This window comes from Pseudomonas sp. RIT-PI-q (assembly GCF_001297125.1).
In the GTDB taxonomy this organism is placed as follows: Bacteria; Pseudomonadota; Gammaproteobacteria; order Pseudomonadales; family Pseudomonadaceae; genus Aquipseudomonas.
Genome location: NZ_LHPC01000009.1, coordinates 1 through 48561 on the forward strand (window position 1 = coordinate 1; position 48561 = coordinate 48561).

General features: G+C 60.4%; 46 protein-coding genes. 23 read left to right on the top strand and 23 right to left on the bottom strand.

The window, feature by feature from the left end; translation table 11 throughout:
• Positions 1–311 precede the first annotated feature (311 nt).
• Positions 312–503, bottom strand: coding sequence for a hypothetical protein (locus AEQ67_RS02055; RefSeq protein ID WP_059402224.1), 192 nt, complete (start codon positions 501–503; stop codon positions 312–314).
• A gap of 86 nt (positions 504–589) precedes the next feature.
• Positions 590–1438, bottom strand: a complete 849-nt coding sequence (gene purU, locus AEQ67_RS02060) for a formyltetrahydrofolate deformylase (protein ID WP_059402225.1) — start codon at positions 1436–1438, stop codon at positions 590–592.
• 340 nt (positions 1439–1778) lie between these two features.
• Between purU and mvaT the strand changes: the two genes are divergently transcribed.
• Entirely contained in the window at positions 1779–2156 is a 378-nt protein-coding gene (mvaT, locus tag AEQ67_RS02065) for a histone-like nucleoid-structuring protein MvaT (RefSeq protein ID WP_007945872.1), read from the top strand.
• A gap of 99 nt (positions 2157–2255) precedes the next feature.
• Here mvaT and sbcB read toward each other — a convergent pair whose 3' ends face one another.
• Positions 2256–3686 (bottom strand): exodeoxyribonuclease I, encoded by a 1431-nt coding sequence (gene sbcB / locus AEQ67_RS02070; protein WP_059402226.1) that lies wholly within the window; start codon positions 3684–3686, stop codon positions 2256–2258.
• Between the two features lie 185 nt (positions 3687–3871).
• On the opposite strand from sbcB, the gene AEQ67_RS02075 reads away from it, so the two are divergent.
• From AEQ67_RS02075 to AEQ67_RS02100, 6 genes are read left to right on the top strand one after another with little or no spacing between them, the layout of a single operon-like run.
• On the top strand, positions 3872–4597 hold the full coding sequence (locus AEQ67_RS02075) for an RDD family protein (RefSeq protein ID WP_059402227.1): 726 nt from the start codon (positions 3872–3874) through the stop codon (positions 4595–4597).
• Positions 4594–5571 carry a stage II sporulation protein M gene (locus tag AEQ67_RS02080; protein WP_059402268.1) on the top strand — a complete coding sequence of 326 codons (978 nt, stop codon included), beginning with the start codon at positions 4594–4596 and terminating at the stop codon, positions 5569–5571. The genes AEQ67_RS02075 and AEQ67_RS02080 overlap by 4 nt, the downstream gene beginning before the upstream one ends.
• The gene (locus tag AEQ67_RS02085) at positions 5558–7102 is read left to right on the top strand and encodes a DUF4129 domain-containing protein (RefSeq protein WP_059402228.1); all 1545 of its coding nucleotides are present in this window, start codon (positions 5558–5560) and stop codon (positions 7100–7102) included. Before AEQ67_RS02080 ends, AEQ67_RS02085 begins: the two co-directional genes overlap by 14 nt.
• On the top strand, positions 7099–8262 hold the full coding sequence (locus tag AEQ67_RS02090; protein ID WP_059402229.1) for a DUF4350 domain-containing protein: 1164 nt from the start codon (positions 7099–7101) through the stop codon (positions 8260–8262). Before AEQ67_RS02085 ends, AEQ67_RS02090 begins: the two co-directional genes overlap by 4 nt.
• The gene (locus AEQ67_RS02095; RefSeq protein WP_059402230.1) at positions 8259–9257 is read left to right on the top strand and encodes an AAA family ATPase; all 999 of its coding nucleotides are present in this window, start codon (positions 8259–8261) and stop codon (positions 9255–9257) included. The genes AEQ67_RS02090 and AEQ67_RS02095 overlap by 4 nt, the downstream gene beginning before the upstream one ends.
• Positions 9254–10585, top strand: coding sequence for a DUF58 domain-containing protein (locus AEQ67_RS02100; RefSeq protein WP_059402231.1), 1332 nt, complete (start codon positions 9254–9256; stop codon positions 10583–10585). Before AEQ67_RS02095 ends, AEQ67_RS02100 begins: the two co-directional genes overlap by 4 nt.
• 93 nt (positions 10586–10678) lie before the next feature.
• Here the strand turns inward: AEQ67_RS02100 and AEQ67_RS02105 are convergent, their stop codons facing one another.
• Together AEQ67_RS02105 and AEQ67_RS02110 are read right to left on the bottom strand one after the other, a co-directional pair.
• Positions 10679–11038, bottom strand: coding sequence for a PilZ domain-containing protein (locus AEQ67_RS02105; RefSeq protein WP_059402232.1), 360 nt, complete (start codon positions 11036–11038; stop codon positions 10679–10681).
• Between the two features lie 235 nt (positions 11039–11273).
• Entirely contained in the window at positions 11274–11648 is a 375-nt protein-coding gene (locus AEQ67_RS02110) for a tetratricopeptide repeat protein (protein WP_059402233.1), read from the bottom strand.
• Between the two features lie 157 nt (positions 11649–11805).
• Here AEQ67_RS02110 and pyk point away from each other — a divergent pair, with 157 nt between their 5' ends.
• Positions 11806–13257, top strand: a complete 1452-nt coding sequence (pyk, locus tag AEQ67_RS02115; protein ID WP_059402234.1) for a pyruvate kinase — start codon at positions 11806–11808, stop codon at positions 13255–13257.
• A gap of 180 nt (positions 13258–13437) precedes the next feature.
• Here pyk and AEQ67_RS02120 read toward each other — a convergent pair whose 3' ends face one another.
• The 3 genes from AEQ67_RS02120 to AEQ67_RS02130 are packed head-to-tail and all read right to left on the bottom strand — an operon-like array spanning position 13438 to position 16251.
• The gene (locus AEQ67_RS02120; RefSeq protein WP_059402235.1) at positions 13438–14187 is read right to left on the bottom strand and encodes an enoyl-CoA hydratase-related protein; all 750 of its coding nucleotides are present in this window, start codon (positions 14185–14187) and stop codon (positions 13438–13440) included.
• Positions 14188–14216: 29 nt separating this feature from the next.
• Complete coding sequence (locus AEQ67_RS02125) at positions 14217–15152, bottom strand: iron-sulfur-binding ferredoxin reductase (RefSeq protein ID WP_059402236.1); 936 nt, start codon at positions 15150–15152, stop codon at positions 14217–14219.
• On the bottom strand, positions 15145–16251 hold the full coding sequence (locus AEQ67_RS02130; RefSeq protein ID WP_059402237.1) for a GGDEF domain-containing protein: 1107 nt from the start codon (positions 16249–16251) through the stop codon (positions 15145–15147). Before AEQ67_RS02130 ends, AEQ67_RS02125 begins: the two co-directional genes overlap by 8 nt.
• Positions 16252–16676: 425 nt before the next feature.
• Between AEQ67_RS02130 and AEQ67_RS02135 the strand changes: the two genes are divergently transcribed.
• The 6 genes from AEQ67_RS02135 to AEQ67_RS02160 all read left to right on the top strand — a co-directional run bounded on the left by AEQ67_RS02135 (position 16677) and on the right by AEQ67_RS02160 (position 24412).
• Positions 16677–18200, top strand: coding sequence for a fumarate hydratase (locus AEQ67_RS02135; protein WP_059402238.1), 1524 nt, complete (start codon positions 16677–16679; stop codon positions 18198–18200).
• Between the two features lie 204 nt (positions 18201–18404).
• The gene (locus AEQ67_RS02140; protein ID WP_059402239.1) at positions 18405–20171 is read left to right on the top strand and encodes a sensor histidine kinase; all 1767 of its coding nucleotides are present in this window, start codon (positions 18405–18407) and stop codon (positions 20169–20171) included.
• Positions 20165–21490 carry a sigma-54-dependent transcriptional regulator gene (locus AEQ67_RS02145; protein WP_059402240.1) on the top strand — a complete coding sequence of 442 codons (1326 nt, stop codon included), beginning with the start codon at positions 20165–20167 and terminating at the stop codon, positions 21488–21490. The genes AEQ67_RS02140 and AEQ67_RS02145 overlap by 7 nt, the downstream gene beginning before the upstream one ends.
• A 297-nt stretch (positions 21491–21787) precedes the next feature.
• Positions 21788–23107: an MFS transporter gene (locus tag AEQ67_RS02150; RefSeq protein ID WP_059402241.1), complete on the top strand. Its 1320-nt coding sequence runs from the start codon at positions 21788–21790 to the stop codon at positions 23105–23107.
• 279 nt (positions 23108–23386) lie between these two features.
• A complete protein-coding gene (locus tag AEQ67_RS02155; protein ID WP_059402242.1) occupies positions 23387–23578 on the top strand; it encodes a hypothetical protein in 192 nt (63 codons plus the stop codon).
• A 204-nt stretch (positions 23579–23782) separates the two neighbouring features.
• Positions 23783–24412 carry a flavin reductase family protein gene (locus AEQ67_RS02160; RefSeq protein WP_059402243.1) on the top strand — a complete coding sequence of 210 codons (630 nt, stop codon included), beginning with the start codon at positions 23783–23785 and terminating at the stop codon, positions 24410–24412.
• Between the two features lies 1 nt (position 24413).
• Here the strand turns inward: AEQ67_RS02160 and AEQ67_RS02165 are convergent, their stop codons facing one another.
• Both AEQ67_RS02165 and AEQ67_RS02170 read right to left on the bottom strand, forming a co-directional pair.
• Positions 24414–24644 (bottom strand): hypothetical protein, encoded by a 231-nt coding sequence (locus AEQ67_RS02165; protein WP_059402244.1) that lies wholly within the window; start codon positions 24642–24644, stop codon positions 24414–24416.
• A 41-nt stretch (positions 24645–24685) separates the two neighbouring features.
• Positions 24686–25039, bottom strand: a complete 354-nt coding sequence (locus AEQ67_RS02170) for an antibiotic biosynthesis monooxygenase family protein (RefSeq protein ID WP_059402245.1) — start codon at positions 25037–25039, stop codon at positions 24686–24688.
• Positions 25040–25373: 334 nt separating this feature from the next.
• On the opposite strand from AEQ67_RS02170, the gene AEQ67_RS02175 reads away from it, so the two are divergent.
• Entirely contained in the window at positions 25374–26303 is a 930-nt protein-coding gene (locus tag AEQ67_RS02175) for an AraC family transcriptional regulator (protein WP_059402246.1), read from the top strand.
• 109 nt (positions 26304–26412) lie between these two features.
• On the opposite strand, the gene AEQ67_RS02180 is transcribed toward AEQ67_RS02175, so the two are convergent.
• The 6 genes from AEQ67_RS02180 to AEQ67_RS02205 form a co-directional block, all read right to left on the bottom strand.
• Positions 26413–27468 (bottom strand): ABC transporter ATP-binding protein, encoded by a 1056-nt coding sequence (locus AEQ67_RS02180; protein WP_059402247.1) that lies wholly within the window; start codon positions 27466–27468, stop codon positions 26413–26415.
• A gap of 15 nt (positions 27469–27483) precedes the next feature.
• Complete coding sequence (locus tag AEQ67_RS02185; protein WP_059402248.1) at positions 27484–28332, bottom strand: ABC transporter permease; 849 nt, start codon at positions 28330–28332, stop codon at positions 27484–27486.
• The gene (locus AEQ67_RS02190) at positions 28329–29237 is read right to left on the bottom strand and encodes an ABC transporter permease (protein ID WP_059402249.1); all 909 of its coding nucleotides are present in this window, start codon (positions 29235–29237) and stop codon (positions 28329–28331) included. The genes AEQ67_RS02185 and AEQ67_RS02190 overlap by 4 nt, the downstream gene beginning before the upstream one ends.
• Before the next feature lie 164 nt (positions 29238–29401).
• On the bottom strand, positions 29402–30505 hold the full coding sequence (locus AEQ67_RS02195) for an ABC transporter substrate-binding protein (protein WP_059402250.1): 1104 nt from the start codon (positions 30503–30505) through the stop codon (positions 29402–29404).
• A 294-nt stretch (positions 30506–30799) separates the two neighbouring features.
• A complete protein-coding gene (locus AEQ67_RS02200) occupies positions 30800–32248 on the bottom strand; it encodes an aldehyde dehydrogenase family protein (RefSeq protein ID WP_059402251.1) in 1449 nt (482 codons plus the stop codon).
• Entirely contained in the window at positions 32245–33882 is a 1638-nt protein-coding gene (locus tag AEQ67_RS02205) for a 5-guanidino-2-oxopentanoate decarboxylase (RefSeq protein WP_059402252.1), read from the bottom strand. The genes AEQ67_RS02200 and AEQ67_RS02205 overlap by 4 nt, the downstream gene beginning before the upstream one ends.
• A gap of 159 nt (positions 33883–34041) precedes the next feature.
• Here AEQ67_RS02205 and AEQ67_RS02210 point away from each other — a divergent pair, with 159 nt between their 5' ends.
• Complete coding sequence (locus AEQ67_RS02210) at positions 34042–34923, top strand: LysR substrate-binding domain-containing protein (protein ID WP_059402253.1); 882 nt, start codon at positions 34042–34044, stop codon at positions 34921–34923.
• Between the two features lie 93 nt (positions 34924–35016).
• On the opposite strand, the gene AEQ67_RS02215 is transcribed toward AEQ67_RS02210, so the two are convergent.
• Together AEQ67_RS02215 and AEQ67_RS02220 are read right to left on the bottom strand one after the other, a co-directional pair.
• On the bottom strand, positions 35017–35631 hold the full coding sequence (locus AEQ67_RS02215) for an NAD(P)-dependent oxidoreductase (RefSeq protein ID WP_059402254.1): 615 nt from the start codon (positions 35629–35631) through the stop codon (positions 35017–35019).
• A gap of 177 nt (positions 35632–35808) precedes the next feature.
• Positions 35809–36687, bottom strand: a complete 879-nt coding sequence (locus tag AEQ67_RS02220) for an MBL fold metallo-hydrolase (protein ID WP_059402255.1) — start codon at positions 36685–36687, stop codon at positions 35809–35811.
• A gap of 211 nt (positions 36688–36898) precedes the next feature.
• On the opposite strand from AEQ67_RS02220, the gene AEQ67_RS02225 reads away from it, so the two are divergent.
• Both AEQ67_RS02225 and AEQ67_RS35925 read left to right on the top strand, forming a co-directional pair.
• Positions 36899–37804: a LysR family transcriptional regulator gene (locus AEQ67_RS02225; RefSeq protein WP_201782073.1), complete on the top strand. Its 906-nt coding sequence runs from the start codon at positions 36899–36901 to the stop codon at positions 37802–37804.
• 194 nt (positions 37805–37998) lie between these two features.
• The gene (locus tag AEQ67_RS35925; protein WP_007953274.1) at positions 37999–38175 is read left to right on the top strand and encodes a hypothetical protein; all 177 of its coding nucleotides are present in this window, start codon (positions 37999–38001) and stop codon (positions 38173–38175) included.
• Between the two features lie 9 nt (positions 38176–38184).
• On the opposite strand, the gene AEQ67_RS02235 is transcribed toward AEQ67_RS35925, so the two are convergent.
• Positions 38185–39081: a helix-turn-helix domain-containing protein gene (locus AEQ67_RS02235; protein WP_059402258.1), complete on the bottom strand. Its 897-nt coding sequence runs from the start codon at positions 39079–39081 to the stop codon at positions 38185–38187.
• A 188-nt stretch (positions 39082–39269) separates the two neighbouring features.
• Here AEQ67_RS02235 and pobA point away from each other — a divergent pair, with 188 nt between their 5' ends.
• Both pobA and AEQ67_RS02245 read left to right on the top strand, forming a co-directional pair.
• Positions 39270–40454, top strand: coding sequence for a 4-hydroxybenzoate 3-monooxygenase (pobA, locus tag AEQ67_RS02240; protein ID WP_177333626.1), 1185 nt, complete (start codon positions 39270–39272; stop codon positions 40452–40454).
• Between the two features lie 76 nt (positions 40455–40530).
• Positions 40531–42048 (top strand): MDR family MFS transporter, encoded by a 1518-nt coding sequence (locus tag AEQ67_RS02245; RefSeq protein WP_059402260.1) that lies wholly within the window; start codon positions 40531–40533, stop codon positions 42046–42048.
• A gap of 102 nt (positions 42049–42150) precedes the next feature.
• Here AEQ67_RS02245 and AEQ67_RS02250 read toward each other — a convergent pair whose 3' ends face one another.
• From AEQ67_RS02250 to AEQ67_RS02265, 4 genes are all read right to left on the bottom strand, one after another.
• Positions 42151–42999 (bottom strand): cache domain-containing protein, encoded by an 849-nt coding sequence (locus AEQ67_RS02250; RefSeq protein WP_059402261.1) that lies wholly within the window; start codon positions 42997–42999, stop codon positions 42151–42153.
• Positions 43000–43134: 135 nt separating this feature from the next.
• Entirely contained in the window at positions 43135–44010 is an 876-nt protein-coding gene (locus AEQ67_RS02255; protein ID WP_059402262.1) for an ATPase, read from the bottom strand.
• 107 nt (positions 44011–44117) lie between these two features.
• Entirely contained in the window at positions 44118–45110 is a 993-nt protein-coding gene (locus AEQ67_RS02260) for an NAD-dependent epimerase/dehydratase family protein (protein WP_059402263.1), read from the bottom strand.
• Between the two features lie 54 nt (positions 45111–45164).
• Positions 45165–46058, bottom strand: a complete 894-nt coding sequence (locus AEQ67_RS02265; RefSeq protein WP_059402264.1) for a LysR family transcriptional regulator ArgP — start codon at positions 46056–46058, stop codon at positions 45165–45167.
• Between the two features lie 96 nt (positions 46059–46154).
• On the opposite strand from AEQ67_RS02265, the gene AEQ67_RS02270 reads away from it, so the two are divergent.
• From AEQ67_RS02270 to AEQ67_RS02280, 3 genes are all read left to right on the top strand, one after another.
• Positions 46155–46556: an ACT domain-containing protein gene (locus AEQ67_RS02270; protein WP_059402265.1), complete on the top strand. Its 402-nt coding sequence runs from the start codon at positions 46155–46157 to the stop codon at positions 46554–46556.
• Positions 46557–46563: 7 nt separating this feature from the next.
• Positions 46564–47166, top strand: coding sequence for a LysE/ArgO family amino acid transporter (locus AEQ67_RS02275; protein WP_059402266.1), 603 nt, complete (start codon positions 46564–46566; stop codon positions 47164–47166).
• 177 nt (positions 47167–47343) lie between these two features.
• On the top strand, positions 47344–47940 hold the full coding sequence (locus AEQ67_RS02280) for a superoxide dismutase (protein WP_059402267.1): 597 nt from the start codon (positions 47344–47346) through the stop codon (positions 47938–47940).
• Positions 47941–48561: the final 621 nt, after the last annotated feature.

Genomic DNA, 48561 nt, shown 5'->3' on the forward strand with positions numbered 1-48561 from the left:
AGGTGCATGTTCCTTCCTTAGATCAACACTGACTTCCAGACACCGAAGTATGGAAGAGGAAGGAACGGACAACCTATATCGTAAGGCCGAGTGGAGGTTCTGCGCAGTGGGCAACCCGGCATGGATGGCCGATGGCGGCGGGCCCACGGAGCAGGACCGGAGCGAGGGCATGCCGAGCCTAGGCGAGGCACCGAACGAAAGGGGCAAGAGCCCTTGGTTACTTGGGGCTTTTCCAAGTGACCCGCCGTAAGGGCGGAACCAATAGCAGTCATCACCGAAGTAACGGATGTGTGCACCATCAAAGAGCCCACTCAACCAGACTTCACGACTTCTTCCTCAGGTAAACGCTCAGGCTCAGGATTCAACTCATCCCACAACTCCGCCGCCCCCGGAAACTCAGTGCCATCCTCAGCGCCCAACTCATCCGGGTCATAACGACTCAAACACCCCTCCCCCAAAGTAGCGGGTGCCCTGGAAGTCGCTTTATCGAGTGGATCAGCCATGAACATATCCTCAAGTCAGAAACAACAAAGGGCCTGAAGCGATTGAACGCCCAGGCCCTTCGAATTTCAACCGTGCCGTATGACTATCAGAACACCACGGTTTTATTGCCATGCACCAACACCCGGTCTTCCAGGTGATAACGCAGACCACGGGCCAATACCATCTTCTCGACATCGCGCCCGAAACGCACCATGTCTTCGATACTGTCGCTGTGGCTAACCCGCACCACGTCCTGCTCGATGATCGGACCGGCGTCCAGCTCTTCGGTCACATAGTGGCAAGTAGCGCCAATCAACTTCACACCCCGCAACGATGCCTGATGATACGGCTTGGCCCCCACGAACGATGGCAGGAAGCTGTGGTGAATGTTGATCACCTTGTGGGCATATTCGCTGCACAACTCCGGCGGCAGGATTTGCATGTAGCGGGCAAGTACCACCACCTCGGCATCGTGCTGTTTGACCAGGCGCGAGACTTCGGCGAAGGCCGGCTCTTTGTCCTGCGGATTGACCGGGACGTGGTAGTAAGGAATACCGTGCCACTCGACCATGCTGCGCAAATCGTCATGGTTGGAAATCACGCAGGAAATTTCGCAATCCAGTTCATCGCTGTGCCAGCGATGCAGCAAGTCGGCCAGGCAGTGCGACTCACGACTGGCCATCAATACCACGCGTTTCTTCTGCTCGGTATCGGTGATGCGCCAGTTCATCGAGAACTCTTCGGCAATCGGTGCAAACGCTTCGCGAAACGCCTCGATACCGAAAGGCAGCGAATCGGCACGAATTTCGTGACGCATGAAGAACCAGCCACTGAGATTATCCGAGTGATGGCTCGCTTCAGTGATCCAGCCGTTATGTGACGCCAGAAAGTTACTGACTTTAGCAACGATGCCGACGCGGTCCGGGCAAGCAATCACCAGCCGAAAAGTGCGCATGAGGGGGAAACTCCAGAACTTCGCAAAGGCCGCCATTCTAGCGATTGCGCAGCAAAACTGCAGTATTGATGACGTCTCGCGTTGCACGAAGGTCGGCGACGCCGGTTTCTGGCGGTACGCGCTGCCCGCGCGTTGGTGCTCTTAAGCCAATCTTCAAGAGCGTAATTGTGAATATTCGTGATGACTGCATGACACTTTATTTAACTGCACATCCAATTTATGCCCGACCCATCGCAACTAAATTAAATAAACTCCGGTTTAATGTTTACTTGATGAAACACCCTGACTATTATTGCCGCACTGTCACCTGCCATCCAGCGCCCAACATAAGGTAGTCCTCATGTCCTTGATCAACGAATACCGCGCCACCGAAGAAGCTATCAAAGAGCTGCAAGCCCGTTTGAAGAACCTGTCCCAAGACGACAAACTGCAAACCGAGCTGGAATTCGAAGGCAAACTGCGCACCCTGATGGGCGAATACTCCAAGTCCCTGCGTGACATCATCGCGCTGCTGGATCCAGAGTCTAAATCCAAAGCTCCACGCGGCGGCGCAGTAAAAACTACTGGCACCAAGCGTGCTCGTAAAGTTAAACAATACAAAAACCCGCACAACGGCGAAGTCATCGAAACCAAAGGTGGCAACCACAAGACTCTGAAAGAGTGGAAAGCCAAGTGGGGCGGTGACGTGGTTGAAGGTTGGGCTACTCTGCTGGGCTAAGCCGCAGAGCTTGTCAAAGACTTGTCCGCGACAAAAAATAACGCCAGCAGCTGCTGGCGTTTTTTTATGCCCGACATTCAGGCAACGGTATTTTCGTTTTCAAAGATTTAAACGTTTGCGTAATCCCTGGACATAATCCTGCCATTGATCAAGCACCTCTCGCTGAAACGATGTAGCAGCAACCGTCAATTGGGCTGCAGCCTCTACAAAAGTTTCAAGGGTATTGGGTGCCCCACACTCGGGATCTGTCAAACGTTGCTGACAGAATATTCGCCAGCGTTCTTGCTCTTCGAAACTCAACGTATCGGGGAAGTTACGTGCGCGATATCGAAACAATAATTCAGGCAAACGCTCATCATCGAACGGCCATTGCTCTTGTGCTAATTGCGCAGGGTCGGCCGCTCTGACTTGCTCGCAAAGACGCCGATCCCGATCACCGATAAAACCTGCGTATAACTGTTGCTCGGGGTCTTGGCTTGAGGAAAAGTCCTCGCTCGCATAAATGGCCTGAACTTTATCTCGCCAAACTTTTTGTGCGTCACTTAGCCGCAGCGCGCGTTCCTGATAAAGCGCCATATCGAGCCCCAGGCGTTGCTGATCTTCAGGACGAAGTACCGACAACGGTGCCACCACCGGGCATTTGTTGATATGGATGAGCTTCAGTGGCACCGGCAACTCGCCATCGGCCAGGTCATCGCGACGGGTATACAGCCGTTGGCGCAAGGTTTCGGCATCCAGATCGAGCAAACCCTGAGGGTCCAGGTGCAGGTCACAGACAATCAACGCATTCTTGTTGCGCGGGTGCCAGGCCAGTGGCAGCACCACACCGACATAATGGCGCGCCGCCGAAAAGCGCCCGGAAATATGCACCATCGGCTGCAACAGTCGAATCTGATCCATCACCTTTTGTTTACCGCGCAATTGAAACAGCCAGTCATACAGTTTCGGCTGCTTTTGCCGAATCAGGCGCGCCAGGGCGATGGTCGCGCGAACGTCCGACAGCGCTTCGTGGGCATTGCCGTGATCAATGCCATTGGCGGCGGTCAGGCGTTCAAGTTTGAGCGTCCCCCGCCCCTCTTCATCCGTCGGCCAAACGATGCCATCGGGGCGCAACGCATAGGCCGCGCGCACCACATCGATCAGGTCCCAACGGCTGTTGCCGCCCTGCCACTCGCGCGCATAAGGGTCGAAAAAGTTGCGGTACAGGCTGTAGCGGGTCATCTCGTCGTCGAAACGCAACGTGTTGTACCCCGCGCCACAGGTGCCGGGCGCCGCGAGTTGGGCATGCACGCGAGTCATGAAATCGGCCTCACCCAGGCCTTGGTCGGCCAGAACGCCGGGCGTAATACCGGTGATTGCGCAGGCCGCCGGATGAGGCAGGATATCCTCACTGGGCTGGCAGTAGAGATTGACCGGCTGGTCTATTTCATTGAGATCGAAGTCGGTGCGCAGTCCCGCCATTTGTAGCGGGCGGTCGCAACGGGGGTTGATGCCAGTGGTTTCATAGTCGTACCAGAAGATGGAGGTCACAGGCTATTCCTGAACTGAAGATCGGCGAAGTCTAGGCGTTCACATCCCGCCCCGGCCAGTAGTCTTGTCATTCAAACACCTCTGGCTACTCACCGTGCAATACATAGTTATGTCGTTTTTCCCCGAGAGGCTGCTAGCATCGAACGGACAGAGTATCCCGATCAGGCCACATCATCAGGTAGCCCATGCTCGCGACCACAGCACTGCCAAGGAAAGCAACGCTGTCCCCGCCACTGGATACGCGGTATCAGGTCGAAACGCCGGAAGGCATCGACTTGCCACTGCGCCCTGCCGGGTTGATGGTTCGTGCGCTGGCGTTCTCCATCGACCTGGGGTTGCGCGGGCTGATTCTCGGCCTGCTGTTTATTGCCCTGGCCTTCCTCGGGAAGCTCGGGGCCGGGCTGGGTTCGATCCTGCTGTTCGCGGTGAGCTGGTGGTACATGGTGCTGTTCGAAGTGCTCAATCAGGGGCGCTCGCCCGGCAAACAATGGATGGGTTTACGGGTGGTGCAGGACGATGGCACGCCGATCGGCTGGTCCGCTTCGCTGCTGCGCAACCTGCTGCGATTTGTCGACATGCTGCCGTTCGGCTATTTCCTCGGGGCCATCAGTTGCCTGCAACATCCCAGTTTCAAGCGCCTCGGTGACCTGGCCGCCGGTACGCTGGTGATCTACCGCGAACAACCGCTCACGCGTCCGCAACTGCCCGACGCTCAACCTCTGCGTCCGGCTTTTACCCTGACACTCACCGAACAGCGGGCCATCCTCGGGTTTGCCGAACGCCAGGGCGAGCTCTCCGAGGCACGGGTCAGAGAGCTCGCATCCATCCTCGCTGAACCGCTGCAGGTTCCCCCTCCACTGGCAGTCGCCGAACTCAATGGCATCGCCCGCGGCTTGTTGGGCCCCGCATGAAGCAAAGTCTTTTCGAGAATCGCCACAAGGCCGAATGGGAGCAATTTGCCCTCCTGCTTGAACGGCTGGAACAGGGCAAGGACGCCTCGCAAGCCGGCCATTTTCCAAGTGACTATCGTCGTCTGTGCCAACACCTGGCGCTCGCCCGGGAGCGCGGTTACAGCAGCTTTCTGATCGACTCGCTACAACAACAGGTTCTGCGCGGGCACCAACAGCTTTATCGGCATCGCAGCCGATTGGGTGCCAACGTGCTGGGCTTCATCCTTGCCGACTTCCCGCGACTGGTGCGCGAGCAGTGGCGTTTCGTGCTTGCCGCCAGCCTGATGTTTTTTGGCAGCCTGATCGGCTTCGCGCTGCTGGTCTACCTGTTCCCGGACCTGGTCTACAACGTGATCCCGGTCGAGCAGGTCAGCGAAATGCAGGGCATGTACGACCCTGAAGCCGGGCACCTCGGGCGTTCGGTAGAACGGGCAGCCAGTGAAGACTGGGTAATGTTCGGTTACTACATCATGCACAACATCGGCATTGCCTTTCAGACCTTCGCCAGCGGCTTGCTGTTTGGCCTGGGCAGCGCGTTTTTCCTGCTCTTCAACGGCTTGATGATCGGCGCGGTCGCCGGGCACCTAACGCACATCGGCTTCGGGCAGACCTTCTGGTCATTCGTGATCGGCCACGGCGCCTTCGAACTGAGCGCCATCGCCCTCGCGGGGGCCGCCGGCCTGCAACTGGGATGGGCATTGATCGCACCGGGACGCCTGCGCCGCGCCGAAGCCTTGCGATTGGCGGCGCGCAAGAGCGTGCTGCTGATTTGCGGAGTCATGCTGTTTCTGCTGATTGCGGCGTTTATCGAAGCCTACTGGTCGTCCATGACCGGACCTGCGCCCATGACCAAATTCCTGGTCGGCGCGATGCTTTGGTTGTTGGTGATTGCCTATTTGCTGTTTGCCGGACGAACCCGCCATGCGCCTGAGTGACGCCAGTGTCGTCATCCGTCCGCGCCCGACCTGGGAAGCCATGGACCTGGGCGTGCTGCTGAGTCAGCGGCACCGACGCTTGCTGATGACCAGTTGGGCCATCGTGACCTTGCCGGTTTTCGCCCTGCTCAGCGTGATGCTGTGGGATTCACCGTCCCTCGCCGTGTTCATCTTCTGGTGGCTGAAACCGGCGTTCGACCGCCTGCCGCTGTACATCCTGTCCAAAGTCATGTTCGGTGAAACACCCACGTTGAAGCAGGCGTTGCTTGAATGGCTGCGCCTGCTCAGGCCGCAACTGCTGGCCAGCCTGACCTGGCGACGATTGAGCCCGAGCCGCAGTTTTCTGATGCCGGTGGTGCAGCTCGAAGGCCTGAGTGGCGAGGCGCGACAACAGCGTTTGCAGGTGTTGTTGCAGCGTGACGCCGGTGCCTCGCGATGGCTGACGATCATCGGCGTGCACCTGGAAAGCGCGTTGTGGATTGGCTTGATGGTGCTGTTCTATTTGCTCTTGCCGCAACAGGTCGAACTCGACTGGAGCTGGCAGACCCTGATCACCGCCGCCACACAAGACTGGCGCTGGCTGGAACACCTGACCAACGCCTTCTACGCACTGGTGCTGGTGGTATGGGAACCGATTTACGTGGCCTGCGGCTTCAGCCTTTATCTGAACCGCCGCACGGTGCTGGAAGCCTGGGATATCGAACTGGTGTTCCGCCGCCTGCGCCAACGCTTGAGCGGTGCCGCCATCGCCCTGCTGCTGGCGACGTTCCTGCTGACGCCCCCGGTGCAAACCGCCTGGGCCGTCGAGCCGGTCATTTCACCCGATAGCCCGCGTCTGCTGGACCAGCCACTGACCAGCCAGGCGTCCCGGGACAGCATCAAGGCAATCCTCGAGCAGCCACCATTCAAGAACAAGGAGACAGTCACGCGCTATCGTTTTGGCGACGAACAACCGACTGGCGAAACGGCGGACGACAGCCAGACTCCCGAATGGCTGAAGGCGCTGTCAAAGCTCTTGGACAGCCAACGTTTCGACGTATTGGCCACGCTGATCGAGGTGCTGCTGTGGAGCACGGTGATGGGTGGCCTAGGGTTATTGATCTGGTATTACCGAGACGGGTTGCACGCCCTCGTCAGCCGTCGACCGGCCCTGCACCGAAAAATCGCGCGACCGTTACCGCAGCAGGCGTTCGGCCTGGACCTCAACCGCGAACCCCTGCCGGCCGACATCGCCGCCAGCGCCGAAAGCCTCTGGCAGTCCAACCCTCGCGAGGCGCTCGGATTGCTCTATCGCGCCCTGCTCAGCCACTTGCTGCATGACTTCAATATTGCGCTGAAAGCCGCCGACACCGAAGGCCAGGTGCTGGCGCGCGTCGAGCAACTGCAGCAACCGGCCTTGCTGGCCTTCAGCAAAAACCTGACCGGGCACTGGCAGAACATGGCCTATGGGCATCGCCTGCCACCCGCGCATCTGCAACAGGAACTCTGCGACGCCTGGCGTGCCTTGTTCGGCCCGGGAGCTGCCCGATGAACCGGCAGAGGTGGCTGGCGGCCGGCGTGTTGACTGCCGTGCTGTTGGGCGCGCTGAGTGTTTATCTGTACCTCAAGGCCACGCCCTATCAGGCAGAGATCGATCACGGCCCCTCTCCCGAAGCCCTGGCCAATCCCTACCTGGCCGCCGAGCACTTTCTGCGCAAACAGGGGCTGAACGTCAGCCATGCCAACAGCCTGGATATCCTGCCCACCCTGGAGCCGCATCAACACAGTCTGTTGTTGCTTGGGGACCGCTACAACATGACACCACGACAGATTGATCAAGTGATGAACTGGACCCGCGCCGGCGGGCGTGTATTGTTTGTTGCCCAATCGCTGTGGGATGAAAAGACCGGCCAGAGTAATGACCTGCTGCTCGACCGGGTGCAGCTGCACCAGTCGCTGAGTAAAGACCTGAGGGACCCGCCACCCGACATCCTCGATGATCCCTACCCCAAACTGACCAAGCTGTACCTTGAAGATGAAAACGCGCCGGCCTACGCCAGCTTCGATACCGCGTTCCATCTCGAAGACCCGAAAAACCTCGCCCAATCCTGGGCCAACAGCGGCAAGGCCACGCACATGATGCAGCTGAACCACGGGCTCGGTTCAATCATCGTGGTCACCGACGCCGACCTGTGGAAAAACCCGGCCATCACTCTATACGACAACGCCTGGCTGCTTTGGTACTTGACCGCCGACACAAAGGTCACGCTGCTGTTCAACATCCATTACGACAGCCTGTTGTCTTTGCTGCTGCGCTATTTTCCGCAGGCGTTGGTCGCGCTACTCGCCCTGATCGGCCTTGGATTTTGGCGTGTCGGCGTGCGCCATGGCCCTGTGCTGGAGCCGGCCCCAAGGGCCCGTCGGCAACTTCAGGAACACCTGCGCGCCAGTGCCGATTTCATGTTGCGCCGCAAGGGCCAGGGCAACCTGCTGCACGCCTTGCAACAAGACATCCTGCGTCGCGTGCGGCGGCGTCATCCAGGCTTTGAACAACTCGGCGTTGCCGAACAATGGCTGGTGCTCGCACGCCTGACCGGCCAACCCACACGCGCAATCAGCCAGGCCATGAGCCCGCGACCGAAGCAGCGGCTTTCCAGCGTTGAATTCAGCCGGCTGGTCGCCCACCTGCAAACCTTGAGGAACGCCTTATGAGTGAGATCGAGCCCGGCGCACCGAGCCATGCCGCGCAGCAACGTCAGCGCGCCAGTCAACTGGCCCAGGCCGTTCGCCTTGAATTGCAAAAAGCACTGATCGGCCAGGACACGGTCATCGACGACGTTCTCACGGCATTGATCGCCGGTGGCCACGTGCTGCTCGAAGGCGTGCCGGGGCTGGGCAAGACGTTGCTGGTGCGAGCCTTGGCGCGCTGCTTCGGCGGCGAATTCGCACGCATCCAGTTCACCCCCGACCTGATGCCCAGCGATGTCACGGGGCACGCGGTGTACGACTTGCAGACCGAGCAATTCAAACTGCGTAAAGGACCGTTGTTCACCAATCTGTTGCTGGCCGACGAAATCAACCGCGCACCGGCAAAGACCCAGGCGGCTCTGCTCGAAGCCATGCAGGAACGCCAGGTCACCCTCGAAGGCCGCGCCCTGCCGATCGTGCAACCGTTCATGGTGCTCGCCACGCAAAACCCTATCGAACAGGAAGGCACCTATCCCCTGCCGGAAGCCGAACTTGACCGCTTCATGCTCAAGGTCCGCATGGACTACCCCGACGCCGAGCAGGAGGTGAACATGGTTCGTCAGGTCAGCCGCTCGACCCGGGCCGACATGCTCGACGTGCAACCGCTGCGCACCGTGTTGCAGGCCAAGGATGTACTGGCCCTGCAACGCATCGCCAGTGATTTGCCGCTGGACGATCAAGTCCTCGACTACGCCGTGCGCCTGGCCCGCACCACCCGCAGCTGGCCAGGCCTGACCCTTGGCGCCGGGCCTCGGGCGTCCATCGCCCTGGTGCGCTGTGCCCGCGCGCGAGCCTTGTTGCGCGGTGGTGAATTCGTGATTCCCGATGACATCAAAGGCTGCGCGCTGGCGGTGTTGCGCCATCGTGTGCGCATTGCGCCAGAGCTGGATATCGAAGGGCTGGAAGTCGATCAGGTACTGCGCCAGCTGCTCGATCAAGTGCCGGCGCCGCGCCTGTGAAACCGTCGCGCCTGCTGTTGATCTGGCTCGCTTCGCTGCTGGCCATCGGCATCGCGCTGGGCACATTAAGGGCACTCGACATCCCGCTTCCATCGAACCTTGTGTCGATCAATTGGGGGCTGCTCCTGGCGCTACTTGCGTTGGCGATACTCGACGCCATTCGCCTCAAACGCCTGCCTTCTCCCCGCGTCCAACGACAGATGCCGGGCAGCCTGGCGCTCGGTCGCTGGGGCGAAGTGCGGCTGCAGGTCGAACATGATTTCCAGCAGCCACTGAACATAGAGATCTTTGACCATGTACCGGAGGGCCTGAGCTTCGAAAACCTGCCACTGTCGGTCGAGCTTCAGCCCGGTCAACACAGCCAGATCAACTATCGCCTGCGTCCGCTCAAGCGTGGCCACTTCAGCTTCGAGTGCTGCGAAATCAACCTGCCGAGCCCACTGGGCCTGTGGTCCGACAAACGCCTGTCAGATGTGACCGGCAATACCCGCGTCTACCCCGACTTCGCCCGCCGCTACGGCGGGCAGCTGCTGGCGGTGGACAACTGGCTCAGCCAACTCGGCGTGCGCCAACAGCAGCGACGCGGCCTGGGCCTGGAGTTTCATCAGCTACGGGAGTTTCGTGAAGGCGACAGCCTGCGCCAGATCGACTGGAAAGCCACCGCCCGCCAGCGCACGCCGATTGCCCGGGAGTATCAGGACGAGCGTGATCAGCAGATTATTTTCATGCTCGATTGCGGCCGGCACATGCGCAGCCAGGATGGTGAACTGGCGCACTTCGATCACGCGCTCAATGCCTGTCTGCTGCTCAGTTACGTCGCGCTACGCCAGGGCGATGCCGTGGGCTTGAGCACCTTTGCGGTCGAACAACCGCGCTACCTCGCCCCGGTAAAAGGCGCCGGGCAACTCAACGTATTGCTCAACACCGTCTACGACCTGAAAAGCACTCAACGCAGCGCCGACTATCAGGCCGCAGCCACTCAACTGCTGGCGCGACAGAAACGCCGGGCTCTGGTGGTGCTGGTGACCAACCTGCGGGACGAAGACGACGATGAACTGCTCACCGCCGTTAAACGCCTGGGCAAACAGCATCGGGTGCTGGTGGCCAGTCTGCGCGAAGACGTGCTCGACAAGCTGCGTCAGACAGCGGTGCAAACGTTGCCTGAGGCACTGACCTATTGCGGGACGGTGGATTATTTGAATGCACGGGCCGCAGTCCATGAACGATTGAATGCTCATGGCGTAGCCGTGCTGGATGCAACCACCCATGAGCTGGGCGCTACGCTGGTGACGCGCTATCTGGAATGGAAAAAGGCCGGGGTGTTTTAAATCAGGATCAAAAGATCGCAGCCTGCGGCAGCTCCTACAGTGACCGCGTTTTGATCCTGTAGGAGCTGCCGCAGGCTGCGATCTTTTGCTGTATCAGGCAGAAGCAGGCAATGGCTGAAAACTGAAATACTGCTTCAGCGCCTCCACCAATTGCCCATATTCCGGGGGTGCCTGTTGCAGGCTGAACCCGGCGTCATAGTGGTGGGGAGTTGCGTCTTCATGGCACCACAGGCAACACGCCCGCAGATCGATGACCTGCAGGATGCCGTCGCTGGCCGGGATTTTCAGGCGCAAATCGAAATCGGCGCCGATCATCATCGGCAATTGGCTGATCAGCATCAATCCGTCTTCAGAAACGTTGCCCAGAAAGCCGATGGGTTTGTCGGTGACGCTGTTGAACACTCTCAGAAAATACGGCAGTTGATGCCGCTCGATCCGGCGGTCGGTAAACATGCTGAATTCGCTATGCAAGGCCCTTAAGCAGGGCCGCACTAATGCTTTCGGAACGAGCCTGCATCAACGATGCGGGCCGCTCTCCCCGATCCCGGTGCGACAGTCCAACAAACCGCCGCCGCTTACTTCTGCCGATATCAGGTGTTACCTCGGTTTAGAAAAAACACTCTAAAAACGATTTATTCGACTATAGCTCACCACCGCCGGTCGGCCAGCTTATGAATGGCAAGGGCAATCAGAACCGGGTCGGGCGCACGACCGCCGCGCTGCGCAACGGGTAGTGGCCCAATGACTGCAAGGTTTCCAGGCGCGCACGGGCGCGGTAGGCGTATTCGCTTTGCGGGTACGAGGCGATGATGAATTGGTAGGTTTGCGCCGCATCGACAAACAGTTTCTGCCGCTCCAGGCACAAACCGCGCAGCATCGACACTTCCGGCCATACATAAGGCCGCGCACGGCTGGCGCGTTCGACTTTGGACAGTTCGAGCGTCACCTGCTCGCAATTGCCACGATCGTATGCGCTGTAGGCATTGTTCAAATGATGGTTCATCGAGAAACGGGTGCAGCCCGTGACACTGAGGGCCAGGGCGGCAATGAGCACAAATCGCATGAGGGTTCTCCTGTCTTGAGCTCTGTATCGACCCGTTGGCGGAAATCTTCAGGAATGTTCATTTCAAAGAAACAACGAATAAGTAGTGCACACGAACAATGACTACAACTTCGGACCATAGTAGCCTCACTCAGCGCTTGAACTCAGGAGTCTATGCATGTCCGTCCGTCGCACCAAAATCGTCGCTACCCTTGGCCCGGCCAGTAACTCGCCGGAAGTTCTCGAACAGCTGATTCTGGCTGGCCTGGACGTCGCCCGCCTGAACTTCTCCCACGGCACCCCCGACGAGCACAAGGCTCGCGCGAAGCTGGTGCGTGACCTCGCTGCCAAGCACGGCCGTTTCGTCGCCCTGCTGGGTGACCTGCAAGGCCCGAAAATCCGTATCGCCAAATTCGCCAACAAGAAGATCGAGCTGAAGATCGGTGATCAATTCACCTTCTCCACCAGCCATCCTCTGACCGAAGGCAACCAGCAAGTGGTCGGCATCGACTACCCGGACCTGGTCAAAGACTGCGGCGTGGGCGACGAGCTGCTGCTCGACGACGGTCGCGTAGTGATGCGCGTTGATACCGCCACGGCTACCGAACTGAATTGCACCGTACTGATCGGCGGCCCACTGTCGGACCACAAAGGCATCAACCGTCGCGGTGGCGGCCTGACTGCTCCGGCCCTGACCGAGAAAGACAAGGCCGACATCAAGCTCGCTGCTGAAATGGAAGTCGACTACCTCGCCGTGTCCTTCCCGCGCGACGCCGCCGACATGGAATACGCCCGTCAACTGCGCGACGAGGCCGGCGGTACTGCCTGGCTGGTGGCGAAGATCGAACGCGCCGAAGCCGTGGCTGACGATGACACCCTCGATGCGCTGATCAATGCCTCCGACGCGGTGATGGTTGCCCGTGGTGACCTCGGTGTGGAAATCGGCGACGCCGAGCTGGTGGGCATTCAGAAGAAAATCATTCTGCACGCACGCCGCCATAACAAGGCCGTGATCGTCGCGACCCAGATGATGGAGTCGATGATCCAGAACCCGATGCCGACCCGCGCCGAAGTGTCCGACGTAGCCAACGCCGTGCTCGACTACACCGACGCCGTGATGCTCTCGGCTGAAAGTGCTGCCGGCCTGTACCCGCTGGAAGCCGTGCAAGCCATGGCGCGCATCTGCATCGGCGCTGAAAAGCACCCGACCAGCAAGACCTCCAGCCACCGCATCGGCAAGGTCTTCGAAAGCTGCGACCAGTCCATCGCCCTGGCGGCCATGTACACCGCCAACCACTTCCCGGGCGTGAAGGCGATCATCGCGTTGACCGAAAGTGGCTACACGCCACTGATCATGTCGCGCATCCGCTCCTCGGTGCCGATCTACGCGTTCTCCCCGCACCGCGAAACCCAGGCGCGCGCCGCCATGTTCCGTGGTGTCTACACCGTACCGTTCGACCCGGCATCGTTGCCGCCTGAGCAAGTCAGCCAGGCCGCAATCGACGAGTTGCTCAAGCGCGGCGTTGTAGAAAAAGGCGACTGGGTCATCCTGACCAAGGGCGACAGCTACCACACCATCGGTGGCACCAACGGGATGAAAATCCTGCACGTTGGCGACCCGATGGTCTGAGTGACCGGCCGCTGAAAAACAAAAGCCCCGCCATGTGAATGGCGGGGCTTTTGTTTTTCTGGTCCAGACAATGTGTTGTTTGGGCGGGCCTCTTCGCTGGCAAGCCAGCTCCTACAAGGACCGCGTTGTATCTGTAGGAGCTGGCTTGCCAGCGAAAAGGCCCGCCCAGCCAGCGAAAATTCAATGCTTGCCGATAAACCCCGACAACGCCGCAATCGCTTCCGGCGAGCGCAGCCGCTGGGTGAACAACGCAGCCTCTGCTTCGATGGCCTTGCGCAGCGGCTCGCGGTCCGGGGCCTTCATCAACTGCTTGCTGATGCGCACCGCCTCCGCTGGCAGTGTCTCGAAACGCAACGCCATCTCCCGCGCCTTGGCCAACGCCGCTTCGCCACTGCCCAACGCTTCGGTGGCGATGCCCCACGCGGCCGCCTGTTCACCACTGAAACCTTCGCCGAGCAGCAACAATTCCGCCGCTTTGGCGTGCCCGAGCAGGCGCGGCAAGATCAAGCTGGAACCGAACTCCGGGCAAAGCCCAAGATTGACGAACGGCATGCGCAACCGCGCATCGCGACTGACATACACCAGATCACAATGCAGCAGCAGCGTCGTGCCAATGCCCACCGCGGCGCCGGCCACGGCAGCGATCACCGGTTTGCGGCATTCAAGCAGCGTGAGCATGAACTGAAACACCGGGCTATCGAGGTCGCTCGGTGGTTGTTGAAGGAAATCGGCGATGTCGTTGCCCGCGGTGAAGCACTCGCTTGAACCGGTGATCAGCACTGCGTTGATTTCGGGGTCGGTGTCCGCCTGCTTCAACGCTTCGGCCAGATGGCTGTACATGGCGCGGGTCAGGGCGTTTTTCTTGTCGGGGCGGTTCAGGCGCAGGGTCAGCAGGCCCCGTTCGCGCTCAACAGTGATGGCATCGGTCATGGCAGGTCTCGCGTCTGAAAAGTCAGCGCTCAACCGCGAGGCAGGAAGACATCGGCCAGCAGTTGATTGCGCGGCAGCCCCGCCAGGTACAGGCGCCGGGCAAAGGCGTCGACGCTGTCGGGGGCCCCGCAGAGTAAGGCTTGGGTTTGTCGGGAAACAAGCCGCAGTTGTGCCAAAACATCTGGTAGCTCGGCCGGGGTCCACAGCTCAATGCTCAGGTTGGGGCGGCTCGCGGCCATGGCTTGCAGCGGTTTGGCCAGATAATGCTCATCGGCATCGTGGGCCAGGTGAATGACCCGGATGGCACCCTGGTGATCCTGGCGCAGCGCTTCGCGCAAGACGCCAAACAAGGGGCCCAACCCGGTGCCCGCCGCCATCAGCCAGAGCGGTCGGGTGTGCCAGTCCGCGTCGTAATGCAAGGCACCGCCGCGCAACTCGCCGAGGCGGATCGAATCGCCGATCTTGAATTGCCGGGCCGCATCGCTGAACGCCCCCGATTGGCGGCAATCGAGATGGAATTCCAGAAATCGGTCGTCGCCCGGCAGGCTGGCCAGGGAATACGGCCGGGCAACGAGGTCCGCCCACAACACCAGATGTTGCCCGGCGCTGTAGCGCAACGGACGCTGCGGGGTCAGGCGCAAACGCAACACATTGGCGCTCAGCCAATCGACGGCAGCCACTTCGGCCGGGCGACCATCCTGTTGCGGGTCGAAAGTATGTACCTGCAAATCCTCGACCACCTGACACTGGCATGCCAGGCGCCAGCCTTGCTGACGCTGTTCGGCGCTCAAGGCATCGGGGCGGTTGTCGCTTGGCAGCCCTGGCACACACTGCACCAGGCACGCATGGCAACTGCCGGCGCGACAACTGTAGGGCACCGATACGCCGTTCTGATTCAGTGCATCGAGCAGGTTGCTGCCCGCCGCCACCGACCATTGGCGCTCGCCGACGCGCAACTCAGGCATCGACGTTCTCCCACGCCGCCGCGCAACGATTGCGGCCGTCACGCTTGGCCCGATAGAGCGCCTGATCGGCCCGCTGCAAGGCTTCGTCGAGGTCGTCGCCCAATTCCAGCAACGTCATGCCCGCCGACAAACTGAGGTGACTGACATTCAGGCCGATCAGCTCGACATCGGTGAAGGCAATCCGCAGCCGCTCGCAGCACGAGGTCAGGCGTTCGGGGTTGCAGTCGGGCAACAGCACCACGAATTCTTCACCGCCGTAGCGGGCCAGAACATCACCCTCACGCAAGCAAGCGGTGGCCACGGCGGCAAAGGCTTGCAGCACCTGATCGCCGGCGGCATGGCCGTGCACATCGTTGATGCGTTTGAAATGGTCGAGGTCAATCAGCGCCAGGCCATGCACGACACCGGCGTCCATGGCGTTGAGTTCGCGCGAGGCCAGGCGCAGGAAATGCCGGCGGTTGAACAGCCCGGTCAGCTCGTCGGTGGCGACCAGGTCTTCGAGCTGGCGCATCATCCCGCGCAGCGTGTCCTGATGCGCCTGTAAAGCAAACCGCCGCTGACGCATGCGTTGTCGCGAAGCCTGAACGTAACGGGCATACAGTTCCAGCCAGACCAGCACGATAAACAGCACGCACACCTGCAACGCCGCCAGCGCCGGGTCGAGCAACTGGAAGTGGTAGCCCTCCCACAGCGTGATCGCGCTGAAACTGAAGAACACCATCAATGCACAACGCAGGAAGGCCCGGCGCGACAGGTGGAACAGGCCGAACAATAGAATCAGCACGTAGAACACCAGAAACGCGCCGCGGGCTTCGTCGAGGTTGGCGATCAGCCAGGTTTGCCAACCCAGGCCCATCAACACCTGGATTTCGGTCAGGCTGGGGTCGGAAAAGCGTAAATTGCAGCCGCTGTAAAACACGGCAAACAAGGCGCCCTGGCTGATGACTACCAGCGCACTGCCGACGGCCACGCTGGCCAGCGGTTGATCGTAATGCCCGGTAAAAAACGCCAGCCACAGTAGCAGCAAGGCCAGGGCGTAGGTGCCGGCGGCGAGGGCAAAGCGTTTGAGCAAAAGGCGCTGGATAGCGTTATGGGTCAATCGTTGACTCACCGTGCGAAAGGAGACCGTCAGAGTGTCCTACTCTACAGGTCGGATGCCACTTTAGTGGCGCGACCGATAAATGACCATTCAATTTTCGGGACGAAGATCTGGCGGCAAGCCGTGATCTGTCACCCTTGTAGGAGCTGGCTTGCCAGCGAAGGCGTCTTCACAGGCGAAACAGTTGTTGCCTGACCCACCGCCTTCGCTGGCAAGCCAGCTCCTACAGGGGTTTATGTGCAGCTATGCGACCAACGATTGATTGCCGGCGGGTGTGTACGGCACCGAGGCGCGTTATACTGCCGCGCCTTTTTAGCGTCGCGCCAGCATGCCCGGCGTGCCTTGAAAGGTGCTTGCAACCGACCGATGCACCCAAGCTGCAAGCACCTTATTGAATGTTCCCGTCTTTTAGAGGAGCGCGACTCATGACCGTGATCAAGCAAGACGACCTGATTCAGAGCGTTGCCGACGCCCTGCAATTCATTTCCTATTACCACCCCGTTGACTTCATCCAGGCGATGCACGAGGCCTACCTGCGTGAAGAATCGCCGGCAGCCCGCGATTCGATGGCGCAAATCCTGATCAACTCGCGCATGTGCGCCACCGGCCACCGCCCGATCTGCCAGGACACCGGCATCGTGACAGTGTTCGTTCGCGTGGGCATGGACGTGCGTTGGGATGGCGCCACCATGGGCCTGGACGACATGATCAACGAAGGCGTGCGCCGGGCTTACAACCTGCCGGAAAACGTCCTGCGTGCCTCGATCCTCGCCGACCCGGCGGGCGCTCGCAAGAACACCAAGGACAACACCCCGGCCGTTATCCACTACTCCATCGTTCCGGGTAATACCGTGGAAGGGGACGTGGCAGCCAAGGGCGGCGGTTCCGAGAACAAGTCGAAAATGGCCATGCTCAACCCGTCCGACTCGATCGTCGACTGGGTTTTGAAAACCGTTCCGACCATGGGCGCCGGCTGGTGCCCACCAGGCATGCTCGGCATCGGCATCGGCGGCACCGCCGAGAAAGCGGCGGTCATGGCCAAGGAAGTGTTGATGGAATCCATCGACATTCACGAGCTGAAAAAGCGCGGCCCGTCCAACCGTATCGAAGAGATGCGCCTGGAGCTGTTCGAGAAGGTCAACCAACTGGGCATCGGCGCCCAGGGCCTGGGTGGCCTGACCACCGTGCTCGACGTGAAGATCATGGATTACCCGACCCACGCCGCTTCGTTGCCGGTGTGCATGATCCCGAACTGCGCCGCCACCCGTCACGCGCATTTCGTGCTCGACGGTTCCGGCCCGGCGTCGCTGGAAGCGCCACCGCTGGCCGCCTACCCGGAAATCGTCTGGGAAGCCGGTCCATCGGCACGCCGTGTCAACCTCGACACCCTGACCCCGGAAGACGTGCAGAGCTGGAAGCCGGGCGAAACCGTCCTGCTCAACGGCAAGATGCTCACCGGTCGCGACGCCGCGCACAAGCGCATGGTCGAGATGCTGAACAAGGGTGAAACCCTGCCGGTGGACCTCAAGGGTCGTTTCATCTACTACGTCGGCCCGGTTGATCCGGTGCGCGAAGAAGTGGTGGGCCCTGCCGGCCCGACCACCGCGACGCGGATGGACAAGTTCACCCGTCAGATCCTCGAGCAAACCGGCCTGTTGGGCATGATCGGCAAATCCGAGCGCGGCCCGACCGCGATCGAAGCGATCAAGGACCACAAAGCCGTTTACCTGATGGCTGTCGGCGGCGCGGCTTACCTGGTGGCGCAAGCCATCAAGAAATCCCGCGTGGTGGCTTTCGCCGAACTGGGCATGGAAGCGATCTACGAGTTCGACGTCAAAGACATGCCCGTCACTGTTGCAGTCGACAGTAAAGGCGAGTCGGTCCACATCACCGGTCCTGCCATCTGGCAGAAAAAGATCAGTGATAGCCTGGCGGTGGAAGTGCAGTAAGCGCTTCGACTGATTCAGCAAAGGCGACAGGGGAATTCTCCTGTCGCCTTTTTTATTGCACCCTATTCCCCTGTAGGAGCGAGCTTGCTCGCGATGGAGTGTCAGTCGACACCTGTTTAGCTGACACACCTTCGCGAGCAAGCTCGCTCCTACAGAGGGACATGTTATCGTGCGGCCCCCTGTAATCATTGTGTTATGCCCCGCATGTTCGAGTCTTCCCGCCCTCTGCGCCTGACGCTGTACACCTTGCTCATCCTGGCCGGCACCGCCATCGCAGCCACCCTGGCCATGCGTCACGCCGAGCGCCAGGCCCTGGTGGAAGACGCCGCCCGCGCCAATCAGCAATTGGCGCTGTACGCCACATCGCTGCACACCTTGATCGAACGCTACCGCGCCCTGCCCGCCGTGCTGGCACTGGACCCGCAATTGCGCTCGGCGCTCAACGGCCCGGTGACGCCCGAACAACAGGATGCACTGAACCGCAAACTGGAAAAGATCAACGGCGTCGCCGAGTCCTCGACCCTCGAACTGCTCGATCACACCGGCCTCGCCGTGGCCGCGAGCAACTGGCGTTTGCCCAGCAGTTACGTCGGCCACAACTATGGTTTTCGCCCCTATTTCAGCCAGACCCGCACCCAAGGCACCGGGCGTTTTTACGCTGTGGGGGTGACCAGCGGGATCCCGGGTTACTTCCTCTCCAGCGCCGTCACCAACGACGATGGCCAGTTTCTCGGCGCGATGGTGGTGAAGCTGGAATTCCCTGAACTCGAACGCGAATGGCGCCAGGGCAGCGACACGCTGCTGGTCAGCGATGCCCGCGGGATCATCTTCATCGCCAACCAGCCGGGCTGGCGCTATCGCCTGTTGAAACCGCTGAACGACAGCGATCACGCCGAACTCAAGGTCACCCGCCAATACGACAAGCAGCCGCTGACGCTGCTGGACTATCAGTCGCTGCGACGTTTCGACGACAACAGTGACCTGGCGCGAGTCGATGGCCCTGATGGCAAGGCCGATTACCTGTGGGAATCCCTGCCACTGGCCGCCGAAGGCTGGACGCTGCACCTGTTGCGCCGCCCGCAAGTGGCGTTTGAAGACAGCCGCAATGCCGCGCTCGCCGCTGCCGGTGTGTGGTTGACGCTGGTGTTCCTGCTGCTGTTTCTCAACCAGCGCTGGCGTCTGGCGAAAATGCGCCAGCGCAGCCGCGAAGAACTCGAACAACTGGTGGAAGAACGCACCCGCGACTTGCGCACGGCCCAGGACGGCCTGGTGCAATCGGCCAAACTCGCCGCGCTGGGCCAGATGTCTGCCGCACTGGCCCATGAAATCAACCAGCCGCTGACCGCCCAGCGCATGCAGCTGGCGACCTTGCGCTTGTTGCTCGACCACGGTCGGATCGATGACGCCTACAAGGCGCTCAAACCGGTGGATGACATGCTGACGCGCATGGCCGCCCTCACCGGTCACCTGAAAACCTTCGCCCGCAAAAGCCCCAGCGGTTTGCGTGAACGCCTGGACCTGGCGGCCGTGGTCGACCAATCATTGCAACTGCTCGACACCCGGCTGCGCGACGAACAGGTCAGCACGGTGCTGCATCTGACGCGCCCGGCCTGGGTGCGTGGCGATGCGATTCGTCTGGAACAGGTACTGATCAATTTGCTGCGCAATGCCCTCGATGCAATGCACGACAAACCCTGCAAACGCCTGGAGATTCGTCTCGAAGCCGACGAGCAACTGTGGCGCCTGACCGTTGCCGATAACGGCGGCGGCATTGCCGAAGAAAATCTGTCGAAGGTCTTCGATCCGTTTTTCACCACCAAACCGGTGGGTGATGGCCTGGGCATCGGGCTGGCGGTATCGTTCGCCATTGTTCACGAATCGGGCGGTCGCCTGAGTGTGGAAAATCAGGGCAACGGCGCGGCATTCACCCTCACCCTGCCGATCGATCTGGAGGCTCATGGCTCATGCTGAATTCAGTGATGGTGGTCGACGACGAAAGCAGCATCCGCAGCGCCGTTGAACAATGGCTGAGCCTGTCGGGTTTCGAGGTGCAGCTGTTCAGCCGCGCCGATGAGTGCCTGGCGCAGTTGCCTGGGCACTTCCCCGGGGTAATTCTCAGCGACGTACGCATGCCCGGCATGACGGGTCTGCAATTGCTCGCCGAAGTTCAGCGTCGCGATCCCGACTTGCCGGTGATCCTGCTGACTGGCCACGGTGATGTGCCGATGGCCGTCGACGCCATGCGCGATGGCGCCTACGACTTCCTCGAAAAGCCTTTCAGCCCTGAAACGCTGTTGGGCAGCCTGCGTCGAGCGCTGGAAAAACGCCAGCTGGTGTTGGAAAACCGCGCACTGCACGAACAGGCGGATAACCGCAGCAAACTGGATGCGACGCTGCTGGGCGTGTCCCGTGGCATGCAGACGCTGCGCCGGCAGGTGCTGGATTTGGCAGCGCTACCGGTCAACGTGCTGATCCGCGGGGAAACCGGCAGCGGTAAGGAACTGGTTGCCCGTTGCCTGCATGACTTCGGGCCCCGCGCCGACAAGCCCTTTGTGGCATTGAACTGCGCGGCGATCCCCGAGCAGTTGTTCGAAGCCGAGTTGTTCGGCCATGAGAGCGGTGCGTTCACCGGCGCTTCCGGCAAACGCATCGGCAAGCTCGAATACGCCGATGGCGGCACACTGTTTCTCGATGAAATCGAAAGCATGCCCCTGGCCCAGCAGGTGAAATTGCTGCGGGTGTTGCAGGAGCAGAAGCTGGAGCGGTTGGGTTCCAATCAGAGCATCCGTGTGGACTTGCGGATCATTGCCGCGACCAAACCGGATTTGCTGGATGAAGCACGGGCCGGACGTTTTCGTGAGGATCTGGCTTATCGGTTGAACGTGGCTGAGTTGCGCCTGCCACCGTTGCGCGAGCGTCGCGAAGACATTCCGTTGTTGTTCGAGACATTCGCGCAGAATGCCGCCGAGCGTTTGGGACGGACGTTTCCGCCGCTGAGCGGCGCGCAGTTGAGCCATCTGCTGAGCCACGACTGGCCGGGCAATGTGCGCGAACTGGCGAACGTTGCCGAGCGTCAGGTGTTGGGGCTGGGCGAACCTGTACCGGCGGGCATCGATCCTGGGCAGTCGCTGGCGGCCCAGCAGGAAGCGTTTGAAGCACACTGCTTGCGCGCGGCGTTGACCCGGCATAAAGGCGATGTGAAAGCGGTGCTTGAAGAGCTGCAACTGCCGCGCCGGACCTTCAATGAAAAGCTGCAGCGGCATGGCCTGACACGCGAGATGTTCCTCTAACGGCCTACGCAAAACCTGTAGGAGCTGGCTTGCCTGCGATGGTCGTCAACGATGACGCGTCTCGGCGGGTAAAACGCGGTGATGCGGGATCCTTCGCTGGCAAGCCAGCTCCTACAGGATTGTGGGTGTGCGCGGAAATCCGCTTGCCACCCGGCCAGCAATAAGCGGATTTCCGCTCAATAAACCGCCCTCCCCCCTCTAAACCGGCCCTCCTTCGATTGGCACAGCTCCTGCTATAGCCCAGGCAGGCTGCGTTTGAACGCGCTCCACAAAAACAATTAAACGAAGGATCCTTCAATGGATAACTCCAATACCCTGCCGCTTGGGTCGGCTGCCGTGCCGGCCAAAGCAAGAACCACGTCCAGCCGCATCAAATCGATCTTCAGTGGCTCGGTCGGCAACATGGTCGAGTGGTATGACTGGTACGTCTATGCCGCCTTCTCCCTGTACTTCGCCAAGGCCTTTTTCCCTAAAGGCGACACCACCGCACAACTGCTGAACACCGCCGCGATCTTCGCCGTGGGCTTCCTGATGCGTCCGATCGGCGGCTGGCTGATGGGCCTGTATGCCGACAAAGTCGGGCGCAAAAAGGCGTTGATGGCGTCGGTGTACCTGATGTGCTTCGGCTCCCTGCTGATCGCCCTTAGCCCCGGTTACGAAACCATCGGTATCGGCGCGCCGATCCTGCTGGTGTTCGCACGGTTGCTGCAGGGTCTGTCGGTCGGTGGCGAATACGGCACCTCGGCAACTTACCTCAGCGAGATGGCGACCAAGGAACGTCGTGGCTTCTTCTCCAGTTTCCAGTACGTGACCCTGATCTCCGGCCAGCTCATCGCGCTGGGTGTGCTGATCGTGCTGCAAAACGTGCTGACCACCGAAGAGCTGTATGCCTGGGGCTGGCGTATCCCGTTCGCCATCGGCGCCCTGTGTGCCGTCGTCGCGCTCTACCTGCGTCGTGGCATGGAAGAAACCGAGTCGTTCACCAAGAAAGCCAAGGCCAAGGAAAGCGCCATGCGCACCTTGATGCGCCATCCGAAGGAACTGATGACCGTGGTCGGCCTGACCATGGGCGGCACCCTGGCGTTCTACACCTACACCACGTACATGCAGAAATACCTGGTGAACACCGTCGGCATGAGCATCTCCGATTCCACCACCATTTCCGCCGCCACGCTGTTCCTGTTCATGTGCCTGCAACCGCTGGTGGGCGGGCTGTCGGACAAGATCGGTCGTCGGCCAATCCTGATTGCCTTCGGTATTCTGGGGACGCTGTTCACCGTGCCGATCCTCACCACCCTCCACACCATCACCACCTGGTGGGGCGCGTTCTTCCTGATCATGGCGGCGCTGATCATCGTCAGCGGCTACACCTCGATCAACGCGGTGGTGAAAGCCGAACTGTTCCCGACCGAAATCCGCGCACTGGGCGTTGGTTTGCCGTACGCGCTGACGGTATCGATCTTCGGCGGCACCGCTGAATACATCGCGCTGTGGTTCAAGAGCATCGGCATGGAAACCGGTTACTACTGGTATGTCACTGCCTGTATTGCCGTGTCGTTGCTGGTCTATGTGACCATGAAAGACACCCGCAAGCATTCGCGGATCGAGACCGACTGACAGCAAGATTGATGGTGGCTGTAATGGCCCCATCGCGGGCAAGCCCGCTCCCACACTGGATCGGTATACACCAGACCTGTGGGAGTGGGCTTGCCCGCGATGGGGACGCCTCGGTATCAAGACACCTCGCAACCCCCTCCAGCAGATAACGATCGGTTAATGCTCCAGCGGCATTCTGCAACTGACCGCATCCATATCAACGCGGCGCACGTATATCCGTTACAGGCCCTGAATCAGTGCCTGAATGCATTCACTGCGAACGAATCTGGAGTACACATCATGAAAATCCAACTGATCCTCGCCCTGGCCCTTTCCGTCCTGGCCGCCAATACCTTCGCTGCCGACGGTTACGACAAAACCGGCTCGGCCTCCTTCGGCTCCGAAGCCAGCGCCGCCATCGAACGCACCCACTCGGACACCTATGCCGCCGACGGTTTCGATAAAACCGGCACCGCAGAGGCTATCGGCTGAACGCTGGACATAAATCCCGAAATTGACACAACCCCTGTAGGAGCGAGGCTTGCCCGCGAAGGCGATTTCACATTCAACAAATCATTTGCCTGAAACACCGCCTTCGCGGGCAAGCCTCGCTCCTACAGGGATCCAGGTGACTGGACATTAGCCGTTCGTCCTTGCACTATGGCGCGATCGCGAATAAGCCCAGGAACCCCTTCCATGCCCGACGACATCCACTACTACGAACCCGCCAACGGCCACGGCCTGCCCCACGATCCGTTCAACGCCATCGTCGGCCCGCGCCCCATCGGCTGGATTTCTTCGCAGGATGCCGAGGGTCGCCTGAACCTGGCGCCCTACAGCTTCTTCAACGCCTTCAACTACATTCCGCCGATCGTCGGTTTTTCCAGCGTCGGGCGCAAAGACAGCCTGAACAACATCGAACAGACCGGCGAATTCGCCTGGAACCTGGCGACCCGGCCATTGGCCGAGCGGATGAACCAGAGCAGTGCCATGGTGCCGCCCGACACCAACGAATTTGAATTGGCCGGGCTGACGCCTGTCGCCTCGACAATCATTCAGGTGCCACGGGTTGCCGAAAGTCCGGTGTCTTTCGAGTGCAAGGTCACGCAAATCATTCAGTTGCAGCGGGCGGACGGAAACGTGGTGCCAAGCTGGCTGATTCTCGGCGAAGTGGTCGCCGTGCATATCGCCAAATGGTTGTTGAAAGATGGCGTGTACGACACCGCCGCGGCAGAACCGATTCTGCGCGGCGGCGGGCCAGCGGATTATTTCCAGCTGGGGCCTGAGGCATTGTTCAAAATGTATCGCCCAGGGGCGAAAAAATAACTTACCAGAGCAGGTCAGCGTCTTCTTTGACGTCTTTGAGGCGGGTCAGCTCTTTGGCGGCGGCCAGATCGGCCTCGTTTGCAGTCTTGAAGATTTGCTCCTCAAGCACTTTATGAAAACGTGGCGCACCGGTGCCACCGATGGCTTTGACGGCGATCGCGGCGTGGTAGCCACCCTCGCCCGGTACTACAGCGGAAACAGCTTCGAAATGATCAAAGGCTTTACGTGCCATGTCGCGGATCCTGGCTGATTGAGAATTGCGCCATTAAACCCTCAACCGGCCAGTTTGTGTACCGGTGCCTGAGGGTGACCGAGCGCCTGCGCTGCTGACACTTCCCTGAAGGTATGGAAATCCAGGCTGTTGACCACCAGGTCTTGCACCAACTCGGCAAAAACCTGCATGGCCGGACTACCGAAATAAGCCGTCATGGCCTGCTGACTGGTCCAGAAACCGGACACCAGCCACAACTCCGGATCGCATTGCGAATGCTGCAAGGCAAAGCTCAGGCAACCCGGCGCGGTGCGGGACGGTTCGATCAAGGCGCTCAGGCGTGCACCAAGTTCCGTCGAACGCCCGGCGCGGGCGCGGACAAAGGCCATATGACTGACGGGGATCTGCGTAGACATGTTCAACCCTCCCAGGTAGTCGACCGCAGCCGTGGGACGGGCTGCGACAGGATCCAAGGTTAAGTGCGCCGGGGCCATTGCGGTTAGTCGATTCCTGCCGCCGTATTGCACGATCCTGCGCGGCTTGCAGAAAAAGCTGTAACAACCTGTAAATGCCTTCACCCCTGTGAAACATGGCTTTCAAGCAAGTTTGCCTGGGGTTGCCCTGATGTAGAGGCACGGCGGCTGCACTCAGTGCAGAATCAGGCAAGCTTGAGGCAGGATGTGTCTACCGCTTCGTCTTGCACAAACTTAAGCTCGGCTCATTACCCACGCCTCACCGAGGATGCCTTGCATGTCGTCGCTCGATCACTTTCAAGCCCCGCTGGACGCCGATATGGAGAAACAGCGCGCAGAACTGGCCGCGATCATCCGTCGCAATACGATGGAGGATGGCAATTATGCGACTGCCGTCGGCTCGCTGTTCATGGCAAAACACAGCCAGTCCCATGACTTTGCCCCGGTACTGGCGCAACCCGCGTTGTGCATCATGGCGCAAGGGAGCAAAGAGGTCAGGCTGGCCGACGAATACTTCAATTACGACCCGCTGAATTACCTGGTGGTCTCGGTTTCGATGCCGCTGAGCGGGCGGGTGGTGAATGTCACCTCTGAAGAACCGATCCTCTCGGTGCGACTGGACATTGATCCGGCGGAAATCACGGCGTTGATTGCCGATGCGGGTCCCTTGGGCGTACCAACCCGCCCTACCGGCCGCGGCCTGTATGTCGAACGGATCGACACGGCGATGCTCGACGCCGTGCTGCGCCTGGCGCGCCTGCTGGACACGCCGAAAGACATCGCCATGCTCGCGCCGCTGATTCGTCGGGAGATTCTCTATCGGTTGTTGCGTAGCAAACAGGGCTATCGGCTATATGAAATCGCCATCGCCAACAGCCAGAGCCACCGCATCAGCCAGGCGATCAAATGGCTCAACGGCAATTTTGAACAGCCGTTGCGCATTGATGATCTGGCGAAGGAAGTGAATTTGAGCGTGTCGACGTTGCATCACCGGTTCAAGGCGATGACGGCGATGAGTCCGTTGCAGTATCAGAAGCAGCTGCGCTTGCAAGAAGCACGGCGGTTGATGCTGGCGGAGGGGCTTGAAGCGTCGGCGGCGGGGTATCGCGTGGGGTATGAAAGCCCGTCGCAGTTCAGCCGGGAGTACAGCCGCTTGTTCGGGGCGCCGCCATTGAGGGATTTGGCGCGGTTGCGGTTGACCGTCTGATCCGGATTGACACACAACCTGTAGGAGCGAGGCTTGCCCGCGAAGGGGCCATCACTGGCGCTAAAAGCTTCGCGGGCAAGCCTCGCTCCTACAGGGACGGTGTTGTTTTTCAGGCACCCAGTACGCGGCAAGACTCGGCCGGAATCGTTACCGACACCGGGTTGCCAATGCTCAACCCAAAGCCCTGGCACGGCGTGCTCAGCGCGGTAAACGAAACCCCTGAACACTCCACGGTCGTTTCGATGGTCGCGCCGATATCGCGCACAAACGTCACCTTGCCCAACAAACGATTACCCGCTGTCGCCTGCGGATGCGACAGTTGCAGGTCCTCAGGGCGAATCAGCATCTTCACTTTCTCACCGACCACAATGCTGCTGCAGATCGGCACTTCCAGCGCGTCGCCACCGGGCAAGCTGATCTTGCCGTTACCCAGCGCAGTGGCCGGGAAGATGTTGCCCGAACCGATGAAATCCGCGACGAATTCGTTGGCCGGGTGCCGGTAAATCTCGATCGGCGTGCCCACTTGCTGCACGCGATGCTCGCCCAATACGACGACGATGTCGGCCATGGTCATGGCTTCACGCTGGTCGTGGGTCACCATGATGGTGGTAATGTTCAATCGCTGTTGCAGCTGACGGATTTCCACCTGCATCGATTCACGCAGCTTGGCATCCAGCGCCGACAACGGTTCGTCGAGCAGGAGGATTTTCGGGTGGTTGGCAATCGCCCGGGCAATCGCCACGCGCTGACGCTGACCACCGGACAGTTTGGCCACCGGGCGATCAATCATTTCCTGTAATTGAATCAGCTCAAGCAACTCCACTACCCGCGCCTGCTGATCAGCCTTGCTGACCCCGCGCAGCTTCAGTGGGTAGGCGATGTTCTCCCCCACCGTCATGTGCGGAAACAGTGCCAGGGATTGAAACACCATGCCGAAATTGCGCTGGTGCGCCGGGGTGTGGCCGATGTCTTCACCGTCCAGGCGAATCTCGCCACCGCTGAGGGTTTCGAGCCCGGCGATCATCCGCAGCAACGTGGTTTTGCCACAGCCCGAAGGGCCGAGGAAACACACCAGTTTGCCTTCCGGCAAATGCAGGTTCACATTTTTTACCGCGCAGGCCGAGCCGTAATGTTTCTCGACGTTTTCCAGAATCAGACCAGTCATGTTGCACCTCAAGAATCAGAACGAAACGCCACCTTCACCAACCAGCTTCTCCAACGCCCAGATCAGGACGAAGTCGATCAGCACGATCAGCACGGCAAACGAGAAAACGGTTGGGTCGAGCGAAGACACGGTGCGGCTGTACATCCAGATCGGCACGGTCATGACGTCGATGGTGTAGAGGAAATAGGTCACGGTGAATTCGTTGAACGAGACGATGAACGCCAGCAGCATCCCCGCCAGAATCCCCGACTTCATCAACGGCACCACCACATCGACAATCGCCCGCAGCGGTGAAGCGCCGAGCATTTGCGCGGCCTCTTCGACTTCGCTGCCGATGGAGAGCATCGCCGCCGTGCAGTTTTTCACCACGAACGGCAAGGCCAGGATCACGTGGGCAATCACCAGGCGCGAGGTGGTCATCTGAAACGGCAGGCTGTCGAACACCAGCAACAACGCCAGCCCCAGCACCACCATCGGAAACACCAACGGCAGCGACATCAGTTGCAGCGCCACGGCCTTGCCGCGGAACTCGCAACGGGTCAGCGCGTAAGCCGCCGGCACTGCCACGATTGTTGCGAAGACCATGGTCAGGCACGCCACCATCAAGCTGGTGGTCATGGCTTTGCCCAGGCTCAGCACATCGCTGGTGTCCGGCGACACGAAGGTGTGCCAGGCAGCCTTGTACCATTGCAGGCTGTAACTGCTCGGCGGGAAGTCGAGGTTCGACGCACCGCTGAACGACATGACAATCATGGTCAGGATCGGCAACACCGCCAGCAGCAGGATGAAGCCTGACAGGATGCCGGCGAACTTGCCGGTCTCGCCGGGCAACAGCCCATAACGCTTCTTGGTCACAGTGCTCATTGCGAAGCCTCCAGCATGCGCCGACGACGGCCAGTAATGAATTCGGACAAGGTCATGATCGCGAGGGTGGTGACGATCAGCACGACACCGGCAGCGGACGCGGCGGGCCAGTTCATCAGCGGGGCGATCTGGTCATGCACCATCACCGCCAGCATCGGCACGCGACGGCCACCGAGCAGCAAAGGCACCACGAAGCTGCTGGCGTTGTAGGCGAACACTAACGTCGCACCGGTGATGATCCCCGGCATGCTCATCGGCAACACCACTTGGCGGAACACCTGAAAGCGACTGGCGCCCAGGGTCGCGGCGGCTTCTTCGTAAGTACGGGCGACGCCGCGCATGGCGCTGGCAATCGGCAACACGGCCAACGGGAACGCGGTTTGCACCAGGCCCATCAGGACGCCGTTCTGGTTGTACAGCAGCATGATCGGTCGCTTGATCAGGCCCAGGCCCATCAACGCCTGATTGAGCATCCCGCCCGGGCCGAGAATCACCAGCCAGCCGTAGCTTTGCAGCAGCAGGTTGACCAGCAACGGCAACAGCACCGCGGCGAGGAAGATCCGGCGCACGAAGGGTGAAGTCAGCCGCGACATGGTGTACGCCACCGGGATCGCCAGCACCACGGCAATCACTGCGCTGATCAGGGCCAGGCGCAGAGTCAGCAGCAAGGATTTGAGGTAATACGGTTCCAGCAATTGGGCGTAGCTGGCCAGGCTGAACCCGGTCCATTCCGCACCTTTGGTGCCCACGCTCATGCGCAGTACCAACAGGCTCGCGGCAATCAGCACGCCTAGAAACAGCATCGACGGCGAGAGAAAAAACCAGGCACGCGTCGTCGGCGAAACACCCCGATTGGCACGCACTGGAGTGGCGCTTACCGGATGAGTCAGAGGTTGGTGTTCCATAGCAAGGGTCTCGTCAATGGAAAATCAATGGCACACGGATGCGGGGTGTCAACCCGATCCCCTGTAGGAGCGAGCTCGCTCGCGAAGGGCGTGAGAGCGCTGCGTTCATCCAGGCAGCTCTCTTCATCGTTAACGTCCATCGCGAGCAAGCTCGCTCCTACAGATCAGGAAGAAAAGATTTCCGTGTAACGACGAATCCATTGGTCATGCACGGTGGCCAGGAAGGCGTTGTCGTGCATGATCGCCTTCTCGGCAATCTGCTCCGGCGTGAGGATGTACGGGCTCTTGCGCGCTTCGGCGGAGATGATCGCCTTGGCGTTGACCGGGCCGTTGTAGATGTCTTCAGCCATCTTGCCCTGCACCAGCGGGTCCAGGGAGTGGTTGATGAAGGCGTAGGCCAGGTCGGTATCGCCCGGACGATTCTTCGGCATCACCGAGAGCATCAGGTCGGTGTAGAAGCCTTCCTTCATGCCGAAGGTGGCGCCCAGGCCGTAAGCCGGATCGCGAATCTGTTTCGGGAAGAATGCCGGTGCGTACAAGCCGCCCATGTCCAGCGAACCGGTGCGGAACAGTTCGGCGATCTGGTTCGGGTTTTCACCCAACGTCACCACACGATCTTTCAGCTCGGCGAGTTTCTTGAAGCCCGGCTCAATGTTGTGTTCGTCACCACCGGCCAGTTTGGCGGCGATGATGATCAGGTCCATGGCCTCGGTCCAGTTCGGCGGCGGCAGGAAGATGTTCGGCGCCAGGTCGGCGTCCCACATGGCGGCGTAGCTGTCTGGTGCTTCCTTGATGGTGCGGGTGCTGTAGACCAGGCTGTTGCACCAGAGCAGGTAACCGATGCCGTGACCATTGGCGCCGGTGCGGTATTTCTCCGGTACATCGACCAGGTTCGGGATGCGGTTGAGGTCGGGTTTTTCCAGCAGGTTGGCGGCGGCCAGACCTTCGGCGCCGACGCCTGCCAGGGTGATGATGTCGTACTGCGGACGATCACCGCCGGCCTTGAGTTTGGCGACCATTTCCGAGGTGCTGCCGGTGCGGTCAGCGATGACCTTGCAGCCGTACTTGTCTTCGAAAGTCGCAGCAATGTTGCGCAGTGCGGCAAGGCCCGTGTCATCGGACCAGGTCAGCAAACGCAGGGTTTTGCCCTGGAAGCGTGTGTCGCTGGCATTGGCCCGGATGAACGGCATGCTCATGGCGGCCGCGGCAACCGAGGCTACGCCCACGGTTTTGATAAATTGACGTCTGTTCAGATCATGCTCGCCCATTACGGACTCCCTTTGTTTTTGTAGGTATAAGGCAGGTCGAAACTGTTGCATCCGCGCGACCGGATCAGCATTGGCCCCGTATTTTCGGGGTTTGGCTACACCGGCGAGTTCATCCTGAGGTTGTGCAAAACTACTGACTATCGATAAAAACTCATTGAAGCCATGACGCCGACGCATGCCTCATGTAGGAGCGAGCTTGCTCGCGAAAGAGGCACGAACGACGCGGGCTGTCTGGCTTCCCGCGTCATCGTTGAGGTCCATCGCGAGCGAGCTCGCTCCTACAGGTGACCAGCGTCAGAGGGCGCGAATCACGTGCTTTATTTCCTGGAAAGCCTGCAAGCCCCACGGGCCCAATTCACGGCCGATGCTGCTCTGTTTGTAGCCACCCCAGGCGGTCTGCGGGAAGATCACCTGCGGCGCGTTGATCCACACAAGCCCTGCCTGCAAAGCGTTGGCGACGCGATCGGCCGCTGCGTTGTCCCGGGTGACCACGCTGGCCACCAGACCGAACTGGCTGTCATTGGCCAGGGCAATCGCCTCGGCTTCAGAGGCGAAACTGCGCACGCAGATCACTGGGCCGAATATCTCTTCACACCACAGCGCACTGTCTAGGGGCACTTCGGTGAAAACCGTCGGCTGCAAAAAATAGCCGCGCGTCAGTTCCGCCGGACGATTGCCGCCGCACACCAGCTTGGCGCCGGCACTCAGACCGCGATCGATGTGGCCCAGCACGCGCTGGTATTGCGCCTGATTGACCAGTGCGCCCATTTCCACGTTCGGGTCGAACGGGTCAGCCACGCGAATCGCTTCGGCGCGGGCCTTCAAACGGATGAGGAATTCATCGGCCAGTTCATCGGCGACCAGCACGCGACTGGTGGCGGAACACATTTGCCCGGCGTTGAAGAAACCGCCACCGCAGGCCACTTCCACGGCCAGTTCGATGTCGGCGTCCTTGAGCACCAGCAGCGAGGATTTGCCGCCCAGTTCCAGGCTCACGCCTTTGACGGTTTCCGCCGCGCGTTGCATGACCTGCACACCGACGGCGTTGCTGCCGGTGAAGGAAATTTTGGCGATGCGCGGATCAGCCGACAGCGGCGCGCCGACGGCCAGGCCGGTGCCGCAGACCAGGTTGAACACGCCTTTGGGCAGACCGGCTTCGGCAATGATCGCCGCCAGTTCCAGTTCCGGCAGCGGCGTCACTTCCGAAGGCTTGAGCACCACGCAGCAACCGGCGGCCAGGGCCGGCGCGAGTTTCCACGCGGTGGTGACCATCGGGAAATTCCACGGCACGATCAGGCCGACCACGCCGCACGGTTCGCGGCGCACACGGGCGCTGAAGTCGTCGGTGGGCAATTCCACGTTGCTGTCTTGCCTGGCATCGAGCCCTTCGGCCAGGCCGGCGTAATACTCGAAGGTGGCGATCACGTCATCGACGTCGATGGCTGCTTCGAACAACGGTTTGCCGTTGTTGCTCGACTGCAAGTGCATCAGGTGTTCGCGCCCGGCTTGCACGCCGGCAGCGATTTTGCGCAGGATCGCGCCGCGCTCGGCACCGCTGGTTTTCGACCAGTCGCCGAAGGCTTCGGTCGCCGCACTGACGGCGTGCTCAACAGCCTGTGCATCGCCGCCGTTGACGGTGGTCAACAGGGCTTCGGTCGCCGGGTTGATCACGCGCAAGTGTTCGTTGCCGGCCGACCATTGGCCATTGATGAACAGGCCGTCCAACGTGGTTGGGAAAGTCATTTCGACACCGCCTTCATCCACACGGTCTGGTCGATTTCAATCAGGGTCGGGCCCTGGCGATCAGCGGCGATGCGCAAGGCGCTGCGCAGTTGCTCGACACCGTTGACCGCTTCGGCGGCACAGCCCAGGGCCTTGGCCACACCGATGAAATCCGGGGTATAGATGTCCACGCCAACCGGTTCGATGGCGCGGTTGACCATGTACTTCTTGATCTCTTCGTAGCCCTGGTTATTCCACAGCAGGACGATCACCGGCGTGCGCGCTTCAACGGCGCTGGCCAGTTCCGGCAGGGTGAATTGCAGGCCACCGTCGCCGATCAGGCACACCACGGGAGGCCGCGCACCGCTTTCGACGCTGCCGCCGAGCCAGGCGCCAATCGCCGCCGGCAAGGCGTAACCGAGGGTGCCGTAACCGGTGGACGAGTTGAACCAGCGACGCGGGCGTTCCGGGTTGAATGTCAGGTTGCCGGTGTACACCGGTTGGGTCGAATCGCCGACGAAGACCGCGTCCGGCAATTCATGCAGGACGGTTTCCAGGAAGCGCGTCTGCGCCAGGGTCGGGGCGTCCCAGGTAGCGGCCAGTTCTTCGCGCAAACGGGCGGCACGCACCTGGCCCCAATCGTTGCGGCGCTCGGCCAGCGACTTGTGCGACAAGGCGCTGAGCAAAGCCTGGGCGGCATTGCGCGAATCGGACACCAGCGCCACGTGCGGCGGGTAGTTGCGCACGGTCTGGTCCGGGTCGATGTCGACACGCAGCAGTTTGCCAGGAATCTCGAAACCACCGGCGAAGGTCACGTCGTAGTCGGTCTCGGCCAGTTCGGTGCCGATCGCCAACACGACATCAGCCTCGGCCACCAGGGCGCGGGTGGCGACCAGGCTCTGGGTCGAACCGATCAGCAACGGATGGTTGGATTCGAGCATGCCTTTGGCATTGATCGTCAGGGCTACCGGAGCGTCCAGCAGTTCGGCCAGTTCAGTCAGTTCGGCGGCAGCATCGATGGCACCGCCACCGGCCAGAATCAGTGGACGCTTGGCACCGGCCAGCAATTCGGTCATGCGCGAAACGGCGGTCGGCGAGGCGCCGGCGCGGTCGATGTTCACCGGCACGCTGGCGAGCAGCTCATCGGCTTCTTCGACCAGCACGTCCAACGGAATTTCAATGTGCACCGGACGCGGACGACCGGCCTGGAACAGTGCGAAGGCGCGGGCCAGAACGCCTGGCAATTCGGACGCCGACATCAGGGTGTGGGAGAACGCTGCCACGCCGCCGACCAAGGCGCTCTGGTTCGGCAGTTCGTGGAGCTTGCCGCGTCCGCCACCCAACTGGTTGCGGGTCTGCACGCTGGAGATCACCAGCATCGGGATCGAATCGGCGTAGGCCTGGCCCATCGCGGTGGTGATGTTGGTCATGCCGGGGCCGGTGATGATGAAGCACACACCCGGCTTGCCGCTGGTGCGAGCGTAGCCGTCGGCCATGAAGCCGGCGCCCTGTTCGTGACGCGGAGTGACGTGGTTGATGCTCGAACGGGCCAGCCCGCGATACAGCTCCACGGTGTGAACCCCGGGAATGCCGAACACCTGCTCAACTCCGTAACCTTCGAGTAACTTGACCAATACTTCGCCGCACGTCGCCATGTCTTTGCCCTTTTTGTTCGTTTGAGACGCTGGGCCTGCGCAGTGTTTATGATGGATGGGCAGGTCCAGGGATGGCCTCATTGGAACGGGCGACACGTAGCCGCAACAATGGATAAAAAGTCATACTAGCCATGTCCTCACGTCATACCTTGGATCCCAATGAAACGACTGCCTCCTCTTCCGGCACTGCACACTTTTCTGATCACCGCGCAGTGCTGCAACTTCACCCGGGCCGCCGAACAGCTGTTTATCACCCAGGGCGCGGTGAGTCGGCAGATCGCCGGGCTGGAAGAGCATCTGGGTTATGAGCTGTTCATTCGCCAGGCCCGGGGCCTTGACCTGACCGCCGAAGGACGTGAGTGGCTGCCACGGGTGCAGCAGATTTTCGAGTTGATCGACGAGGCGGTCGAACAGGTCGGCGAGAAGCGCGAAACCCTGCAACTCAAGGCCCCGACGTGCGTCATGCGCTGGCTGTTGCCGCGGTTGGTGCAGTGGCAACGGGAGCGACCGGATGTGCCGGTGGAATTGACCACCACGGTCAAGCACGGCGTGGATTTTCATCGCGAGCAGTTCGATGCGGCGGTGATGTACGGCGCGCCGCCGGACAGTTCACTGGTGTCGCAAAAACTGTTTGACGAGCAACTGACGCCGGTCTGTTCCAAGCCCATGCTCGAAGGCCCGGTGCCGCTGCTGGCGCCGGAGGATCTGGAACAGCACATGTTGCTGCACCCGACCCGGGACGAACGCGATTGGAAAGCCTGGCTGGCGAGCGCTGACGTACGCTTGAGCAATGTCGCCAAGGGCCAGCACTTCGAAACCCTTGACCTGGCGATGTCGATGGCGTCCCAGGGGACAGGCGTGGCGATTGGCGATTGGTCGTTGATCGGCGATGACTTGAGTGCTGGACGACTGGTCATGCCGTTTGAATTGAAGGTAAAAACGGGGCTGGCTTATTACCTGGTTTTCCCGGAAAAACCCGGACCTTCGCCGAAATTACGCGAATTGATGGGGTGGTTGGTGGAGCAGGCTCAGAGCCGTTGAAACCCTAAAAGCATCGCGGGCAAGCCCGCTCCCACAGGACTGCGCAAATCCTGTGGGAGCGGGCTTGCCCGCGAATGGATTCAAGCCGCGCTATCAATACCCAATAGTAAACCGCTGCCGCGAATGCTTTGGCACTTGCACTTCATCGAGCATTGCAATCGCGTAGTCGGCGAAGGTGATCCAGCTCCGCCCTTCGCGGCTCACCAGCAAATCATCCTTGCCGATCCGAAACACGCCCGTGCGCTCGCCTTCGACAAACTCTGCCGACGGCGACACAAAGGTCCAGTCCAGATCCTTCTCCTGACGCAGGTTCTCAAGAAACTCGGCCCCCGCACCGGCCTCGGCCTTGTATTCCTCCGGGAAACCTTCGCTGTCGATGACGCGGGTGCCGTCCGGCAGCAACAGCGAACCGGCACCGCCCACCACCAGCAGGCGTTTGACCCCGGCCTTCTTCACCGGCCCGACGACGGCGCTGGCAGGCAGGGTCGAGAAGTGCGCCGCGCTGATCACCACGTCATGGCCGGCGACGGCTGCTTGCAAGGCATCAGCGTCGAGGGCATCCACGTTCTTGCTGACCACACCTTCACGCGGGGCGATCTTCGAGGTATCCCGGGCGATGGCCGTGACGCTGTGGCCACGACGCAGGGCTTCTTCCAACAGTTGGCTACCGGCACGACCGGTGGCACCGATGATTGCGATTTTGCTCATGATGTTCTCCGTTGGCTTAGCTAAATAACTTGCTCACAAACGCCCTCTCTCTCTGTAGGAGCTGTCGAGTGCAACGAGGCTGCGATCTTTTGACTTTGTTTTTTAACGAGATCAAAAGATCGCAGCCTCGTTGCACTCGACAGCTCCTACGGGGTCAGGTGCGTTGGGTAAAACGGGTTACCACTTCATCTCGCCCTTGGCGACTTTGGCGCTCAGTTCCAGGGAGCTTTCTTCGCCGAGCGTCGGGTAGCGTTTTTTCATCGAGGCAATCAGCGCGGCGGCGTCCTTGGCCTTGGCCGTTTCTTCGTCGAACGCCTTGATGTACTCGGCGGTGAACTGCACGGCGGCCAGCGAGCGGGCGCTCTCACCCAGGTAATGGCCCGGCACGATAGTGTTCGGTTTCAGGGTTTCGATGGAATGCAGCGTAGTCAACCAATCGGCATGGGACTGCGGGGTTTGGGTGTCGGCCATCCACACGTGGATGTTTTCCGCGACGACCACACCACCGACCACTGCCTTGATCGACGGAATCCAGACAAAACTGCGATCCGGCTGTTTGCCCTCAAGACCCACCACCTGCAACTTCTGCCCTTCGAGCATCAGGCTGTCGCCCTTGAGTACGCCCGGCACGATGGTTTTGGCCGGCACGTCAGCGCCCATTTTCGGGCCCCAGAACGCCAGTTTGCCGTCGACGGTTTTCTTGATGTGGTCCACGGTCGGTTGCGAGGCGAGCACTTTGGCGTTAGGGAAAGCAGCCGTCAGGGTGTCGAGACCGAAGTAGTAATCCGGGTCGCCGTGGCTGATGTAGATGGTGGTCAATTGCTTGCCACTGGCGCGGATTTTCTCCACCACTTGCTCGGCCTGGGACTTGCCGAATTGCGCGTCCACCAGAATCGCGTCCTTCTCGCCGCGGACCAGTACCGAGGTCACCGGGAAGATCGCCTTGTCGCCGGGGTTGTAGACATCCAGCGTCAACGTCGATGCCGCTGTGGCATGAGCTGACAATCCCAGCATAGCGGCTAGAAAAACGCGTTTGAAAGAGGTGAATCCGATCATCTGTTACTCCATTGATTGTTGAACGCTTTTGTAGGAGCTGGCTTGCCAGCGAAGGACGTCAACGATGACGCGTGTTTACCGGATGAACACAGCGCCTGGGCGTTCTTCGCTGGCAAGCCAGCTCCTACACAGTGAGGCAGAGCTTAGTTGCCTGACTCAGTACAAAAAATGCGATGCTGGAACATAGTTTGTTTCTGAAAGCGGGCAAATCATGGATCGTCTACAAGCAATGCGGGTGTTCGTCACGGTGGTCGACCTCGGCAGCCAGTCGGCCGCCGCCGATCATCTGGACCTGTCACGGCCGGTGGTTTCGCGGTATCTGGCGGAGCTGGAAGACTGGGTCGGTGCGCGCCTGATGCACCGCACCACACGCAAATTGAGCCTGACCGCCGCCGGTAGCGAAATCCTTCCTCGCTGCCGGCAGATGCTCGACTTATCCACAGACATGCAAGCCGCCGTCAGCGAGCCGGACGACGCACCGCGTGGCCTGCTGCGGATCAGCGTCAGCACCTCGTTCGGCCAGGCGCAACTGGCGGACGCCATGGCCGCTTACGTCAAACGCTACCCCGGCGTCAGCATCGATATGCAGATGCTCGATCGCACGGTGAACCTGGTGGATGAGCGCATCGATCTGGCGATTCGCACCAGTAACGACCTGGACCCGAACCTGATCGCGCGCCGGCTGACGGTCTGCCGCTCGGTGATCTGCGCCTCCCCCGCCTACCTGCGCGAACACCCGACACCGCAGCGGGTCGAGGACTTGAGCCTGCATAACTGCCTGACCCACTCCTACTTCGGCAAAAGCCTCTGGCATTTCGAGCAGGACGGCGAACCGGTCTCGGTGCCGGTACAAGGCAACATCAGCGCCAACGAGGCCAGCACACTGTTACGCGCGACGATGGCCGGCGCGGGTGTGGCGATGCTGCCCAGTTATCAGGCTGGCGTGCATATCCACAGCGGCGAACTGATCCGGCTGCTGCCCCAGGCCGAACCCCGGCAAATGAACGTGTACGCGGTGTACGCCTCACGTAAACACATGCCGGCGGCGCTGCGCAGCATGCTGGATTTTCTGGTGCTGAGATTTCCCGAAGAGCCGGAGTGGGATGTGGGGTTGTAAACACCGATCCCTGTAGGAGCTGGCTTGCCAGCGAAGGCGTCATTGGCGTCACCGCACAAATCTGGTCGCGCCCTTCGCTGGCAAGCCAGCTCCTACACAAGCCAGCTCCTACAAAGACCCTCTGACTGGCAACTCACCACCCCTGACCTATGCTGAAAGTAATACCGAAGGGTATTCGTTCAGAGGTCCACGCCATGAACACCAGAACAAGAAGATACCTCGCGATTTTCATCACCTGCGCGGCCACGCTTGCGCTGTACGGCACGGCGGCCTGGCGCGTCGAGCAGTTGCGGCAACTGCCCCGTGAATACGCGAGCTGCAACTTCGAGCGCTGCATTCCCCACAACGCGACCCTTAATGCCCTGCGGTAACGAAGGGGATCAGGCCTCGTTGTCCTGATCGGCCTTCAAGCGGTCGCGAAAAGCCTTGGGCGAGATCCCCACACGACGTCGGAACAGGCGCGTGAAGTTGGTCGGATCGGAAAACCCCAACACGTCGGACATTTCATAAATGGTCATGCTGGTGTAGGTCAGCAAGCGCTTGGCCTCCAGCAATTGACGCTCGTGCATGATCTGCAACGCCGGCTGCCCCGCCAATTCACGGCAAGTGCCGTTGAGGTGCGACACCGAAATCCCCAGCCGATGCGCCAGGTCCTCGACCTTGACGTGCTGGCGATAAGTTTCTTCCACCAGTTGAATAAAGCCGTTGAGGTATTCCCGGGCACGTTGCGGACGCTGATTCGCGGAGCGGCGCTGGATCACCTGACGGCTGACCCACACCATGATCACGCTGACCAGCGAATGCATGAGCATTTCCCGCGCCGGTTGATGGCCGGTGTATTCGTTTTGCAGCGCAGAAAACAGGCTGTTGAGATACTCGTCGTCCTTGCCCACTGGATAACTTTCGGCCTGGGCCAGTGCATTCACCGAGTTGCCCAGTTGCGACTGAAGATGGGCGACCAGCGGCGCGGCAAGAGTCACGACAAAGCCTTCGACGTCTTCGGAAAAGCGATAACCATGCACCGACAGCGGCGGCAGGATCAGCATTGCCGGCTCCGTCAGTTGCGTACGTTTGCCTTCGATTTCAAGCTCTGCCTGACCTTTGAACACGAAGAGCAACTGGCACAAATCAGCGTGGCGGTGGGGTTTTATTTCCCATTGATGTTCGCGGCTGCGTTTGGAAATGGTTTCGCAGTGCAACAAATCCGGGGTCGGCCAGTCCAGGCTTTCACCATAGAGTTTGAACACTGGAATCGAAGGTAGGTCAGGCTTGTTCATAACTTCAATCCAGGCCTCGGAAGGTGGCGGGCGATAATCGCACCGATTGGCAGAATGTACAGGTATCGGCTCAGTTTTCACCTTCAATTGACGGACTCGCAAGTGAAAAATGCAAGCACTCGATCCATAAAAATCATTCACCGGCCTTGGCCGCGTGGAGCTTGCGAGTCATAAAAACAATGAAAATGCTGAAAACCCAAGTGGCCATCATCGGTGCCGGTCCTGCTGGTTTATTGCTCGGCCAGTTGCTGCACAACGCTGGCATCGACACCCTCATCCTCGAACGCCAGACCCCGGACTATGTACTCGGGCGAATCCGTGCCGGCGTCCTCGAACAAGGCATGGTAGAGCTGCTGCGCCAGGCCGGGGTGGGCCAGCGCATGGACGTCGAAGGGTTGGTCCACGGCGGCTTCGAACTGGCCCTCGGCGGGCGCCAGGTACACATCGACCTGCACGCCCTGACCGGTGGCAAAACCGTGATGATCTACGGTCAGACCGAGGTCACCCGCGACCTGATGGCCGCTCGTCGGGAGGCCGGCGCGCAGACGATTTACCAAGCCAGCAATGTCGTCCCTCATGGCATGAAAACCGAAGAACCGTTCGTGACGTTTGAGAAGGACGGCGAGCTGTATCGCCTCGATTGTGACTACATCGCCGGGTGCGACGGTTTCCATGGCGTGGCGCGGCAGTCGATTCCCGCCGAGTGCCTCAAAGTCTTCGAGCGGGTTTATCCGTTCGGCTGGCTCGGGATTCTGGCTGACACACCGCCGGTCCACGACGAGCTGGTGTACGCCCGTCACGAGCGCGGTTTTGCCTTGTGCAGCATGCGTTCGGCCACGCGCACTCGCTATTACCTTCAGGTGCCGGCGGATGAGCAGGTCGAAAACTGGTCCGATCAGCGTTTCTGGGATGAACTCAAGACTCGCTTGCCAGAAGCGTTGGCGGAAAAACTGGTGACCGGGCCGTCCATCGAAAAAAGCATCGCGCCGCTGCGCAGCTTCGTGGTTGAACCGATGCAGTACGGGCGGATGTTCCTGGTCGGCGACGCCGCGCACATTGTCCCGCCTACCGGCGCCAAGGGCCTGAACCTGGCGGCCAGCGACGTCAGTACGCTGTTCACTATTTTGCTCAAGGTTTACCGCGAAGGCCGGGTCGATCTGCTGGATAAGTATTCCGAAGCCTGCCTGCGCCGGGTGTGGAAAGCCGAACGGTTTTCCTGGTGGATGACCTCGATGTTGCACCGTTTCGATGAGCACGATGCCTTCAGCCAGCGCATTACCGAGTCGGAACTGGCGTACTTTGTCGACTCCGAAGCCGGTCGAAAAACTATTGCAGAAAATTACGTCGGGCTTCCATACGAGGCTATCGAATAGCCTGCTATCGACTTACACTGGCGAGCATTCCCGCTCGCCACGCTTCTTGCGGGTCCATCACCGCAGGTTTTACCCCGTGACCAATCTCAACCAGCCTGAAACAACCAAACCGGCCATTCGCAGCGTGCTGATCGCCCTGATGCTGGCGATTTTTCTCGCTGCCCTGGACCAGACCATCGTCGCCGTTTCAATGCCGGCCATTTCCGCGCAGTTCAAGGATGTCAGCCTGCTGGCCTGGGTGATTTCCGGCTACATGGTGGCGATGACCGTGGCCGTGCCGATCTACGGCAAGCTCGGCGACCTGTACGGCCGACGCAAGTTGATGCTGTTCGGCATGGGGGTGTTCACGCTTGCTTCGTTATTTTGCGGCATGGCGCAAAGCATGGAGCAATTGGTGCTGGCGCGGATTATTCAGGGCATTGGTGCCGGCGGAATGGTGTCGGTGAGCCAGGCGATCATCGGCGACATCGTGCCGCCCCGTGAGCGCGGTCGCTATCAAGGCTATTTCAGCAGCATGTACGCGGTGGCCAGCGTGGCAGGCCCGGTATTCGGCGGTTACATGACCGAATACCTGTCCTGGCGCTGGGTGTTTCTGATCAACCTGCCGCTGGGCCTGGGCGCGTGGCTGGTAGCCAATCGCACACTGGTGGGGCTGCCGGTGCCGCAGCGCAAGCCGGTCATCGATTACCTCGGCACAGTGCTGATGATCATCGGTTTGACTGCATTGCTGCTGGGCATCACTCAGGTCGGCCAGGGTTATTCGTGGCGCAGCGCCGAAGTGCTGGGCTTGCTCGTTTGTGCGGTATTGGTGCTGGCGCTGTTTGTCTGGCATGAGCGTCGGGCGCGGGAGCCGTTGCTGCCGATGCACCTGTTCGCCAACCGCAATGCGATTCTGTGCTGGTGCACGATTTTCTTCACCAGTTTCCAGGCGATCTCATTGATCGTCCTGATGCCGCTGCGCTTCCAGAGCGTCACCGGTGCCGGGGCCGACAGCGCTGCGCTGCACCTGTTGCCGCTGGCCATGGGCTTGCCGATCGGCGCCTATTTCGCCGGCCGCCGGACCTCGGTCACCGGGCGCTACAAACCGATGATCCTCGGCGGCGCGGTACTGATGCCTATCTCGATCCTCGGGATGGCATTCAGTGCGCCTCAGGCAGTTTTACTCAGCAGCCTGTTCATGTTGCTCAGCGGGATCGCTTCCGGCATGCAGTTCCCGACTTCGTTGGTCGGGACACAGAACTCGGTGGCTCAACGGGACATCGGCGTCGCCACCAGCACCACCAACCTGTTCCGTTCGTTGGGCGGCGCGGTGGGTGTGGCGTTGATGTCGGCGCTGCTGCTGGCGTTGTTGCAGGATTCAAGTTTCGCCCATCTGGCCGGGTCGACGCTGATTGCCGAGGGCAGTTCCGGGAATGTCTTGCTCGATGGTTTGAACGCCGCGCCAGGGGACGCGCAGAACGCCTTGCGTGCAGAGCTGCTGCTGACCTTTCGGCATTTGCTGATGGTCAGCGCGGCGGTGTCGTTGCTCGGGCTGGCGGCGGCGATTGCGATGCCGAACATGTTGTTGCGTGGGCGTGAGGATAAGGTTCGGTAGACCGAGTCGCCTGCATCGCGGGCAAGCCCGCTCCCACAAGGACCCTGCAAATCCTGTGGGAGCGGGCTTGCCCGCGATGGCGTCGTTACTGACACCCTAAAATCACGGGCTGTAATACCCGACAGCCACCAGAAAATGCCCGACCTTTTTCAGGTAGGCATGTTTGTCCTCGACCTTTCCGGTCACCGGGTTTTTCCAGCGGTATTCGTATTCGCCGTAATCCTGTTTGGCGATCAAGGCCAGGATCGGCTCGCCCACCGGCTTGCCTTCCGGGTCGTTGACCTTGCTGAAATCGGTGTTGATCAACCGCAGGTTGGTGCCGTGGGCCACGTAACGCTGGGTGTTCAGGTCGACGACGAACACATACAGGTCATCCTGCAAATAGCCGCCCTTCAGGGAGTTGATCGCCATGAGTGTGCCCTTCTCGTCCTTGACCAGATCGGCCGCTGCTTTATTCAGCAACGCCATCGCCTGTTCCGCCGAGGCCCGTGGCAGGTAGTAACCGACCGCCAGAATCCGCTGACCGATACGCTGGTAGTACACGTGTTTGCGCTCGACCTTGCCATCGGACCAGTTCTGCCAACGGTATTCCGCCTGCTGAATGCCATTGCCTTCGGGGACTTTCAGGGCGTCCTTGAAGGCTTTCTGCAAATCCGGCCCGAGGGTTTCGGAGACATCACGGCCGATCAGCGCCGAAGACGGCCCGCCGCTGGCGAGCATCACGCCCTTGGTGTCGACCACGAACACGTAACGATCCTTGTCGACAAATTCACCCTGGCGGCTGAAGGCAGCGAAGGCTTTGTCGCCATTGTCGTGGTAGTAGGCCAGGGCTTTTTCCAGCAGGGCCTTGGCGGCCTGGCTGTCATCCTTTTCCGTCCCGGCGGCCTGGGCCTGGCCGAAGCACAGCAAGAGCATCGCGCCCAGCACGGCCACCTTCTGCAATAATCCCATTGCGCATCCCTCGTTCTTCTTGGTGTTTGAAGAGCGTAGACGGCTTGGGGATTTGTACGAGCATTCAGGAAAACGCAGTGGGCCTCTGTAGCAGCTGCCGAAGGCTGCTACAGGTGGTTGCGCAACGCCTGGAAACTAAGGTCGGGCGCGCAGTTGTTGCTGCAGATTCTGGATCTGCGCTTGAAGGGTGTTGATGTTACGGGTGACCTGGCCGCGGAAAGCGTCGAACTCGGCAATGTTGGCGGCACCGGCGGACGGCGTCGGGCGGTTGTCCTGTTGGCTTTTGAGGATAACCACTTCCTGTTCCAGACGTTCGATGGCCGCGCTCGGATTACCTTGTTTCTTCAGCGCAACAATATCGGCGCCGAGGCTTTTCAGCTGGGCGTCGAATTGGTCAGTGTCCGCCGGGGCGCTTTTCAGCACGGCCACGTCACTGTTCAAGACTTTGACCTGAGCCTGCAATTGGATGGTGGCGGTCTGTTGCTCAGTGCCCTGGGCGGTCATCTGCGCCAGGCGTTTATCCAGTTCGGTGGTTTGCGCGGTCATCTGTGCCAGACGCTTGTCCAGCTCCGAAGCCTGGCCGGCAACACCTTGCTGCTGTTTGCCCTGATCCAGGAGCTTGCTTTCCAACTGCTTGATTTGCAGTTTCAAGGCTTCGCTGTCGCTGGTCACGTTGGTCTGGCTGGCGACTACCTTGCCGGAAATGTCCTGCAAGCGCCCCGCCGCTTCCTCACTGATACGCGCGAAACTTTCCTGGGTCGCCACCAGTTGCTGTTCCATCAGCGAGATCTGCTGAAAGCTCCACCAGGCAAGGCCGGCGAACGCAAAGAGCAAGGCGCCGACCAGCGCCCACAACGGGCCGGTGCTCGGACCTTTGACCTTGACCACGGGCGCGGTCCGCGAATGCACGGTGGTACGGGCGGTGGGCACAAAATCATCGTCGTCGAGGCTGTTGGCACGCAGGCTCGGTACATCGTCGAAGTCGTCGTTGGCATCGTTACGCATGGACATTGAGGCAACCTTTGTGGAACGCGGTGATGGCTTGATGCGGCGCAGTATAAACCCCATCGCTGCACCGATTGACCCTCGGGCCCAAACTCGGTTCAGTATCGGCGTGGTCAGCGAATGTCCTGGGCCTTCCACCAGCCGCAGAATTCATCGAGGGCGGTCCAGAGGCTGACTTTCGGATCGTAGTCCAGATAATGCCGTGCGCGGCTGATGTCCAGGGTGAAATTTTTGTTCATGACTTGCATGCCCAGGCGCGACAAGGTCGGCTCGGGGCGCCCCGGCCACAGCTTGCACGCGCCTTCGTTGAGCGCGGCGACGGTGTAGGCCAAGCCGTAGGAACGGTAGCGCGTCACCTGTGGGATATCCATTTTGCGCATGACGTAATTGACCACGTCCCACAACGGAATCGGCGTGCCATTGCTGATGTTGTAAGCCTTGCCCAGCGCCGAACCGCTGGCCAGTAAACTGCTGAGCAACGCTTCGTTGAGGTTTTGCACGCTGGTGAAATCGACCTTGTTCAGGCCATTGCCGACAATCGACAAACGCCCTTTGCGCTGCATGTTCAGCAAGCGCGGGAAGATGCTCATGTCACCTGCGCCCGTCACGAAGCGCGGGCGCAGGGCCAGGGTTTCGAGCCCGAACTCCTGGGCGCCGAAGACCTTTTGCTCGGCCAGGTACTTGGTCGCGGCGTACGGGTGCTTGAAGCGCTTGGGCACTTGATCTTCGGTCAAGCCCAGATGATCGCGGCCATCGAAGTAGATCGACGGCGACGACAGGTGCACCAGGCGTCGGACCCGCTGTTTCAGGCAAGCCTCGACGATGTTTTCGGTGACCTGGACGTTGCCTTGATGGAAGTCCTGATAACGCCCCCACAGGCCGACCGCGCCGGCGCAATGGACCACGGTTTCGACGTCGGAACACAGGTCGCGCGCCAGTTCCGGGTCGCTCAAGTCACCCTGAATGAACTCGGCGCCACGGCGCACCAGATGCTCCACACTCTCGGCCCGGCGACCGTTGACCCGCACGTCCAGGCCCTGCTCCAGGGCGAAACGCGCAAAGCGCCCGCCAATGAAGCCGCTTGCGCCGGTGACCAGAATCTTCATGAATTGCTCCGAATATTTCGTTTTGCGTAGTGCGTGAGGTCTTGACGCTGCCCGTCAGTCCAACGGCACGAGCCATTGTCTGGACGAGCGCACCAATTGATCGGTGAGCAGCCCCAGCAACTGGCCGCCATTGCGCCAATGATGCCAGTACAGCGGCACATCGATCGGCTTATCTGGCAAAAGCTCCACCAGCACGCCGCGCTCCAGTTGCTCGCGCACCTGCAATTCAGGCACCAGGCCCCAACCGAGGCCAGCTTCCGTGAGGCGGATGAAGCCTTCGGACGAGGGGCATAAATGGTGTTCGAATCCGCCATCTACGCCGAGGGACGCAAGGTAGCGATGCTGTAGGAAATCGTCCGGGCCAAACACCAGGGCTGGGGTTTTCGACAACTGATCGGCGCGCACACCTTCAGGAAAATGCCGGGCGATGAACGCCGGGCTGGCCAACGCCCGGTAGCGCATGGCGCCCAGCAACACGCTGCGTGCACCGGCCACCGGACGTTCACTGGCGCAGACACACGCTGCCACTTCGCCGGCGCGCATGCGTTTGAGGCCGACGGTCTGGTCTTCCACCACCAGATCGAGCAGCAGATGTTGTTCCGCGCAAAAATCGCCCACCGCCACCGCCCACCACGTGGCGAGGCTGTCGGCATTCAGGGCGATGCGCAGGCGTTCCGGCAAGCCTTCTTCGTCGAGTGCCGGCACCAGCGTTTGCAAATCACGCTCCAGCAAACGCACTTGCTGCACATGGTTGAGCAGCCGCCGGCCGATTTCGGTCGGCGCCGGCGGGGTCACCCGCACCAACACTGGTTGCCCGACCCGCGCCTCAAGCAATTTGATCCGCTGGGAAATCGCCGATTGCGACAAACCCAGCACCTGCGCGGCACGCTCGAATCCGGCCTGCTCGACCACCGCGGCCAAGGCAGAAAGCAATTTATAATCGAACATCAGTTCTCCTAATGAGCGATCAGCAGGATTGGTTTTTCTTATACAACGCCACACCGGAGAATGGCCAGCAAGAACTCTTGAACAAGGATCACCGACATGGCTGGCGAAACTTCATTGGCAACGCTTCTTAAAAGCATGAGCCCGCAACTCAACGCCGGCGACTACGTGTTCTGCACCCTGCGCGACGGCAAGCTGCCCGCTGGCCTTGAGATTGTCGGCAGCTTCCGCGAACAGGAAGGCCTGACCGTCATTCTGGAACGCTCCCACGCCGAGCAGGCCGGTTTCAGTTTCGATTACGTCGCGGCCTGGATCACCTTGAACGTGCATTCGGCCCTCGAAGCCGTCGGCCTCACGGCCGCATTCGCCACGGCCTTGGGCCAGGCCGGAATCAGCTGCAACGTGATCGCCGGCTATTACCACGACCACTTATTCGTCGGCCAGGCCGATGCTGAACGCGCCCTGCAGGTACTGCGGGACCTGGCAGCCAACGCGGAGTAAAAATCTCATGTGGCAAAGTTATGTAAACGGCCTGCTGGTGGCCGCCGGGCTGATCATGGCGATTGGTACTCAGAATGCATTTGTGCTGGCCCAGAGCCTGCGGCGCGAACATCACCTGCCGGTGGCAGCGCTGTGCGTCACTTGCGATGCGCTGCTGGTGGCCGCCGGGGTGTTCGGGCTGGCGACGGTGCTGGCGCAAAATCCGACGCTGCTGGCGGTTGCCCGTTGGGGTGGCGCCGTTTTTCTGATTTGGTACGGCACCCAGGCGCTGCGTCGGGCCTGCTCGAAACAAAGCCTGCAACAGGCTGAAAACCAGACCGTGCGTTCATTGCGTGCGGTGATGCTCAGTGCCTTGGCGGTGACGTTGCTCAACCCGCATGTCTACCTGGATACCGTGCTGCTGATCGGCTCCCTCGGCGCCCAACAAACCGAGCCCGGCGCTTATGTGGTGGGCGCGGCCAGCGCTTCGTTGCTGTGGTTTTTCACCCTGGCGCTCGGGGCGGCGTGGCTGGCCCCGTGGCTGGCACGGCCAAGCACCTGGCGAATTCTCGATCTGTTGGTGGCGGTGATGATGTTCGCGGTAGCGTTCCAGTTAATCGTTGCCGGGTGATTTATTCCAAAAGGCTCTGGAACCTCTATTCCACACAGTTGTTGCGTGGTTATGCCGCACCCCCGGTGCTATGATCCGATCCGATGCGCCGCAAAGAGTACAAACTCCCCGGCGCTTGTCTGGCCGCCCGTGATCGGCCTTGCGCTCACCGCAACTGACCTGATTAGGAGAATCATCATGGCTTTCGAATTGCCGCCGCTGCCTTACGCACACGATGCCCTGCAGCCGCACATTTCCAAGGAAACTCTGGAATACCACCACGACAAGCACCACAACACCTACGTCGTGAACCTGAACAACCTGGTGCCAGGCACCGAGTTCGAAGGCAAGACTCTGGAAGAAATCGTCAAATCTTCCTCGGGCGGTATCTTCAACAACGCCGCTCAAGTCTGGAACCACACTTTCTACTGGAACTGCCTGGCGCCAAACGCCGGCGGTCAACCAACCGGCGCACTGGCTGAGGCCATCAACGCTTCTTTCGGTTCGTTCGACAAGTTCAAGGAAGAGTTCAGCAAGACTTCCATCGGCACCTTCGGTTCCGGTTGGGGCTGGCTGGTGAAAAAAGCTGACGGTTCCCTGGGCCTGGCCAGCACCATCGGCGCCGGCAACCCGCTGACCAACGGCGACACCCCGCTGCTGACCTGCGACGTCTGGGAACACGCTTACTACATCGACTACCGCAACGTTCGTCCGAAGTATGTCGAAGCGTTCTGGAACCTGGTCAACTGGAAATTCGTGGCTGAGCAGTTCGAAGGCAAAACCTTTACTGCTTAAGATCGACGCCAGACAAAAAACCCGGCTTTTTAGCCGGGTTTTTTTATGGGTCAGGGGAAGGTTCAGAGCCTGTGTCTCCATGAAAACCTGGGTCAGTCGGAAAGGGGCCCCTGTAGGAGCTGGCTTGCCAGCGAAGCATTCGAATGCGCCACGTTTATCCTGATGAAACGCGTCATCGTTGACGTCCTTCGCTGGCAAGCCAGCTCCTACAGGGGATTGGTGGGCTAAATGAATAAGAGGCCGCACACGGTCAAGGTAGGAGCTGGCTTGCCAGCGAAGCATTCGCATGGGCCACGTTTATCCTGTTGAAACGCGTCATCGTTGACGTCTTTCGCGAGCAAGCTCGCTCCTACAGGGAGAATGCATACGCAGAAATCAGGCCGGCCTGCAGGCCGCCGTGCTTTTGATCTTGATGCACCGCCGCCTCGAGAGGCCGAGTGGAGGTTCTGCGCAGTGGGCAACCCGGCAGGGATGCCGGGTTAGCCGCCCCCGGCCCAGAGTGTGCAAAAACGTGGAAACAAACCCTTGCTATGATTTCCCAGAATTTATCGCAAGGGTCGCCCATGAAACGCTTCATCCAAGGTGAACATCGAGGTCAAAGCACCTTGCTCCCCGAGAGCC

Excerpts from the sequence above, each read along its gene's own strand:
- AEQ67_RS02055 (WP_059402224.1), bottom strand. The coding sequence starts at position 503 with ATGGCTGATCCACTCGATAAAGCGACTTCCAGGGCACCCGCTACTTTG.
- purU (WP_059402225.1), bottom strand. The coding sequence starts at position 1,438 with ATGCGCACTTTTCGGCTGGTGATTGCTTGCCCGGACCGCGTCGGCATC.
- mvaT (WP_007945872.1), top strand. The coding sequence starts at position 1,779 with ATGTCCTTGATCAACGAATACCGCGCCACCGAAGAAGCTATCAAAGAG.
- AEQ67_RS02075 (WP_059402227.1), top strand. The coding sequence starts at position 3,872 with ATGCTCGCGACCACAGCACTGCCAAGGAAAGCAACGCTGTCCCCGCCA.
- AEQ67_RS02080 (WP_059402268.1), top strand. The coding sequence starts at position 4,594 with ATGAAGCAAAGTCTTTTCGAGAATCGCCACAAGGCCGAATGGGAGCAA.
- AEQ67_RS02085 (WP_059402228.1), top strand. The coding sequence starts at position 5,558 with ATGCGCCTGAGTGACGCCAGTGTCGTCATCCGTCCGCGCCCGACCTGG.
- AEQ67_RS02090 (WP_059402229.1), top strand. The coding sequence starts at position 7,099 with ATGAACCGGCAGAGGTGGCTGGCGGCCGGCGTGTTGACTGCCGTGCTG.
- AEQ67_RS02095 (WP_059402230.1), top strand. The coding sequence starts at position 8,259 with ATGAGTGAGATCGAGCCCGGCGCACCGAGCCATGCCGCGCAGCAACGT.
- AEQ67_RS02105 (WP_059402232.1), bottom strand. The coding sequence starts at position 11,038 with ATGTTTACCGACCGCCGGATCGAGCGGCATCAACTGCCGTATTTTCTG.
- AEQ67_RS02110 (WP_059402233.1), bottom strand. The coding sequence starts at position 11,648 with ATGCGATTTGTGCTCATTGCCGCCCTGGCCCTCAGTGTCACGGGCTGC.
- pyk (WP_059402234.1), top strand. The coding sequence starts at position 11,806 with ATGTCCGTCCGTCGCACCAAAATCGTCGCTACCCTTGGCCCGGCCAGT.
- AEQ67_RS02120 (WP_059402235.1), bottom strand. The coding sequence starts at position 14,187 with ATGACCGATGCCATCACTGTTGAGCGCGAACGGGGCCTGCTGACCCTG.
- AEQ67_RS02125 (WP_059402236.1), bottom strand. The coding sequence starts at position 15,152 with ATGCCTGAGTTGCGCGTCGGCGAGCGCCAATGGTCGGTGGCGGCGGGC.
- AEQ67_RS02135 (WP_059402238.1), top strand. The coding sequence starts at position 16,677 with ATGACCGTGATCAAGCAAGACGACCTGATTCAGAGCGTTGCCGACGCC.
- AEQ67_RS02140 (WP_059402239.1), top strand. The coding sequence starts at position 18,405 with ATGTTCGAGTCTTCCCGCCCTCTGCGCCTGACGCTGTACACCTTGCTC.
- AEQ67_RS02145 (WP_059402240.1), top strand. The coding sequence starts at position 20,165 with ATGCTGAATTCAGTGATGGTGGTCGACGACGAAAGCAGCATCCGCAGC.
- AEQ67_RS02150 (WP_059402241.1), top strand. The coding sequence starts at position 21,788 with ATGGATAACTCCAATACCCTGCCGCTTGGGTCGGCTGCCGTGCCGGCC.
- AEQ67_RS02155 (WP_059402242.1), top strand. The coding sequence starts at position 23,387 with ATGAAAATCCAACTGATCCTCGCCCTGGCCCTTTCCGTCCTGGCCGCC.
- AEQ67_RS02160 (WP_059402243.1), top strand. The coding sequence starts at position 23,783 with ATGCCCGACGACATCCACTACTACGAACCCGCCAACGGCCACGGCCTG.
- AEQ67_RS02165 (WP_059402244.1), bottom strand. The coding sequence starts at position 24,644 with ATGGCACGTAAAGCCTTTGATCATTTCGAAGCTGTTTCCGCTGTAGTA.
- AEQ67_RS02170 (WP_059402245.1), bottom strand. The coding sequence starts at position 25,039 with ATGTCTACGCAGATCCCCGTCAGTCATATGGCCTTTGTCCGCGCCCGC.
- AEQ67_RS02175 (WP_059402246.1), top strand. The coding sequence starts at position 25,374 with ATGTCGTCGCTCGATCACTTTCAAGCCCCGCTGGACGCCGATATGGAG.
- AEQ67_RS02180 (WP_059402247.1), bottom strand. The coding sequence starts at position 27,468 with ATGACTGGTCTGATTCTGGAAAACGTCGAGAAACATTACGGCTCGGCC.
- AEQ67_RS02185 (WP_059402248.1), bottom strand. The coding sequence starts at position 28,332 with ATGAGCACTGTGACCAAGAAGCGTTATGGGCTGTTGCCCGGCGAGACC.
- AEQ67_RS02190 (WP_059402249.1), bottom strand. The coding sequence starts at position 29,237 with ATGGAACACCAACCTCTGACTCATCCGGTAAGCGCCACTCCAGTGCGT.
- AEQ67_RS02195 (WP_059402250.1), bottom strand. The coding sequence starts at position 30,505 with ATGGGCGAGCATGATCTGAACAGACGTCAATTTATCAAAACCGTGGGC.
- AEQ67_RS02200 (WP_059402251.1), bottom strand. The coding sequence starts at position 32,248 with ATGACTTTCCCAACCACGTTGGACGGCCTGTTCATCAATGGCCAATGG.
- AEQ67_RS02205 (WP_059402252.1), bottom strand. The coding sequence starts at position 33,882 with ATGGCGACGTGCGGCGAAGTATTGGTCAAGTTACTCGAAGGTTACGGA.
- AEQ67_RS02210 (WP_059402253.1), top strand. The coding sequence starts at position 34,042 with ATGAAACGACTGCCTCCTCTTCCGGCACTGCACACTTTTCTGATCACC.
- AEQ67_RS02215 (WP_059402254.1), bottom strand. The coding sequence starts at position 35,631 with ATGAGCAAAATCGCAATCATCGGTGCCACCGGTCGTGCCGGTAGCCAA.
- AEQ67_RS02220 (WP_059402255.1), bottom strand. The coding sequence starts at position 36,687 with ATGATCGGATTCACCTCTTTCAAACGCGTTTTTCTAGCCGCTATGCTG.
- AEQ67_RS02225 (WP_201782073.1), top strand. The coding sequence starts at position 36,899 with ATGGATCGTCTACAAGCAATGCGGGTGTTCGTCACGGTGGTCGACCTC.
- AEQ67_RS35925 (WP_007953274.1), top strand. The coding sequence starts at position 37,999 with ATGAACACCAGAACAAGAAGATACCTCGCGATTTTCATCACCTGCGCG.
- AEQ67_RS02235 (WP_059402258.1), bottom strand. The coding sequence starts at position 39,081 with ATGAACAAGCCTGACCTACCTTCGATTCCAGTGTTCAAACTCTATGGT.
- AEQ67_RS02250 (WP_059402261.1), bottom strand. The coding sequence starts at position 42,999 with ATGGGATTATTGCAGAAGGTGGCCGTGCTGGGCGCGATGCTCTTGCTG.
- AEQ67_RS02255 (WP_059402262.1), bottom strand. The coding sequence starts at position 44,010 with ATGTCCATGCGTAACGATGCCAACGACGACTTCGACGATGTACCGAGC.
- AEQ67_RS02260 (WP_059402263.1), bottom strand. The coding sequence starts at position 45,110 with ATGAAGATTCTGGTCACCGGCGCAAGCGGCTTCATTGGCGGGCGCTTT.
- AEQ67_RS02265 (WP_059402264.1), bottom strand. The coding sequence starts at position 46,058 with ATGTTCGATTATAAATTGCTTTCTGCCTTGGCCGCGGTGGTCGAGCAG.
- AEQ67_RS02270 (WP_059402265.1), top strand. The coding sequence starts at position 46,155 with ATGGCTGGCGAAACTTCATTGGCAACGCTTCTTAAAAGCATGAGCCCG.
- AEQ67_RS02275 (WP_059402266.1), top strand. The coding sequence starts at position 46,564 with ATGTGGCAAAGTTATGTAAACGGCCTGCTGGTGGCCGCCGGGCTGATC.
- AEQ67_RS02280 (WP_059402267.1), top strand. The coding sequence starts at position 47,344 with ATGGCTTTCGAATTGCCGCCGCTGCCTTACGCACACGATGCCCTGCAG.